This is a genomic window from Pseudomonas sp. Y3 TE3536 (assembly GCF_053629175.1).
In genome coordinates this window covers 5,842,483-5,900,153 of record NZ_JBRJHU010000001.1, presented here as the reverse complement: position 1 = coordinate 5,900,153, position 57,671 = coordinate 5,842,483, and the positions used below count along the sequence as shown (strand labels likewise).

The window sequence follows — 57,671 nt, the reverse complement described above, 5'->3', positions numbered from 1 at the left end:
CAGGCGCGCCTGTTGCGCTTCGCTCAAACAGCAAAAATCCCGCTCTGCCAGGCGAAACTGCAACGGCCGCTCGGCATGCAACTGCCAATGCGCCGCAATCAGGCACGACAACGCCGAACCACCCCGTGCCATGGCCCTGCGCCCAAGGTCCAGGGTCGCCTGCAGCTCCTCGTACAACTCTTCGATCAAGTCGTACAGCAGGTCCTGCTTGCTGGGGAAGTGGTGGTACAGCGAGCCCGCGGTCAGCCCGACGTGAGCCGCCAGTTCACGCATGCTGACCTGGCCGAAGCCCTTTTCGGCAAACAGCGCCATGGCCCGGTCACGTCGCTCTTCAAAATTGGCACAGCGCATTGCAGCGTTGACCGGGGGCATGGCACTTGCTCCTCAATAAGTGAAGAAACCGCGGCCGCTCTTGCGCCCCAGCCAACCGGCCGCGACCATTTCCTTGAGCAACGGCGCTGGGCGGTACTTGCTGTCACTGAAGCCCTCATGGAAGGCCTCCATGATTGCCAGCAGGGTATCCAGGCCGATCAGGTCGGCCAGTGCCAGTGGGCCGATCGGCTGGTTGCAGCCCAGGCGCATGCCAGTGTCGATGTCCTCGGCACTGGCCAGGCCTTCCTGGCGCACGAAGATCGCTTCGTTGATCATTGGCACCAGAATGCGGTTGACCACAAAACCTGGGCGATTGCCGGCGCTGATCGGGGTCTTGCCAACCTTCTCAGTCACCAGCAGGGCCTGGGCATAGGTGCTGTCGCTGGTCTGCAGGCCACGGATGATCTCGACCAGGGCCATCATCGGCACCGGGTTGAAGAAGTGCACACCGATGAACCGCTCAGGGTGCTCGATGCTCGCGGCCAATTGCGTGACCGACAACGACGAGGTGTTGGTGGCAATCAGGCAGTCGGCGGCCACGCTGGCTGCCACTTGCTGAAGGATGCGCTGCTTGAGCTGCAGGTTTTCGGTGGCTGCCTCGATCACCAACTGCGCGCCACTGAGTTGCGCGTAGTCGGTGCTGGTGCGGATGCGGGTTTTCGCCGCCTCGGCCTTTTCGGCGTCGAGCGTGCCTTTGCTGACCTGGCGCTCGAGGTTCTTGCGCAAGGTGGCCACGCCACGCTCCAGCGCGGCATCGGCAACGTCCACCAGCAGCACGTGATAGCCCGCCACGGCGCACACCTGGGCAATGCCGTTGCCCATGGTGCCCGCGCCGATCACGGCAATCTGTTCGATGTTCATGTGTCAGTTTCCTCAGACGCGCTCGAAGACCACGGCGATGCCTTGGCCGCCGCCAATGCACATGGTGGCCAGGGCGTAGCGGCCCTGAATGCGGTGCAGTTCATAGATGGCCTTGGTGGCGATGATCGCGCCGGTGGCGCCGACCGGGTGGCCGAGGGAGATACCCGAACCGTTCGGGTTGACCTTTTCCGGGTCGAAGCCGAGCTCGCGGGCCACGGCGCAGGCCTGGGCGGCGAAGGCTTCGTTGGACTCGATCACGTCCAGGTCCTGGATGCTCAGGCCGGTTTTTTCCAGCACCTTGCGGGTTGCCGGGATCGGCCCCAGGCCCATCAGCTCGGGCTCGACGCCGGCATGGGCGTAGCCCACCAGGCGTGCCAGCGGTTTCAGGCCCAGGCGGCGCACGGCGTCACCATTGGCCAGCACCAGGCCGGCCGCGCCGTCGTTGATGCCACTGGCATTGCCGGCGGTGACGGTGCCGTCTTTCTTGAACACGGTCTTCATGCCCGCCAGCTGCTCGGCGGTGACATCACCACGCACATGCTCGTCGACGCTGAACTGTACGCTGCCTTTGCGGGTTTTCAGTTCCAGTGGGACGATCTGGCTGGTGAAGCGGCCTTCGGCAATGGCACGTGCGGCGCGGCGCTGGCTGGTCAGGGCCAGCTCGTCCTGCATTTCACGGGTGATGCCGTGTTTGGCCGAGACGTTTTCGGCCGTGATGCCCATGTGGAAGTGTTCGAAGGGGTCTTGCAGCACGCCGACCGTGTAGTCAATACCTTGCAGGTCGCCCATGCGTGCGCCCCAGCGGGCTTGTGGCAGCAGGTACGGGCCGCGGCTCATGGACTCGGCGCCCGCCGCCAGGGCCACATCGGTGTCGCCGAGCAGCAGGCACTGTGCCGCCGAGACAATGGCCTGCAGGCCCGAGCCGCACAGGCGGTTGACGTTGAACGCCGGGGTTTCCTTGGGGATGCCAGCGTTCATCGCTGCAACCCGCGCCAGGTAGGCATCACGGGGCTCGGTGGGGATCACGCTGCCCATCACCACATGGCCGATTTGCCCGGCGTCCACGCCCGCGCGTTCGATGGCGGCACGGGTTACGGCGGTGGCGAGGTCGGCCAGCGGCAGGTCCTTGAGGGAACCGCCAAAGCCACCAATGGCTGAACGGACGGCACTGACGACGTAAATTTCTGCGCTGCTCATAGGGGCTCCAATTGCGAAGGCATGGCGGGACCGGGCCTGGCTCTGCGAGAATGGCGGGCGATCCCTTCGTTCATCCGAGTCTAGGCAAAGGCTCTGTCAGAGCCTATGCCGGATCTGTTCAATCAACCTGGCACTTTTTGCCACTCAGCATAGACAGCGAAATCCGCCATGCGCGATAGCGATACGGTCGCCGTGTACTTCCTCGAAGCCATGCTTCATGCCCTGCGCGAACGCCCGGACGTGCGCGATGCACACCTGCGTGCGGTCGGTATCGACCCGCAACTGCTCGAGCAGCCCCAGGCCCGCGTGCCGGCCAAGGCATTCGCCCAGCTGTGGCTGGCCCTGATCCAGCTGTTGGACGACGAGTTTTTCTGCCTTGACAGCCACGGCATGCCGCTGGGCAGCTTTGCCCTGATCTGCCGTGGCCTGATTCAGGAGCCGAACCTGGAAAAGGCCTTGCGTCAGTGCATGGGCGGTTTTGGCCTGTTTCTGCGTGACCTGCGCGGCAGCCTCACGCTACGCGGCGGCAGGGCGGTGATCAGCGTGCAGTCGAGCATTGCCGACCCGGTTACGCGTGTGTATGCCGAAGAAACCTACCTGGTGCTGATGATCGGCTTGCTGTGCTGGCTGGCAGGGCGGCGCATTGCCATCGACCGCACCGAGCTTGCGGTATCGCGCCCTGCGCAGGACGATGACCTGCTGCTGTGGGGGCCTGACCTGCGCCTGGGCAGTGGGCGTACCGAAGTGGAGTTCGACAGTGCCTACCTGCGCCTGCCGGTGGTGCAGGACCTGCCGGCCTTGAAGACCTTTTTGCGCAGCGCCCCCCAAGGCCTGGTCATTCGCTTTCGCAACCAGAACGGCCTGGTGGCCGAGGTGTATCGCCACCTACGCGCACGCCGCTACGGGCAATGGCCGACGTTGGCCGCGTTGGCCCAGGTGCAGGGAATCAGCGCCAGTACGTTCCGCCGTCAGCTGGAGCGGGAGGGGCGTTCGTACCAGCAGATAAAGGACGAAGTACGCCGGGCGATGGCCTTCGAGCACTTGCGCGAAGGGGTGCTGAGCATCGCCGAGGTTGCCGAGCAGGCCGGGTTCCAGGAGCCCAGTGCATTCCACCGGGCGTTCAAGAAATGGACCGGGCAGAGCCCCGGCAGCTATCGAGCCAAGTTGACCGGGCGCAGTGGCTAAGCCGACACCATCAGGCCGGCACCATCGCAAAGCCGACGCCGAAGCGGTTCCAGGCATTGATGGTGGCGATGGCCAGCGTCAGGTTGACCACTTCCTGCGGCTCGAAATGCGCTTGCAGCGCTTCGTATTCCGGTTGTGGCGCACCGCGCTCCGGCAGCCGGGTCAGGCACTCTACCCACGCCAGTGCGGCACGTTCACGCGCAGTGAAGTAGGCGGTTTCCTGCCACACGCTCAGCGTTTGCAGGCGTGCTTCGGTTTCGCCGGCCTGGCGTGCGTCATTGGCATGCATGTTGACGCAGTAGGCGCAGCCGTTGATCTGCGAAGCGCGCAGGCGCACCAGTTCGAGCAGTGAATTCTCCAGGCCGCACTTGGCCAGGGCCTGTTCCAGGCCGACCATGGCTTTGTAGGCTTCCGGTGCGTGCTTGGCCCATTCAATACGTGTGTTCATGGTGTTCTCCAGAAGGTGTTGGGTGGACATGGCGCTACCTTAGCGCTGTGCAGCGATCAGCCCGATAGCCAATCGCACACTTTGCCCGGAGGCCAATCGGGCCATTCAGGTGCCCACTGAGGGGCATCCAATCTCTTCATTTCTGCCGGGGCCGGCAAGCCGGGATAATGGCCAGGTCTTGCAGAAGGAGTACCGATTCATGTCCGAAGAACGCTATATGCGCGAAGCACTCGAACTGGCCCGCACCAACATCCAGGCCGGTGGCCGGCCCTTTGGAGCGGTGCTGGTCTATCAGGGGCAGGTGGTGGCGCGCGCGGTCAACGAGATCCACAGCACCCAGGACCCGACCGCCCATGCCGAGATGCAGGCCATCCGCAAGGCCGCGCATGCCTTGGGCCAGGCTCGTCTGGACGGTGCCGAGGTCTACGCCAGCGGTCACCCGTGCCCGATGTGCCTGGCGGCCATGCACCTGTGCGGCATCGAGCGTGCCTGGTTCGCTTATGACAACGATGAAGGCGAGCCTTACGGCTTGTCCACCGCTGCGGTGTATGCGCAGATGGCGCGCCCACCGCAACAGCAGAGCCTGCCGTTGCGGCCGCTGAAACCCAGTGGCGAAGCCGGCCTGTACCTTGAGTGGAAGCAGGCCAACACGCAATGAGAACTGCCTTGAATCTGTTGCTGGTGGTGCTGCTGGCGCTGAACTTGCGCCCGATCCTCACCAGCGTCGGGCCGCTGCTCGAACCCATGCGCGCCAGCACCGGCCTGGGCTACCAGCAGGCCGCACTGCTGACCGCGCTGCCCGTGTTGTGCATGGGCCTGGTGCCGTTGTTGCAACCTTGGTTGCGGCGCTGGATCAGCGAACATGGCGGCATGCTCGCCGGCTTGTCGGCCATTGCGCTGGCGTGCTTGTGGCGCCTGCAACTGGACAGCGCCTGGGCATTGATTGCCAGCGCCGTGGTCGCCGGCCTCGGCGTGGCGGTGGTCCAGGGCATGATGCCGGGGTTGGTCAATCGTTGGTTCCCCACCCGCCTGGCTGGGGCCATGGGCATGTATTCCGCGGCCTTGATGAGTGGTGGCGGCCTGGCGGCGGTGCTTGGCCCGCATATCAGTGGGTACTTTGGCCATTGGCAGGCCGGGCTGGGCCTGTGGGCGATCCCGGCGCTTGTGGCGCTGCTGGCCTGGACGCTGCTGCGGCCACGGCAGGCTACGCCGACACTGGCGGGTGCCACAGACGGGCATTGGTTCGGCACCCGCCGTGCCTGGTTGCTGGCGGTGTATTTCGGCCTGATCAATGGAGGCTATACCAGCATGGTCGCCTGGCTGCCGGCCTATCACCTTGAGCACGGCGGGACCGCCCAGGGCGGTGGTGACCTGGTGGGGCTGATGACGATCTTCCAGGTTGCCGGCGCGCTGGGGCTGCCGTTGTTGCTGCGCCGCTGGGTGGACCGTCGGCCTGGGTTGTGGCTGGCGCTTTCGATCCAGCTGGCCGGCTTCCTTGGGCTGCTGCTGGCGCCCACGCTGAGCATGGGCGTGTGGGTGGCGATGATCGGCTTTGGCCTGGGGGCGTGCTTCAGCCAGAGCCTGACACTGACCCTGGAGCACCTGAAAACACCCGCCGAAGCGGGGAGCCTGGCGGCCTTTGTTCAAGGGATCGGCTTCATCATTACCGGGATCGTGCCGTACATCACGGGCTGGTTGCGCGACGTCAGTGGCGACTTCCAGGCGTCGTGGGTGCTGTTGACCGTGACCGTGGTGGCGATGTTGCTGGTGACGGCCTGTTTCGCGCCACGCGGCTACGCGGCAGCTATTGCCCGTTCGGTGCCGAACGGCCAGGCCGCGTCGGTCAGCTAAGGCGCTGCAGGGTATCGCGAACACGGTCGAGGGCAGGGTCGATGTCGAGCAGTTCGATGGCGCCGAAGCCCATTACCAGCCCAGGGCGCACAGGCACGTCACTGAAGAAGGGTGCCAGCGAGTAAAGGCCGACCTCCACCTTGCGTGCGAGGTTGGCCAGCAGTTCGACATCCACCCCCGGCTTGGCCAATGCGCTCAGGTGGAAACCGGCGCTGGCCGGCACGGCGCTGAACCAAGGCGCCAGGTCGCCGCCCAGGCGGGCGAGGATGCGCTCGCGGCGAGCACTGTAGACATCGTGACAGCGGCGGATGTGCTTGTTCAGGTGGCCCTCGCTGATGAAGCGCGCCAGCGCCCATTGCAGCAGGGTCGGGCTGTGCCAGTCGCTCAGGTGCTTGGCCACGCAGGCGGCCTTCAGCACCGCGGGCGGCAACACGGCGTAGCCCAGGCGCAGCTCCTGCAGCAGGGTCTTGGAGAAGGTCCCGACGTAGGCCACCAGGCCATGCCGGTCGAGGCGCTGCAAGGCGTCGGCGGGCGGCCCCTGGTAGCGGAATTCGCAGTCGTAATCGTCCTCGATGATCAACGCGCCAAGCTCGGCGGCGCGTGCCAATAACGCCCGCCTGCGCGGCTCGCTCATCGGCATGCCGAGGGGGAACTGGTGTGACGGGGTCACGTAGATCAGCCGCGTGCCGTCGGCGATCTGCTCGACGCACATCCCTTGATCATCGACCGGTATTGATTGCAGGCGTGCGCCCAAGGCCAGGAACAGTTGACGGGCCGGCGGGTAACCCGGGTCTTCCATGGCCACCGGGCAGCCCGGTTCGATCAGCACCCGGGCGATCAGGTCCAGCGCCTGTTGCGCGCCATTGCACACCAACACGTCCGCTGCGTTGCAATGCACGCCGCGGGCGTAGGCGATGTGGTGGGCGATGGCTTCACGCAGCTCAGGCAGCCCCTGGGCAGAGAACTGCCGTTCGGGGTGCCGCTGGCTGCGGCGCAGGGCGTAGTTCAGGCAGCTGCGCCACTGGTCGAATGGGAACTGCGTCTTGCTCGACGCACCGCCAACGAAGTCATAGCGCGACGGTGCTTGCAGTTGCGGCCTGCCCAGCACGGTCGCGCGTTGCTGCCAGCGTTCGAGGGATGCCGCAGCCGCCAAGGGGATGGCCGTTGCCTCGTTCGAACGCAGGGGGTGGCGCGGAGTGATGAACGTGCCACGGCCGACCACACCGCTGAGCAGGTTGTCATAGGTAAGCCTGGAGTACGCCTCGGCCACGGTCTTGCGCGACACGCCCAGTTGTTCGGCCAGCAGCCGGGTGGGTGGCAATTGGCTGCCGGCCGCCAGGTGGCCACTGTCGATGCCCGCGCGCAGTTGCTGGTAGAGCTGGTCGGCGAGGCCTTTACGGCCTTCCAGGCGGATGTGCAGTTCCATGAAACGATCCGGTGCGGGGGAGTGCTGAGGATAGCGGATCGCACTTCAACGTACAGTGCCAATGCACCGCGTTGTGCCTACAAGCGTGCCGTGCTGACCGTGATGTAGCCTTTGTCGGGCAGGGCGATGCGTATCACCGTTTCATCGGCCGGTGCCTTGTGTTTTTGCTTGATACGCACCCCGTCAACCGCAGCCGCTCGCATCCGGTGGGTGATGGCGCGGCCACTGGCGTCGAAGAAGGCTTCGCTGGCCAGCAGCTCGATGCGCTCGATCAACTGGCGGGTGCGCTCGTCGGTGGCACAGAAGAACAGCACACCCGACAGGTGCGGGTCGTCATCAGGGTTGCTGACCTTGTGGGCCAGCAGTTCACGCAGGGTGTGGCGCAGTTCGGCGGTGGGGCGAGCGGACTGGTGCATGCGGGGGGCCTCCTCTGAGTCGTCCAGAGGGGATCATGTTTTCAGCAGTCAGGCGCGACAAGTAGGGCATTTCTGACGTGGTTGTGGGGTATTTCTGAAAGTGTTCAGCCTTGGGATTTTCTGCGCTTATGAGATCGAGCGCCGCCCGCGCGGCGCTTCGCAGCACAAGGCTGCTCCCACATCTGTTTCGGGCCAGTTATTCCTATTCCATGGGCGCGCGGCCCCTTACCGCCCACCTCAATATCGAGTTGGACCAACAAGGCGGTCGCGCGCAAATATCACAGGCCTCACTGGCCCGAAACAGATGTGGGAGCAGCCTTGTGCTGCGATGCGCCGCGCGGGCGGCGCTCGATCTCCCAGGCGCTGCACATCTAACGTCATACCTATCCCGCCCCCAAACCCAAACCCGCATCAACAATTTCAACCCAATGCCGCACCGGCGTGCGCCCGGCCTCAGCAAGGTGGGCCTGGCAACCGATGTTGGCGGTAACAATGACTTGCGGCATGCCGCTCTCCAAGGCCTTCAATCGATTGTCCCGCAACTGCCGCGACAGCTCAGGCTGGGTCAGCGAATAGGTCCCCGCCGACCCACAGCACAAATGGCCATCCGGCACCGCGGTCAGGGTAAAACCGAGGCGAGTCAGCAGGCCTTCCACCGCACCGCCAAGCTTGAGCGCGTGCTGCAAGGTGCACGGACAATGAAAGGCTACACGCTGCTCGGCGCACAGCCCAAGCTGCTCGACCGGCGCTTCGCACAGCACTTCCACCAGGTCGCGAGACAAGGCACTGACCCGCGCCGCCTTGGCGGCATACCGCGGGTCCGCCTCCAGCAAGTGGCCGTAATCGCGCACGAACGCGCCGCAGCCGCTGGCCGTTTGCACGATGGCTTCAGCCCCCGCTTCGATGGCCGGCCACCAGGCGTCGATGTTGCGCCGGGCGCGGTCCAGGCCTTGGGCCTGGGCATTGAGGTGGTAATCCACCGCACCACAGCAACCGGCTTCGCGAATCGGTTCGACGCTGATCCCCAACCGGTCCAGCACGCGCGCGGCAGCGGCGTTGGTATTGGGCGACAGCGCTGGCTGCACGCAGCCTTCGAGCAACAGCACCCGGCGCGCATGCCGTGGCGCCGGCCGTACGCCGGGTGCGGTCACCTGGGCGGGCAGCTTGCTTTTCAGGGTTGCCGGCAGCACCGGGCGCAAGGCTTGCCCAGTGCGGCACAGGGCCTTGAACAGCGCAGGGCGCGGCACCACCGCCCGCAGCCCTCCCTGCAGCAGGCGCTGGCCAAGCGGGCGTGGCACTTGCTGTTCGACCACGGCGCGGCCGATGTCCAGCAAATCGTGATATTTCACGCCTGAAGGGCAGGTGGTTTCGCAGTTGCGGCAGGTCAGGCAGCGGTCCAGGTGCAGTTGCGTGCTGGCGGTGATTGGTGCGCCTTCGAGCACTTGTTTGATCAGGTAGATGCGCCCGCGTGGGCCATCCAGCTCGTCGCCGAGCAACTGATAGGTGGGGCAGGTGGCCGTGCAGAAACCGCAGTGCACGCAGCTACGCAGAATGCGTTCAGCCTCTTCGGCGCGGGGCAGGCGTTTGGCGGCTTCACTCAGGTTGGTTTGCATGGTGTGCCCTCATAGGTCTGGGTACAGGCGGCCCGGGTTGAAGATGCCCTGGGGGTCGAGCTGCTGCTTGAGGGCTTTGTGGTAGCGCAGCAGGGCGGCGGGCAACGGTGCGCTGCTCTGTTCGCCAGGTGCGTAGCAAGTGGCATGGCCGCCGACGTTGGCAACCGCTGCGCGAATCGACTCCACTGGCGCGCTCGACTTCAGCCAGCGTTGCGCGCCGCCCCAGTCGATCAGTTGCCGCCCGGGCAGGTTCAGCTCCCCGGTGGCGTTGGGCACGGACAGCCGCCACAGCGGTGCCGGGTCGTCAAAAAAAGCCAGGCGCTGCTCGCGCAGGGCGGTCCAGAAACAGCTGTCGAGCACGTCACCTCCCAGGCGTTGGCGTGCCGACTGCACCGAGCCTTCACCCCCTTCCAGGCGCAGGTACAGCGCCTCGCCGTCATGGCAGGCAGCGCTGATCGGCAGCGGCTGCTGGCCCCAGGCGGTAAGCGCCGCCAGCGCCTGGTGACGGTCCATCGGCAGGCATAGGCTCAGGCATTGGCGCGGGCGCGGCAGTACTTTCAGCGACACCTCGGTCAGCAGGCCAAGGCAACCGAAACTGCCGACCATTAGCCGCGAGACGTCATACCCGGCGACGTTCTTCATGACTTCACCACCGAAGCGCAGCAGCTTGCCGTGGCCAGTGATCACCCGGGTGCCGAGCACATGATCGCGCACCGCCCCGGCCCAGGGCCGGCGTGGCCCGGACAACCCCGCCGCAACGACACCGCCGAGGGTCGCTTCGGGGCCGAGGTGCGGGGGCTCGCAAGGCAGCATCTGGCCCGCCTCGTGCAGCGCTGCCTCGACTTCCTGCAGCGGCGTGCCGGCGCGTGCGGTCAGCACCAGTTCGGTGGGGTCGTAGCTGACGATACCGCGATGGCCGCGGGTATCGATGACTTCCCCGGCGACCGGGCAGCCGAGCATGGCCTTGCTGTTGCCGCCCTGGATTCGCAGCGGTGTGCCCAGGATCAGTGCCTGGTTGACCTGCTCCAGCAGGGCCTGGCTGATGTCGCGGTCCTTGCCCATCAGAAACGCTCCAGGTCAGGGAAGGGCAACTGCCCGTGGTGCACATGCATCGCGCCGAATTCGGCGCATCGGTGCAGGGTGGGGATGTTCTTGCCAGGGTTGAGCAACCCTTGTGGGTCGAAGGCGGCCTTCACGGCGTGGAACAGGGTGATTTCGTCGCTGTTGAACTGCGCGCACATCTGGTTGATCTTCTCCCGCCCGACGCCGTGCTCGCCGGTAATGCTGCCGCCTACCGCCACGCACAGTTCGAGGATCTTGCCGCCAATGGCCTCGGCGCGTTCCAGTTCGCCGGGCAGGTTGGCATCGAACAGGATCAGCGGGTGCATGTTGCCGTCGCCGGCATGGAACACATTGGCCACGCGCAAGCCGTACTGTTCGGACAGTGCGCTGATGCCCTTGAGTACGCGGGGCAACTCGCGGCGTGGGATGGTGCCATCCATGCAATAGTAGTCGGGTGAAATGCGCCCCACCGCCGGGAAGGCGTTCTTGCGCCCGGCCCAGAAGCGCGCGCGTTCTGCCTCGTCGCAGGCCAGCCGCACCTCGCGTGCGCCGGCTTGGGTCAGCACGGCCGCGACCCGCTCGCAGTCGTCATGCACATCGGCTTCGACACCATCGAGTTCGCACAGCAGGATCGCCGCGGCGTCCACGGGGTAGCCTGCGTGGATAAAGTCCTCGGCAGCGCGAATCGCCAGGTTGTCCATCATCTCCAGCCCGCCGGGGATGATCCCGGCGCCGATGATCTCGGCCACTGCCCTGCCGGCGTCCTCGACGCAGTCGAAGCTGGCGAGCAACACCCGCGCCACCTGGGGCCTGGGCAGCAACTTGACGGTCACTTCGGTGACGATGCCGAGCATGCCTTCGGAGCCGGTGAACAGAGCCAGCAGGTCGAAACCGGGGCTGTCGAGGGCGTCGCTGCCCAGTGTCAGGCGTTCACCTTCGACTGTGAGAATCTCCACCTTGAGCAGGTTGTGCACGGTCAAACCATACTTGAGGCAATGCACGCCCCCGGCATTTTCGGCCACATTGCCGCCGATGGAGCAGGCGATTTGCGAAGACGGGTCGGGGGCGTAGTACAGGCCATGGGGTGCGGCAGCCTGGGAGATCGCCAGGTTGCGTACCCCGGGCTGAACACGGGCGAAGCGCCCCTCGGGGTTTATCTCAAGAATGCGGTTGAAGCGCGCCATTACCAGCAGGATGCCTTTGGCCAATGGCAGGGCACCCCCGGACAGCCCGGTGCCGGCACCGCGCGCCACCACCGGTACGCCGCGTTGGTGGCAGAGTTGCAATAAGGTCTGAACCTGTTCTAGGCGTTCGGGCAGCACCACCAGCAGGGGCACCGTCCGGTAGGCGGAGAGGCCGTCACACTCGTAGGGTTTGAGGTCTTCTGCGCGATGAAGAATAGTCAGGTCCGGCAGCGCATCGCGAAGGGCCTTGAGCAGGGCGGGCAGGTCCACGTCAGGCAGCGCTCCATCGACCCGCTCGTCGTAGAGGATGTTCATGGGGCTCACTCGGCGGCAATTGTTATTGTCGTTGGAAGCGTATCACCCCTTCAGCCTGCGTGTGCCCGCAGCACACCCACGCCTGCTCAATCTGCAAAGAGAAGCAGGCGTGGGTGTGCGGCGGGCAAGGTTTCAATGATTTGCTACAGGATCGTCCTGGGAGAGAATGGCCCGGGCCAGTTCTTCGTCATTGGCCTGCAGGCCGGGGTGGTCCTTGCGTGCCTGTTCCAGCGCCGATTCCACGTAGGCGCCGCGGATAGCACCGCCGCTGGCGACGAAGGCAGACAGCTCGTCACGGGCCGGGATAATCCGTTTATCGTCCTTGAAGGTCGAATACAGCGAAGCGGAAACACCGGCCGAGGTGGCCACGTCGCCCGCATCGACGCGGGCCAGGGCAGCACCGGCAGGCAGCAGGAGCAGCAGCGCGGGGGCGAGGAATAGGTGGCGCATAGTGTGTTCTCCAGTAGCGTCAAGCCCAAGGAAATAAACCACTCACTGAGTAAGAGCGCTTGGGAGTGCGAGTAGTTCAATCTTTGCCTGGGGACTGCCGCACGCGCTGGACATGCACGGTTTTGCGTCTTGGGTCTTGGGTAGGAGCAGCCTTGTGCTGCGAAGAGGCCGGTGATGACACACCAACTTTTGTGCTGCAATCACCGGCCTCTTCGCAGCACAAGGCTGCTCCTACACGGTGCGTAAGGTCAGGCCAGCTGGTACGTGGTTTTTACCCGGGTGAAGAACTGCCGTGCATGGGTGCCTTGCTCTCGTAAGCCCAGGCTCGATGCACCATTGCCACCAAATGGCACGTGGTAATCCACCCCTGCCGTGGGCAGGTTGACCATGACCATGCCCGCCGAACTGTTGCGCTTGAAATGCTCGGCATGGCGCAGCGACGTGGTGACGATCCCGGCCGACAAACCAAACACGGTGTCCTCGGCAGCCGCAAACGCCTCGTCGTAGTCACGCACCTTCAGCACACTCAGTACCGGGCCGAAGATTTCTTCGCGGTAGATGCGCATCTGCGGCGTCACATCGGTGAACAGCGCGGGCGTGAACAGGTACGCCCCGTCCTCGTTGTCGATGCGCTCCCCGCCGCACACCAGCTTCGCGCCTTGCTCAAGGCCTGAGGCCACGTACGACAGGTTCTGCTCCAACTGCCGGCTATCGACCACGGGGCCTATGTCGGTGGTGGGCTGCAATGCATCGCCCACGTTCAGCGCCCGGGTACGCTCGGCCAGGCGCGCCACGAACGCGTCATGAATACCCACGGTGACGATCACCCGGGAGCTAGCCGTGCAGCGTTGGCCGGTGCTGTAGAACGAGCCGTTCAATGCCACCTCCACGGCCTGCTCCAGGTTCGCATCGTCCAGTACGATCAATGGATTTTTGCCTCCCATCTCCAGTTGCACTTTCTTCATGCCATCGGCCGCCAGCCTGGCGATCTGCCGGCCAGTGTGCTCGGAGCCGGTGAAGCTGATGCCATCGACCAGCGGCGAGCGGATCAGGGTGTCACCCACGCTGCGGCCCGGCCCGATCAGCAGGTTGAACACACCGGCGGGCAAACCGGCCCGCGAGATGATTTCGGCCAGCGCCCAGGCTGACGAGGGCACCAATTCGGCCGGCTTGAACACTACACAGTTGCCGAAACACAGGGCTGGGGCAATCTTCCAGGCCGGGATGGCGATCGGGAAGTTCCACGGCGCGATGATGGCGATCACGCCCAGCGGCTGAGTGAACACGTCGATGCCTACGTCCTGGCGTACCGACGGGTATTTTTCGCCTTCGGCGCGCAGGGCTTCCTGGGCGTAGAACTTGAACGAGCGGCCGGCACGGTCGACTTCGCCCAGTGCCTCACGCACCACCTTGCCTTCTTCGCGGGCCAGCAGCGTGGCCAGTTCTTCTCGGCGTGCGAGGATTTCGCTGCCGATAAAGTCCAGTGCATCGGCGCGTTGCTGCGGGTTGCTGCGCGCCCAACCGGGAGCAGCGCGGCGGGCAGCAAGCAGGGCCTGTTCGGTCAGTGCCTGATCGGCGCGGGCGAAGCGCTCGACCACGTCGCTCGGGTTGGACGGGTTGCGGTTTTCCAGCACATCGCTGCCGCCTGGGGCGACGAAGGCGCCATCGACATAGCTGCTCTTGGTGACCAGGGTCATGCGGTTCGGCTCCTTTTTACGTTGGCTTGGCGGGCGACGAAGTCGCTGATGTTGTCCACGGCGCTGTCCATCAATTGCTGCATGGCATCTTCACTGCTCCAGGCGATGTGCGGGTTGAGCAGGAAATCATCACGCTCGATCAGCTGGAACAGCGGGTTGCTCGGGTGCAGCGGCTCATGCTCGACCACATCCAGCGCCACGCCGCCCAGGCGGCCGGCCCGCAGTGCCTGGATCAGCGCGGCTTCGTTGACCACGCCGCCACGGCCGGTGTTGACCACCAGGGCGTCGGGCTTCATCAGGGCCAGTTGTTCGGCACCAATGAGGTTGTAGGTGTCAGGCGTCAGCGGGCAGTTGATCGACAGCACGTCGCAGCTGCGCAGCAGTTCGGCCAGCGGTCGGCAGTCCGGCCCCTGGCGCTTGCCGCCACGGTCTTCGAACAGCACCTGCATGCCAAAGGCCCGCGCCAGGTGCGCCAGGCGCAGGGCGATCGGGCCGCTGCCGATGATTGCCAGTTGCTTGTCGCGCACGTCACGGATGCGGTGGTTGAAGTAGATGTTCTGCTGCGGCTTCTCGCCGGCATGCACCTGGCGCATCAAACGCGTGAACGCGGCCGGGCGGCGGAACAGTTCGAGGATCATCGCCAGGCTGTGCTCGGCCACGGTATTGGCGGCATAGCCCGGCACACTGGCCACTTCGATGCCATGGGCATCGCAGTAATCGACATCGACGATATCGCGGCCGGTGAGGGCCAGCGAAATCATCTTCAGTTTCGGCAACTGGCGCAGGTGTTCCTCACGCAGCGGCACGCTGCAGGTAAAGGCGATGGTTGCGTCCTTGAGGTGTTCGAGCACCTGCTCGGGGTGGGTGTAGGCAAACTGCTGCCAGGTGTGCTCGCAGGCCGGGTGCTTGAGGCGGGTGGAGGGCGCCAGGCCCTCGTCGTCGAGCAGTACGATATGTTCGCTCACGGTCCGTTTCCTTATTTTTTCTGGGCCGGCACGTAGCCGGCCGGGGCCATGGCCACCAGGCGACGGGTGAGGAAACCGGCGTCCTGATCATGGTCTTCGAGGGATTCCTTGCGGACCAGGGCATCACGCACCATGTGCGCGCCAAAGAAGCGGAACGGCTCTGGCGGCAGCATCTTCATCTTCTGGTTGACCAGGCCGCAGTTGGCCCATTCGTCATTGGCATGCTCGACCAGCGACTTGATGATGCGGCTGGCAAACACGGTGGTGGCCACGCCATTGCCAGAGAAGCCGATGCCGTAACTGATGTTCTGGTGGTGATCGAGGTAGCCGAAGTTCGGCAAGCCCTTCATGGCCCGGTCGATGGGGCCGGTCCAGCTGCTGACGACCGGTACATCGGCAAGTTGCGGGTACAGCCGGCGCAGCTCGGCAGCCACCTTGTCGGCAGCAGGGGAAGGCTTCTCGTAGAGGTTGCCGATGCGTCCGGCATAAGCGAACTGGCCCAGCGGCTTGCCGAAGACTACGCGGCCATCAGGGGTGTTGCGCCAGTAGTTGAGCACGGTGCGCGAGTCGGTCATGCATTCGCCGCGGCTGAAACCGATGGCATCGAGCTTGGCCTTGACGGGTGCTGTCGCCACCATGTCGCTGGACATGATCGCGATCATCCGGCGCAACTCCGGGAACTGCGCGCCCCAAGCGTTGAGTGCCAGCACCACGTGCTTGGCCTTCACATGGCCCTTGGCGGTGTGCACCACCGGGTTGGCGCCACGTTGCAGGTGGGTGAATGGCGATTTCTCGAAGATCTGCACGCCAAGCTTCAGCGCCACCCGGCGCAGGCCCCGCGCGAGCATGGCGGGCTGCACGGTGGCGGCGTTGGGGTCATAGATGCCACCCAGTACCAGCGGTGAGCCGACCCGCCCGCGAATGGTCTGGCGGTCAAGCTCTTGGAACGGGTTGACGTCTAGCTTTTGCAGGCCATCGGTCAGCACCCGCCAGGAGTTCATCTGGCGTTGGTTGGTGGCCGTCCACAGCCAGCCATCCTTGCGGTACTGCGCGTCGATGCCGTGTTCCTGGCAGAAGCTGCCGATCTCATCGATGGCCGACTCTGCAGCCTCGCAGATGCGCCGCGCCTCGACGTCGCCGCAAATGGTCCGCACCGACAGGTACTTGCCCCACCAGTTGGTGGCCACGCCGCCGTTACGTCCGCTTGCGCCTGAACCACAACGGTCGCGCTCGACGATGACGATGGCTTTTTCCGGGTGGGCCTGCTTCAGGCGGATGGCCGACCACAGGCCAAGGAAGCCACCGCCGACAATGCACACGTCGGCTTGAATCGATTCCTGCAGGGCAGGGGCGAGGTCGCTGTCCAGGTCCAGCGCCTGGGCATACCAGAATCCACGGTACATGAGGGGTGCCTCTGAGCATGTTTGTCTTGTGTACATGATGCTCAGTGCGGTCGGGGCGCGATATTACAGTCATGACAATTGATAGGACGTGGGCGCTTGTCTGGAGAGGGCGTTCTGAAAACGCTTACATCATGAGGGAATAAAACTGACGGCATGTTTTCGAGGGTTACAGTTACTAGCTAGTAGTTCTGAGAGGTCTTTTTTCAGGAGTGATCCATTAGTGTTGGCGCGTTTGAATTGGCTCGCCAAGTTAAAAAGTTGCTCGCCCAGGGGGTGGGCTTGTCTAGTGGTTTATTGCGGCAAGGTTATCTAATGATTCAAGATTTTTCTGAACAGAGTAAGTCTCTCATGAGCAAGTTGAAGGTCGATTCGCTGGCGTCTATGGGCGATCTATCTGCCGAAGAACTGCGTGAGCAATTGGGCGATATGGTTGATATGGACGAGGCTCGCCAGTTACATGACCACGTACGCCGGGCACGCAACCAAACACTGCTCGATGAGAAAAGTATCATCATCCGTCATTCTCCGCTTGTGCCGCAGAGCCTCCAGCACGTTAACGATGGGCCGATCGAGCGCCCAGGACCCTACTGTGCCCCTGGAGATGTGGCCTCGATGTTTTCGCCGGCGGCTTACCTGGCAGAGCTGTATAAACAGGCGAAGGAGTTGTATCCCGCGAAAAACCCCTGGCATATCGACGAACGCCGCCCCGACCTGCGGCAATTGGTACTCAGCCAGAACAATCTGGACACGCCGATCAGTGCCCTCAGCCTGTCCAATGAGATCTTGCTGAGCCGGGCGATTGCGGCGCTTACCCAGCCGGGCAGCCCGGCGTTGAATAACGACCAGCTCCTTGAAGCCCTGTCGACTGATGTCGGTACCAGCACTACGCCGTACCATCATCATTACAACCGCCTGCGTCAGGTGTTCGTCCAGAACGATGCGGATTTGTCGCACTTGCTGGCGGCCCCCCGTTTCGCCAAACATCTGGATGACGCGGCACTGGCTTGCCTTCACTACGATATCTCGCCCGCGTTGCGCTGTTTATTGACGGACGAAATCAACGAGGAGAGTGCTGAGGCGCAGTTTATCAAGTACTTCCCTGGCATGACGCCAACCTCCATGATGCAGCCCGCGCGCTTGCGCAGTTGGTTTGGCCTGACAGATGCTGAGCTGCAAGGCTTCATGGGGGAAATGGATAAAGCTGAATACATTGGGCGCACGCTAACTGCACGTGCCGATGACGAAATCATCCAGTTGACGCTGAGTGATACGCCTCCCAATATGCGTTATGTTCGACTGTATCCATTGCATAACGGCACCTGGCAGTTGGCGTTCAAGTTTCAGATCAATCGCGTTGTTAAATTTGAACTCAGCGGTCCTTTTGAATTTGAATTGAAAGCGTCAGATTATGGGCTCGACCACTATGCGCCTGATGTCGAGTATCGCCACAGTTTCGAATGGGCCGACGTGCCGGCCGAGGCCGAGCTTACGGCTAAATGGACGCGGTCCCGCAGCGCTAACGATGAGAGCTGTGAAAGCACGTTAAATGTTACCTGCACGCGGTTGTCGATCGCAGCGTACCTGCTTCAGTTGAACAAGATCGTTCGCCTGTACAAAGTGACCCAGCTGTCCCCACGGGCACTGCAAGACATCATAAACAGCGTCGACCCAAGCCAGATCACCGACCAGACGCTGGCCGTTGTTTTCCGCACCGCCCATTCAGTGAAGCGTTACGGCATCGATCACCAGGACGCGCTGCTCATGGCCAGGGGGTTTATCTCCGAAGCGTCCGACGGCACTGAAAAAAGCCAGTTCGACCGCCTGTTCAATGACCCGCCACTGGTTGCGGGCGGTTTGATCAGAGACAATACGCGGCTGCGCCTGCACCCGGACCATGCCAGCGAGCATGCCGACATCAAGGCAACCCTCAAGCGTGCCTGCCAAACCGATGACGAAGGGCTGCTCGAGCTGGGCCGGCTTATCAGTGGCCTTGCGGATGCCGACGTCGGCATGAATGTCATCATGTCCCATTTGTCCGCGCTGTACACCTTGAGCCTGTGGGCTCGGCATCACGGTCTGACGCTTACTGAGCTGCGCCAACTGCTGCAGATGATGGGCGCGCCGCATCCGATGCATTCGCTGGACAACAGCGGATGGCAGCTGTTGTTGCAGGAGGTGCGCAGTACCACCGACTGGATGGCTGCCCGTGGCTGGACCGTTCACGATCTGCAACTGATGACCCGCGCTGTCGAGGCCATCCCAGCCAGTACCGAAGTCGGCAATCTGCTCAACGCCATGAAGGCCGCCTTGAGCGCCGCGCAACTACCCGAAGCACCACCCGAAGCACCGACCGTGCAGGATCTATTAGGCGTGCTGTCGCCCTTGATCGCCTCCACGTTCAACCTCAGTGGTGATGCGTTAGCGCAAGCATTGTTGAACTGGGTAAACCGTGCCGAGCCGAGTGGGCTTACGCTGCAGCAGGCTTGCGAACGCCTGCTCAAGGCCGACCCATCGGCCCCGCATGAGCGTGCCTTGGTCGACTTTGCCTACACCCTCGCGCAAATGGCGCTCATCGCACATGGATGCGGCGTCACAGGCGATGCGCTGCTCCTGTTGGTGGAAAAGCCGCAGTTGCTGGCAGCCAACGCCGGGCACAGTGGCAGTGCTGGCTTGCTGCGGGATGTCCAGACCGTCATGGCGCTCGGCAACTTCAGTGACTGGCTAAGCAAGCTAGCGGACCAATCAGGCGCAGGTGGCGCACTGCTGGCGGCACTTGGTGAAGGTGCAGGCGTGTCGTTGCCCCAGCTTTCTATGACGACCGGTGTTGCTCAAGCGACATTGGCGCAGGCGGCTGTGCACGCACATGACCAAGACGAGCTGAAAGAGCCGACAAAGGTCCACAGCTGGCAGGAAATCGAACTGCTGATGCAATGGGCGAAACTGACCGAAGCCTATGCCGTGATGCCGGACACCCTGGCAAAATTGCTGGCCCAGGACGACGACTGGGCCGAATGGCGGCAGATGGCAGACGCTTTTCAGGCAGGCCTGAAACCTTCGCAGGTCACTGCGGCCCATGCCGCCACGGAGCGGCCGCTCAGCCTGGCGCTGACGGGCGTGCTGGGCGCGAAAGAGCACTTCACTGTCGAAGCGCTGAACAAGCACCTGTTGATCGACGTGCTGAACGCCGAACAGGTGATAAGCAGCCGTATCGCCGAAGCGATGTCGGCCCTGCAGCAGTTCATCCACTGCACCCTGTCGACCCCAGAAGACCCGGCCAACGTGCGCCATGTTGTGCTTGGTCGCCAGTTCTTCAAGGACTGGACGCGTTGGAACGCCAGCTATGCCAACTGGGCTGCAGGGCAAATGCTGATGTACTACCCAGAAAACTACATCGACCCGACGGTACGCCTGGGGCAAACCCCGGCAATGGACGACATGCTGCAAACGCTGGGGCAGGCGCAGGTCAATGACGATACGGTGGGCGATGCCTTCCAGGGCTACCTGAGTGCGTTCGAGGAAGTGGCCAACCTGGAGACCATCAGTGGCTATCACGACAGCCGCGAAGCCGAAACGGGCAAATCCTGGTTTATCGGGCGTAGTCGCAGCCAGCCTCACCAGTACTGGTGGCGCACTGTGGACGAAGCCAAGCGTGCCCCAGAAGGCGTGCTGCCAGCCAATGCCTGGACCGCGTGGGCAAAAATCGAACTGGCTCCGCAAGTGCAAGGGCGCCTGATTCGGCCTGTGGTGTTCCGCGGGCGTTTGCACCTGGGCTGGGTAGAGCGCCAGGAGCACATCATCACCCGTGATGACAAAGGGCAGCCAGAACTGCGTGAGTGGAACTGGACGTTCAAGCTGGCCTGGCTGCGTTATGACGGCAAGTGGAGCGTGCCCATCGAGTATCCGCTCGTGGTCGATATTGGCAAAGAAACAGTTCTGGAAAACTTCTCGTTGTTTCTTGCCGCCTGGCCGCAACGTGATGGGCTGCTGGCAGTCATCTATGATCGGTCTGCAGAGAAAGTTAGCGAAGCTTCTACTGTTGCCGGCTTGGAGATTTCCGAGAACTTCAGCAGCAGCACGCTGGGCAGTGTCGAACTGTTCCTGGGGCCGGTGCAGCACTGGCTGGATACCACTATTGATACCGGCATGTGCGCGGTGTTCGAAGGGCTGGAGCTGCCAACTGCGGAAGATCGCATGCCGGTCGCTGACGGGAACGGTACGCCCGGCGGTTTTACGCAATTTGAAGCAAGGCTCGATGAAGCCAAGGTTATCGGTGGTGCAGGGGAGGTTGGGAATACCTACAGCCTGTATTTTCGCAGCCAGTTGTCGGTAACGTCAAAGCGGCCAGCCATTGAAAATAAATGGCTTGCGGTCCTCATTGCGCAATACCCTGCATTGGGCACAGAAACAAATGCAACACAAGGCCTGTTACGCAGTGATGGGGGTGCATTGCTGGTGCGTAAAGAAGGCAGCTTGTATTATGGCTATCTGATTATCAGTGCGTCACAAATGAGTTCCTACTTCGGGCCTAACAGTAGCTCTATCACACTTGTCTCTAACCACATGAACCCTATGTATTGGGCTTCGTTGAAGAAGATTGAGAGCAGTGCCGGGAACGCAGTGGTCGCACGCTTCACAATTGCGACCAGTGACCCGATGACTCGCATGACTCTGCTCTTTGATGAGAGCACGGGCGGAACCCCTCCACCAAGACTTACACCTGCGGTTTTGGGCTACACACAGATCGCAAGGGAAGACACCTTCTACCCTCAGGATTACCTGAACCTGCTTGACAGAGTTCCTGCTGAGGAAGTGTTGTGCCGCATCTACAGCGTCGATGGCAAGCGCTGGAAAACCGTTAAGGCCAAGCAGGATTACGATCTGTCACAAGGGCCGGCGCAGGTACAGTTGGACACCACCGCACCCATGGGCGACATCAACGAGTGGGATGGGGGGAGCGAAGCCCTGCACCGCGTCGAGTTCCAGTTCGGCGACGGCAACACCCGCAACTACACCATCAAGGTTTACAAAGATGCCGTTGCACTCAAGACCGCCATCATCGGTGCCACTGATCAAGGCGCTCAGTATCTGGCGCACAGAGGGCAGGTAACCCGCCTCAACACCCTGTTCGCTCGGGAGCTGACGGTAAAGGCGGTCTCAGGGATCGACTCAATCCTGAACTACGACACCCAGCACATGCCCGAGCCGAAACTTGGCGTCGTCGTGCGTCTGACGCTTCCGGTGTACAAGCCTTCGTATCACGGCCCAGAGCGCTGGGCCGAAGTCTGGCTTGCTACCGACAAAGAGGAGCGCACCTTGCTGTGGAGGGGCCAGCTCAGCGACAACGCCAAGGTGCTCGCCAGCATGATGTTCGAGTCGGATCAGCGGTATGTCGGGCAACAGTCCTACCACTTGGAAACGAAATACAGCGCTAAACACAACAAGGCCATATCAGGCCTTAGCATCATGATCTCAAGCGAGACCCTGGCAATTCAGCGTGACTCTGATGTGGCATCTACCGGCCAAGTGCTGCTCAAGGACAATGTCGACAGTGTGCAGGTGTTTGGCAGGAACGACACGGATAGCATGGATTTCACCGGCGCCAATGCCCTGTATTTCTGGGAGTTGTTCTACTACACCCCCATGTTGGTCATGCAGCGCTTCCTTCAGGAAGAACGCTTTGACCTTGCCGAACAGTGGCTGAAGTACGTGTTCAACCCGGCTGGCTACTCAGTATCCGGCGTAGGCACACAGCGGATGTGGAATGTACGGCCGCTGGAAGAAGACAGCAGCTGGAACGACGACCCCCTGAAGTCGCTCGACCCGGATGCCGTGGCGCAGAACGACCCGATGCACTACAAGTACAACGTCTTCATGCGCCTGCTGGACATTTGCATCGGCCGCGGCGATGCCGCCTACCGCAAGCTGCAGCGCGACACCCTCAGCGAAGCCAGCGTCTGGTATCAGCGCGCGGTGAGCCTGCTGGGCGACGCCCCCTGGGCACCGCCGGCAACGGGCTGGAACGAACCCGTGCTGGGGCAGGCTGCAGTGCCCGGCGAAAGCCCGTTTCTGCCAGAGGTCAACCGGACCCTGCTCGGTTACTGGGAGGCGCTGCGCATTCGCCAGTACAACCTGCGCCACAACCTGACCCTCGATGGCCAGCCGCTAAGCTTGCCGCTCTACGCCACACCGGCCGATCCCAAGGCGTTGCTGGCCGCTGCAGTGGCAGCAGAGGCCAGTGGCGAACGTGGCCTTACGGAAGTCAAAGACGTGCCGGCGCTGCGCTTCACCGTGTTGCTCGACGGCGCCCGCAGCATGGCCGCCCAGCTGATTCATTTTGGCAGCGAGATGCAATGGATTCTCGAGCGCCAGGATGCCGATTCGTTGGCAGGCTTGCTGGCCAGCCAGGGCGCGGAGCTTGCCGAGAGCAATGTGGCGCTGTTCAAGCACACTCTCAAGGAGCTGGCAGCCGACCGCGTGACCTTGCAAAGCTCGCTGGTGGCGGCCACGGCCAGTCGAAATCACTACCTGAACCTCTACCAAAGGAACATCTCTGATCGCGAGCACCTTGCGCTGAAGTTGCGAACCGAGTCTGAACAGGCAGGTGCGGCTGAATCTGCCCTCATGGCAGGGGCTTCGATCATTGCCGCCTTCCCCAAGATCTTTGGTTTCGCCAACGGTGGCGGTAAACCGGAAGACGCCTTGAAGGCCGTTGCCTACGGCTTTGGCGCGCGCTCGAAAGTGTGTGGCCTCAAGGCATCGCGCCTTAGCCAAGAGGAGGTCTTCGCGCGCCGCCGTGCTGACTGGAAGTTCCAGTATGAATCGGCAGAGAAACAGATGGCGACCGTACAGGCTCAACTCGATGCCCTGGCAGTACGTGAAACCTCCGCCCACATGCACATTGCCCACTTGAACACCCAAGCTGCCCATTCACAGGCCCAGCTTGCCTTGTACCAAGGCAAGTACACTGGCAAGGCCATGTACAGCTGGCTGCGCGCACGCCTGGCGAGCATTTTCTACACCTATTACGACCTCACTGTGTCGCGCTGCCTGATGGCACAAAAGGCCCTGCAGTGGGAAAAAGGCGACACGGATGAGTACCTGCGCACCGGCACCTGGAACAGTGCCTGGTCGGGTTTGCTGTGTGGTGAGGGGCTGATGCTGGCACTGGGGCAGATGGAAACGGCCTGGGTCAAATGGCAGAAGCGCGAGCTTGAGGTCACGCGCACGGTGTCACTGGCCAGGCTTTTCGACGGCAAGCTCAGCTCGCAAGACCAAGCCGTAACCCTGGGTGAGGCGGTCAAGGCGCTGCTTGACGGTCAAACAGTTGAGGTCGATGACACGCTTGAAAACAGCAGCTTTGCACTGGCTGCAAACGGCATGCTATCGATCCAGTTCGGCCTTAAAACGTTGAACCTGGCAGCAGGCTTCGAAACTGCAGCTTCGCGACGCATCCGCAGCATTGCCGTCTCGCTGCCAGCCTTGCTGGGCCCCTACCAAGATGTGCATGCACGGCTGTTGACCAGTACTCAAGGCCTGCCTGCGGGCTGTGAGCAGATGAACATCTCCCATGCCATGCAGGACAACGGCCAGTTCAGCCAGCTCAATGGTTACCCGGCATTCCGCCCAGGTAACCAGTTGCTGCCGTTCGAAGGGCTGCACATCGCCAAGGCGGATGATGACCAAGACCAGACCCAGATGACGTTGAACTTCGACCAGGCTCAGGGCGATCAGCGAGCACTGCTGGAACGCCTCAACGACATCATTCTGCACGTGCAGTTCACCGTCCGCTAAGGGGCAGGGGAGGGTACCCAGGTGCCCTCCCGCTGAGGTCGACTTCCTATTTCCTGACCCTTGCGCCAAGGCGCGGGGGTCGTCAAGGAGCAACATCATGAATGATATGTCTGTCACCCCTTCGGGTGCCGGCGGGGAACCTGTGTTCAGCCCCCCCTCGCTGCCCAAGGGTGGCGGTACGGTTTCGGCGGGCGGAGGCATGCTGTCAGTCGGCAGCGCCGACGGCGCCGCAGGTTGGTCGCTGCCATTACCATTGCCGGTCGGCCGCGCGTTGTCGCCGTCGTTGAGCCTGGCCTACCGTTCTTCGGCAGGTAATGGCGCATTCGGTGCTGGCTGGCAGTGTAGCCCGCCCACAGTCTGCCGCCTGGACCGCCTGGGTGTCCCCCGATACACCCGCAGTGACCGTTGGCAGGGCCCCGACGGCGAGGAAATCCTGCTCGACCGCGGGGCGCCGCGCACTGTCGCCAGTTTGCCGTTTTCCGATACCCCCGCTGCTCACACGGTAACCGCCTGGGTGCAGCGCAGTGGCGGCCGCGACCAGCGCCTGGAGCATTGGCAAGCGCAAGCAAGCCCCGACTCGCCGGGCTTCTGGCTGCAATACCATGCCGACGGCAGCATTACGCTGTTTGGCTGGTCGGCCTCAGCTCGCCTAGCCAAGCCCGGCAAACCGGCAGAGGTCGCGTGCTGGTTTGCCGAAGAGACCGTCAGTGCCACGGGGGAGCACGTGGTCTACACCTACCGCAGCGAAGACCAGGCGGGCTGCGATGCGCACGAACAGGCCATGCACCCGCAGGTTGCCAACACCTACCTGGTTGCCGTCCACGCCATGAATGCAACCCCAAGCGCAGCGCTGCTGATACCGCAGCAGGCCTTTCGCCCGGATGATTTCATGACCGTGATGCAGCTGGATTACGGCGAACGCGGCGTGGATGTGAACACCCCACCAGCGTTCGAGGTGAAGGCACCCTGGCCGGTGCGCGAGGACTGCTTTTCGTACTGGCGCTTGGGCTTCGATAAACGGGTGCGGCGGCTTTGCCACGAGGTGCTGCTGTGGCACCGTACGCGCATGATGGCCGGGGACGCTGACCCAAGCCCGCAACTGGTTTCGCGCTTGCACCTGGGGTATGACGCATCGGGTGTTGCCTCAGTGCTGGTCGCCGCGCAACAGGTCGCTTACGAAACGGATGGCACGCCGTTGTTGCTGCCGCCGGTGGAATTCGAGCCGAGTCGCCCAGGGCGTCAGCACTCAGGCTGGGAGGCATTGCCCGACCTCGATGGCTTCAGTGCGCCGCACTGGCAGATGGTAGATCTTCACGGCGAGGGGGTGCCGGGTTTGCTGTTCCAGGATGCCGGTGCCTGGTGGTATCGCGCGCCAGAACGCAACAGTGACCTGGGTGGCGATGCCATCACGTGGGGCGAGTCACAGGTATTACCGGGAGCGCCACGCCCAGGCACAGGAATGCTGGCCGACCTCGAGGGTGACGGCCAGCCACAATGGCTGGTCAACCTGCCGGGTGTTCGCGGCAGCTTCACCCTGACGCCGGATGGGCAATGGGGTGACTTCATTGCCGCCGACGCCATGCCCAGCGAGCTGGCCCATGGGGATGCGCAACTGGTCGACTTCAGCGGTGGCGGGCAGCAGGACCTGGTGATGATCGGGCCACGTAGCGTGCGTCTGTCTGCCAGGGTACGTGGTGCCGGCTGGCAGCCCGCCAGCGACATCGTGGCAGGCCCCACGCTGCCATTGCCTGGCGGTGAGCACCGGCTGGTGGCATTTGCCGATCTTGCGGGCACAGGTTTGCAGCAATTGATCGAGGTCACGGCCGAGGGCGTCACCTACTGGCCGATGCTTGGCCACGGTCATTTTGCCAACCCTGTGCAGATGCCGGGTTTTGCCATCGAACATTTCAACGCCTCGCGGGTATTGCTTGGCGATACCGATGGCAGTGGTACTACCGATATCCTTTATGTAGACGCCGACCGCATCCGGGTATTCGTCAGCCATAACGGTAATCGCTTCGTCGAAAGCCATTGCGTGCCAGCGCCGGAGGAGGTTGTGCTCGATGCCAGCTGCAAGCTGCAACTGGTCGATTTGCGCGGGCAGGGTTGTGCAGAGCTGGTGCTGACTGTGCCGCACCTCTCTCCCCGTAGCTGGGTGTACCGCTTCAACGACCGACGCCCCTGGTTGCTGGCCGAGGTGTGCAGCAACACCGGTGGTCGTACGCTGTTCGACTACCGCAGTTCGGCGCAGAGCTGGCTGGATGAAAAGCGTGCCCTGCAAGGGGAGGGCAAGGCGGCGATCAGTCGCTTGCCGTTCCCGGTTCACACCTTGGCCCAGGTGACCCTTGTGGACGACATCAGTGGCCTGCGTACTGTCAGTGGCATGCGCTATCAGAGCCCGGTCTGGGACCCAGTCGAGCGCGAGTTTCGCGGTTTCAGGCAGTTGATTCAGACCGACACCCTGAGCGACGCCCAGGGCACGGCCGCCGAGCGTTCGCCGCCGGCGCAAATACGCCATTGGTTCCTCAGTGGCATCGAAGACCTGGACAGCATCGCGCCACAGGGCCTTGATGGGCAGCGCAGCGCAGAGGCGGACTTTCCCTTGCAACCGGTGCGCTTCACTCGCCTTGAAGGTGACTGCGATGTGCCTTACTCGCCGCAAGGTGCAGCCCGGCGTTGGCTGCTTTGTGCCTTGAAAGGGGCGCAAGTGCGCAGTGAAACCTACGGCCTTGACGGCACTGAACACGCTGGGGTGCCGTACAGCATCACCCGTCAGCGCTGGCAAGTGCGGGTTTACGAGACCGCGCACGCCGACCGGCCTGCGGCCTTGGTAACGGCAATAGAGAGCCTGGCCTTCACCACCGAGCGCATTGTCCAAGACCCGGTTATCACGCAGGCACTGGTGATTGGCCAAGACAAGTACGGCCATGTCCTGCAGCAGGTGCAGGTGCATTACCCGCGCCGGGTCGCAGCCTCCCCATCGCCTTATCCAGCCTCGCTGCCAGCCGGTTTGCTGGACGATGCCCGCGACCCTCAGCAGGACATGGCCTGGCTTGAGCACGCGCGCCATCGGGTACGCAACCTTGAGGACGGCCATGATTACGTGTCCGGGCTGATCGAAGCGACCCGTACCGATGTGCTGGCGCTGCCAGCGCACGCGCTGCCGCAGGGCGGCTTCAGCGTGGAGCATCTGCTGGTACCCGATGGCCCATTGGAGGGCCTGGATGCTGCCACTCTATCGGGCTACCAGCGCAAGCAATGGTGTGATGCCCAGGGGCAACCGACCACGGCGCCAATCCGCCAGGCGCTGGTGGCCTACCGCGAAACCGCCATGCTCGAACACGCCACCTTGGCTGCGCTCGAGACAACGCTTTTGCCGCACGAGCTGGCACAGTGGCAGGCCAACGGCGGCTATCACCTCATCGCCTTGGCTGAGGACGGCAAGCGGGTGTACGTCAGCCGCCACGACCTGATCAAGCACCAGGGTGCGTCACTGTTTTATCGACTGGCCACGCTGCGTGCCAGCGAGCTGCTTGGCGAGCAGCGTGTTGACTGGAGCCCACACGCCCTGCAAGTGCTGAAGATAACCGACGCCGCTGGCCTGGAAACCGGCTTCGAGTATGACTGGCGTTTCCTCACGCCCGTAGCCATGACCGATGCCAACGACAACCAGCACCAGGTCAGCCTCGATGCCTTGGGGCGAGTGACACAAACCCGCTTCCACGGCACGGAACAGGGCCAGTTGGCCGGCTATAGCAGCGGCAAGGCATTCACGCTGCCGGCAACGGTCGAGGGCATCCTGGCACTCGAAGGAGGCGAGGTACCCGTGGCCACGGCGCACCGGGTAGTGACCGACAGCTGGATGCCCTTGGCACGTGATAGCCAAGGGCGCCCTCTGGTTACCCGTATGGGCGAGCTGGCGCTGCGTCGCCTGCTTAAGGCTAATGGCCTGCCCGCTGGGGACGACGGCGAAAGCCGCCAGCCACCGCACATCATCAGCCTGCAGACCGACCGCTACGACGGCGACCCTGCGCAGCAGCTGCGCGTAAACGTGGCGCATAGCGATGGCGCCGGCCGCCTGTTGCAGACCGCTGTGCTGAGTGCGCCTGGCGATGCGTGGGTGCGTACCGCCGCAGGCAGCCTCGAGCGCGATGCCAACGGTGCTGCACGCGTGCAGCCGGCAGCGCGACGCTGGGCGGTAACCGGCAAGACCGAGTACGACAACAAAGGCCAGCCTGTGCGCACCTGGTTGCCGTACTACCTCGATGACTGGCGCCCTGTAAGCGATGACAGCGGCCACCCCGGGCTGTATGCCGATACCCAGCTGTATGACGCCATGGGGCGCGTTTACCGCGTCCTCACCGCCGCGGGCTGGGAGCGGCGTACCGAGTACTACCCCTGGTTCACGGTAGCGCAGGACGAGAACGACACGGCCTGAGCGCGACCTTGATGGCGCGCGCTACCTTGCGCGCGCCATCCACTCAACCCCATGCAGATTTCAAGAACAGGAGGCACGCGATGCCTGCTCTTTCGGACAACGCTGTCCATCGTAATACCCCTACCGTCACGGTCGTGGACAACCGCGGCCTGGTGGCCCGGACCATCCACTACCACCGCCACCCAGACACGCCAACCCTGACGCAACCTCGGATTACGCGCCAGCAGCATGACGCCAAGGGCTCCATGACCCACAGCAGCGACCCGCGCCTGCACCCCAGCGGCCGGGGTAACTTTGCCTGGCTGACCGACCTGGCCGGCACCCCGGTGTGCACCCAAAGCGCCGACGCCGGCGTGTCGATCAACCTGAGCGATGCAGCAGGGCGCCCGTTGCTGGCGGTGTCGCGAATCGCGCTCGATGAACACGGCGAGCACCTGCGCAGTGAAGCGGTCACCCGCACCTGGCTTTACGAGAACGCCAACCTGCCAGGGCGCCTGCTGGGCATCAGCGAACAGGCCAATGGCCACGTGGCGTGTCGGCTGGAGCGGCTGATTTATGCCGGCAACAGCGCCGCAGAAAAAGCCCACAATTTGGCGGGCCAGGCGAGCCGGCACTACCACACCGCCGGTTTGCTGCAGACCCATGGCGTTGGCTTGACCGGCGTCCCGCTAGAGACCACGCAACGCTTGCTGGCGGATGCCGATAACCCGCAGGTAGGGGCGGATTGGCAAAGTGAGCAGCCTGCTGATTGGGAGGCCCAACTGCAGCCGGAAAGCGAAGCCAGCACTACGCTGACCACGGTGGATGCGACCGGCGCCCCCTTGGCCACGCGTGATGCCGCAGGCCATCTGCGCCGCCACGCCTACGACGTGGCGGGCCTGCTCACGCAGCGTTGGCTGACGCTCAAGGGCGGCCCGGAGCAGGTCATTCTCAAAGCCCTGAGCTATTCGGCGGCTGGGCAAAAGCTGCGCGAGGAGCACGGTAATGGCTTGGTCACCCAATACCGCTACGAACCGCGCACTCAGCGGCTGGCCGAAGTCCGTACCGAGCGCCCGACAGGGCACGCGCAAGGGGCCAAGGTGCTGCAAGACCTGCGCTACGCTTACGACCCGGTGGGCAATGTGCTGAGTGTGCGCAACGACGCCGAAGAAACCCGCTTCTGGCGCAATCAGAAAGTCGAACCGCTAAGCACCTATGTCTATGACAGCCTGTACCAGCTGGCCAGCGCCACCGGGCGCGAGATGGCCAATGCCGGGCAGCAGGGCGCCAACCTGCCGGATATGGCGACCCTCGATAACGTCACCTACAGCCGTTACAACCGTACCTATACCTACGACATGGCGGGCAACCTGACCCGCATCCGCCACAGCGCGCCTGCCACAAACCATAGCTACACCACCGATATCACTGTCAGCGACCGCAGCAACCGGGCGGTGCACAGCGCGCTCACCCAGGACCCGGCCGCCGTCGACGCGTTGTTCAATGCCAGTGGCCAGCAAAAGGCTTTGTTGCCTGGCCAACAGTTGAACTGGACACCGCGCGGTGAGTTGCACGCCGTTACCCAGGTCATGCGCGAAGGGGCGGAGGACGATGGCGAGAGTTACCGCTACGACATCGGCAACCAACGGGTGCTCAAGGTCAGTACCCAAAAGACCGCGACCCACATGCGCACGCAACGTGTGCAGTACCTGCCAGGCCTGGAGCTGCGCAGTACAACCCAGGGCGGCACGCTGATCGAGCAGTTGCAGGTGGTGCTGGTGGGCGACGCTGGGCACGCCCAGGTGCGGGCCTTGCACTGGGCTGCAGGTAAGCCGCCAGAACTTGCCGACGCGCAACTGCGTTACAGCTACGCCGACCAGCTGGGCAGCGGTTGCCTGGAGGTCGATGGCAGTGGTGCGGTGATCAGCCAAGAGGAGTACTACCCGTACGGCGGCACTGCGGTATGGGCCGCTCGCAGCGAGGTGCAGGGGCGCTACAAGTTCGTTCGTTATTCGGGCAAGGAGCGTGATGCGACGGGGCTGTATTACTACGGGTATCGCTATTACCAGCCTTGGCTGGGGCGGTGGTTGAGTGCGGACCCGGCAGGCACTGTGGATGGCTTGAATTTGTACGCGATGGTGCGTAACAACCCGATGACTTTGGTTGATGAGTTGGGGTTGATGGGCAAAGGGAACAAGAACAAAGGCGGGGGGGGCAGTTCCGGAGCACAAGGCACGCCGGTTGTCAGCCGAAGTGGTGACGCTGACCCTCCACCTGTCGCGTCAACCTCAGCTTCAGCAGGGCCGAGCCATGACGGTGCGCAGGCGCGTGCATCATCTTCTCATTCAGAGGGACCGGCTGCCGATAGCCAGGACGACGATGGCTGGGAAGTAGTTGCTCCCAAAGCAAAGAAGGAAGTTGAAAGAAGGTATGGATTGAGGGGGAGTTCGATTTATTCAGAATTGTTTCCCTTAATTCCTGCAATCAGTAAAAAAAGACCGGAAAACGTTTTGGCGATCGCCGAAAGGCCAAGTTTTATTCACGGTAGACGAGAGGTTTCCGTTTTGGAGAAAAAGATCTACCAGGAGTCCGGTAAAACGATGGTGGGGGGCTTGGATCATGTTAGTGGAAGGCACGCCGGAGACTTCGCGAGGGATGGTGTAACGGGAGATCGCGAAATTCAACGTGAAGTGATGAATGCCTGGGTTAATGGCAAGGACGTAGGCATACAAAACTACAGTGATAACAAGCGAGCGCGACTGATCTACCACGTCGGAGGGGACGGCAGCCGAAACCCCTACGTCTCTGTACAACTTAATATTGATAGGATGAGTGTACTGGGTGCTAATCCCCTTCAGAATCTTGATGGGACACGAAGGGCACCCTTGAAGTACGAGATTGATGCTTGGAACAAGGAAAAGGCCATTACTATGTCCGATTGGGAGAAGGACAAGAGTGCTGAGGTTAAGCGGAGGTACGTCTGAACCATTCTATTTTCGGCGCTAAATATGATAGGACGGACACCTGAATACGCCTAAAATGACACCCACTTCGGATGTCATGTGAGCAGCGTCCATGGTCGCCCTACAAGATCAACAACAACCACAGCCCCCCGAAGCCGCCTCGCAGATAAAACCTGAACTGCGGGTTGGCTTCGTGCTCCTCAACCAGTTCACCCTGGTCCCGGTCGCCGGCCTGGTCGACTCGTTGCGCTTCGCCGCCGACAAGTCGTTCCGCAGCCAGCAAGTGTATTGCCAATGGGACTGGATGACCCTGGACGACCAGCAGATCACCGCCAGTTGCGGCATGCCCATTTCGCCGACCAAACCGCTCAACCTGTTTGCCCAGTACGACTACATTGTGCTGGCGGGCGGGCTGCTGGGCGAAACGCGTAACCCCCCAGACTGGCTACTCGATGCGCTGCGTGAGGTGTACGCCGCCAATATCCCGATCATCGCCCTGTGTTCAGGTTCGTTCGTGCTGGGCAAGGCCGGCCTGCTCGATGGCCGGCGGTGCGCGTTGCATTTCACTTTGCGCGATGAGTTCAAGGAGCGTTTCCCGCTGTCCACCGCCGTGATTGACAAGAGCTATGTGGATGACCGCGGCATTATCACCTGCCCGGGCGGCACGGCCATCGACCTGGCGGCCAACCTGATTCGCCGGCACTGCGGAGCGGTGCGTGCGCAGAAGGGCTTGGAGTACCTGCTGGTGGACGAGCGTGCCGACGCGCAAGAGGACAAGGCCGCCAGCGAAAGCGTTTACCAGAACGACCGTGTGCAGCGGGCCATTGCCTTCATGCGCGCCAACCTGGATGCCTCGATGACCCTCAAGGCCGTGGCCGAGGCAGTGGGCACGCACCCGCGGCAGTTGCACCGCGAGTTCGTTGCCAACACGCAAGAGCCACCGGCCAACTACTGGCGCAAGCTGCGCCTGGACCATGCCCGGCGCTTGCTGGTGAATACCAGCCAGAACATCACCACCATTGCCTTGGCGTGTGGGTTTTCCGATGCGTCGCACTTCATCTTGTGGTTCCGCAAGCAGTACGGCGAGACGCCTTACAGCTTCCGCAAACGGCGGCATGAAGTGGAGCGGTTTGACTGGCATGGGGACAAAGTAGGCTTGGACCCGGAGCTGTAGCTGTGTAGCCATCTCCAGCGCTACCCGTGTAGGCGCTGGCTTGCCTGCGAATGGGCCGCAAAGCGGCCCCGGCGCTATCAAAGCTGACCAAATGCCTGAATTTCGATCCGATACTCAGGCGCCGCCAGCGCAGCCCCTACACACGCCCGCACCGGTGGTTGCTGCCCTACCCAGGCGTCATACACCTCATTCATCGCCGCAAACTCCCCCATGTCAGCCAGCCAGATCTGCACGCGGGTCAGGTTGCCCTTACCTGCGCCAACCTGCGCCAACCACTGCTCCAGCTGCGCCAGCACGCACCGCGTCTGCGCAGCGATATCGCCCGGTGCAAGGGCGACGATCCCGCAGGTTTCCAGGCGGCCATCCACCAGAACCATCTGGCTGGCCCGTTTGCCGGGGTTGATACGTTCGATCATCAGCGCGCTCCTCAGAACAGTACGTAGGTCTTGCGCAGGGTCTCGTGGATCTCCCACACGCCTTCGCAGTTCTCTGGGAACAGCACCGCATCGCCCGCCCGCAGCTCGACCGGCTCGCCACCGTCGGGGGTAAAGGTGCAGCTGCCGCTGACGATATGGCTGAACTCGCGGTTTTTCAGGAAACGGCGGAACACCCCGGGGCTGCTTTCCCAGATGCCGATGCTGGCACCCACCGCTTCATCGGTCTGGTCCTGGGCGCTGGCGGCGTGGGCGATCGGTTCGCCGATCGGCAGACGGGCAGGGGCTGGTACACCCAGGGGCGAGGCAGCGGCATTGCGGACAACGGTAAGCACTTGGCTCATGATGTGGCTCCTTCAGGCTTTTCGGGCAACGTTTTTGTAGGACGGTGACGGTGCTGGGGCGGCCCCGCCCAACGCAGCGGCTTGCTGCAGGTCGAGTTTGCTGGTCTCTGGGGCCAGCCACCACGAGATCAGTGCCCCGAACAGTGAGATCAACGCGGCGGCAAACATGGTGTTGGCAATGCCATAGGTGGCCAGGGAAATAGGCACCAGGTAGGTGCCCACGGCCGCGCCGATACGCGACAGCGAAGTGGCCAGGCCAACGGCAGACGCGCGGATCTCGGTGGGGAACAACTCGTTGGGGTAGACGTATTCCAGCACCTGAGCGCCGCCGATCAACACCGCGTAGGCGCCAAACAGCACCAGCACGGTGGTGGGCGATGCGTCGGGGAACACGCCCAGCAGCACCAGCGACATGCCCGACCAGAGGAAGCTGTGGATCAGCATCTTGCGCCGCCCCAGGCGGTTGATCAGCTTGGTTGCCAGCAGGCAGCCCAGGGTGAACAGCAGGGTGATGGCGATCGAGCCGTAGGCGGCCCAGTCGCCGGTGAGCTTCAGCGCCTGCAGCACCTTTGGGGCGAACGCGTAAATGGCGAACAGCGGGACGATGGCGCAGGTCCAGAACAGGGTGACGAAGGCCATGCGCTTGCCGTAGCCGGAGTGGAACAGCGACCACACCGACACCGGTTTGCCGCTGACGTGTTCGGGCAGATCGGCGATGGAGTAATCCGGGCCATAGACGCGTTTGATCACGGCATCCGCCTCGGCAGTGCGGCCCTTGCTCAGCAGCCAACGTGGCGATTCTGGCGTACCGCTACGGGCAATCAGGAACAACGCACCCGGGACCAACGCACTGGCCAATACCCAGCGCCAGCCGTCATCGCCGCCGACGCGCAGCAACAGTTCACCGACCACATAGGCCACGGCGGCCCCGGCGAACCACATCAGTACCATTGCCGCCAGCAGCGGCCCGCGTTGCTTGCGTGGCAGGAACTCGGCCAGCAGCGAGGTAGCGATCGGGTAGTCGGCGCCGACCGCGATACCGATCAACAACCGCCAGGCGAACAATGCCCAGGCCGACTCGACCCAGAACTGCGCCACCGAAAAACCGACAATGGCGATGAGGTCGACCAGGTACAGCACCTTGCGCCCGTATTTGTCGGTGAACCAGCCACCCAGGAAGCCGCCGAGGAACACCCCGATCAGCGCCGAAGCTGCAATCAGCCCCTCCCAGAAGGCCGACAGTTGCAGGGCCTGGGTGATCTGCAGCATGGCCACGCCGATGATGCTCAGCACATAGCCGTCGAGGAACGGGCCACCGGCGGAATAGACCGTCAGTTTGCGATGGAACGCATTGAGTGGCGCATCTTCGACGGAGCGTTTGGGGACAGACATTAGACTTACCTCTTGTTGTTATTTGACGCACTTGCGTGGCGGCACTATGGCACCGGGTTGCAGGGGTTCCCTATAACGGTTCGGACGGGTCGTGGGATGGCATTGCGAAGTGCAAATGGCACTGTAGGAGCAGCCTTGTGCTGCGAAGAGGCAGGCGACATCAGCCAAGATTCACGGCGTTGTCACCGGCCTCCTCGCAGCACAAGGCTGCGCCTACCGCGACCGAGTCAACAGCGCATCCAGCACCACTTCGCAGGCCGCGCCCCAGCTGGCACTTACCGGTTGATGCATCAACACGGCCAGCCCATCGGCGGTAAAGGTGCCCGGCGTGGCAATCGCTTGCCCCAGGGCCTTGAGCGTGTGTTCGGGTTGGCGCTGGGCACTGCTCACACAGTCGTGCAGGTTACCCAGCACCAAGGCGCGTGCCTCGGTTGCGGGCAGGCCTTTGTCGGTCAGCCACTGCTGCAGGTCGTGCAAAAGGAAGTAGAACCAGCCATTCATGCACGCGGCCACCGTGGCCAGCTCGAATGCGGCTTCATCCTGCAATACCACCAGGTTGCCCAGCGCGGCCAGGCATTGCTCAGTGGGGGGATCCGTGGGGTAGACCACTACCGTGGACTGGTTGTGTTGCGCGGCATAAGACAGCATCACGCGCACGCAGTGAGCGGCGGGGAAGGCGGCTTGCAGCTGTTGCAGGTTCACACCTGCTGCCAACGACAGCAGGCGTTGCCCGGGGTGCAGGTGTACCTCGCCGGCCAGGTGTGCCAGTGATTCCGGGCGCACGCCCAGCATCAGCACCTCGGCCTGGTCGACTACCGCCTGATTGCTCGGCAGTACTTGGCAACCGTGTGCGTGGGCCAGTGTTTCGGCGCGCTGGGCGTTGCGTGGCGACAGCAGGATCGCGCCGTCGAAACCACCGCGGCGCAGGCCGATAACGACTTTTTCGGTCAGCTCGCCGACCCCGAGGATGCCCAGGCTATGCATGATGCCTCCTTGTCAGCTTTCTAGGCCGGCGCGGCGCTGGCCCCAGTGCAGGTTCAGGTTGACGCCCAGACTCAGCAGCGGCTCCGGCGGGTTGCGGTTGGGCCCGGCCGAGCCCAGCAGGAAGTCGATCAGCTCGTCACGCTCGCCACTCAGCCAGTCGGCCAACAGGGTCCCGGTGGCAGTGCCCCGGGTAATTCCCAGGCCGTTGCAGCACAGCGCCGCATGGACATTGGGTGCCAGTGTGCCGAAATGCGACTGGTGGTTGCGCGACAGGCACATCGAACCGCCCCAGGTGAATTCGAACGGCGTACCCGCGAGCATCGGGAAGCGCCGCTCGAACGACGCCCGGTGCTGTCGCCCGGCGCGTTGCAGGTGGCGCTGGTTGGCGCGCCCATCGGCGTTGAAACTGAAGCTGTTGCGTACCAGCAGGCGCTGGTCCGGGGTGCGCCGCAGGGTGCTGCCAAACGGGTCGGCGGGGATGATGCCCCAGGTCGCCTTGCCACCCAGGCGTGCTTGTTCGTCTTCGCTCAGGGGCCGGGTCATGCTGGCGTAGGTGAAAATCGGCAGCAGCCGCCCCGGCAGGAAGCCGAAGTACGAGGCGAAGGCGTTGTTGGTCAGCAGCAACTGCTCGGCAACGATCTCGCCATGGGCATGCGCGAGGGTGATGCGCGTGCCCTGTTCGATGCGGGTGATGGTGGTGTGTTCGTACAGCGTCACGTTGCTGGGCAGGCTGTCTGCCAGGCCTTTGGCCAAGGCGGCCGGCTGCAGTAGCTGGGTACCTGGGGTGTACAACGCTTTGCGGTAGAACGCGGTGCCGAAGTGCTCGGGCAGATCACGGGCATCGATCATCTGGTAGGGCTGGCCGAGTTTCTCCAGGCCGCTGCGGTACGCTTCGAGCACCGCCAACCCCTTGTCTTCGACCGCCGCCTGGTACTTGCCGTCCGGGCGGACCTGGCAGTCGATGCCATGCTGCTGGATCAGCGTGTGCAGTATCGACTGCGCGCGCAGGTTGAGCTTGAGGTTCATCCGCGCCGTGGCCAGTTCACCGATGTAGTCCGGTGCGCCGATGTCATGGGGCAGGTCGATGGCAAAGCCCGAGTTGCGCCCCGAGGCGCCAAAGCCGACTTCCTGGGCTTCGAGCAGGATCACCTCGTCATCCGGGTGATGCAGCGCCAGCTGCCGCGCGGCGGCAAGGCCGGTGAAGCCAGCACCGAGCACCACCCAGCGCGCTTCGCTCCGCCCCCGGTGCGCGGCACGTGGCTGGCGCATGGAGCTGAGGTGGAACCAGCCGCAACCGTTGTCATCCGCGGGGGTAGAGGTGTTTCTGTACATGGGTTTTATCCGTGTTGTTTTCTTCACTGTCGCATGGCCCGGGCGGGGGGCATATAACGGGAATGACGGGTCGTGGGAGGTTTTGAATTGACCGCGGCAAGCCCTGCGTGATTTGCTCGGTTTGCCGGTGACTGGCCCGTGCAAAAGCCCCGGCACCTAACGATCATTCAAAGGAAACTGAAGGTCTGCCATGTCCGAATACACGCTCCACTGCTTCGCCGAATCCGGCAATGCCTACAAAGCCGCCCTCATGCTCGAACTCACCGGCCAGCCTTGGCAGCCGGTGTTCGTCGACTTTTTCAACGGCCAGACCCGCGAGCAGGCCTGGCGCGATGAAGTGAACGAGCAGGGCGAGGTGCCGGTGCTCGAACACGCGGGCAAGTCGTTCACCCAATCGGCCTTGATCCTGGAATACCTCGCTGAGCAGACCGGCCAGTTTGGCCCACGCGATGAGGACGAAAAGCGCGAGATCTGGCGCTGGATGCTGTTCGACAACCACAAGTTCACCAGCTACTACGCGGCGCTGCGGTTTATCTATTGCCTCAAACAGATGGGCGAAAACGATGTGACCAAGTTCTTGCGTGATCGCGCCACGGCGGCCTATCGCATCGTTGATGCACATTTGGCGAAGACGCCGTTCATGGTCGGCGGGCGCTTGACCATCGCCGACTTGTCGTTGGCGGGGTATGTGTTCATGCCTGAAGACACGGGTATCGCGCTGGACGAATTCGTTCATATCGAGGCCTGGAAAGCGCGGATCAAGAGCACGCCAGGCTGGAAACACCCCTATGACCTGATGCCGCGGACAGCGCCTGTTCAAGCGCCATTCGGATGACTGGTCGTGACAAGCGCTAGCGCATGACTACGCTCAGGACGTAAGACACATTCTGCAACAACTGGCCAGTTGGCCCTGATGGATCTCGCTCACCCGCTGCAGATGGAAGGCCGCACTGGTTTGCAGGTCGCCCCATGGGGGGGGCCGGAACTCACGGGGTGTCATGTGCAACCCCCGTGCTACTCCAAGCGGAGGCTCTACATGCTCAAAAAATGCTTGTTGGCTTTGGCAATCGGCGCGGTTTTGTCAGCGTCGGCCGTGTTGGTGCCTGACTCCATTGGCGGTGCGTCCAGCGCGTATGCGAAGGATGGCGGTGGTGGAGGTGGCGGCGGCCATGGTGGCGGCGGTGGCGGCGGTGGTCATGGCGGCGGTGGGGGTGGTAGCGGTGGTGGAGGCGGCGGTGGTCACGGCGGCGGCAGCGGTGGTGGAGGTGGTCATGGTGGTGGCAGTGGAGGCGGCGGCAGTGGCGGCGGTGGAGGCCACGGCGGCAGTGGGAGCGGACACAGCGGCGATGGCGGCGGGCATGCCAGCTCAGGCCGTGGTGAAAGTGGACGCAATGGCGCCGATGATGGTGCCAACCATGAGGCCAACCATGAGGCCAACCATGAGGCCAACCATGAAGCGAATCACGAAGCGAATCACAGTGTTGGCGAGGCCCACGGTGTAGGGCATGGCGCCGATGATGGTGCCGATCATGATGTCGGCGATGATCATGGCGGTGACCGCACTTAGCATTTGAGTGGCCCGTACCGGCCTTTTCGCGGGTAAACCCGCTCCCACAGGATCTTCACTGGCCTTGAAAGCAGTGGAATACCTGTAGGAGCGGGTTTACCCGCGAAGAGGCCGGTACAGGCACTGCACATTTCAAATCGACAATCGCACCACCCGGTTATCCATAACCTGATGCTCCTGCCCCCGCCTTTTGTTCACCACCAACTCGCCAATCGCGATCAGCCGGGTCCGGGTGATGTTGCGCGACAGCCCCAGCAACTGCGCTGTATGCACCTGGTTGTAATGGCAAAAACGGTACGCCGAGCGCAGCAGGGCATTTTCGACCTTCTCGTACAGCCCCCCAGGCTGCTCCTCGTACAATTGGCTAAACGCCCGCTGCAGCAGTTCCTCCACGGCATTGCTGGCAGGCTCCTCCTGCCGTTCGATACGCAGGTTGGACAGCCGCAAATCCTGCGCCTGGATCACCCCGTCAGCACAGGTCAACAAGCTGTGGTGAATAACGTTTTCCAACTCACGGATATTGCCCGGCCACGCATAGTCAACCAGCTTGGCCTGGGCCGTCGGGTTCAATTCCACCGGCCCGTAGCCCAGCCGGTCGCTGTAGCTACGAATGAAATGACACGCCAATGGCAGGATGTCACCTGGCCGGTCACGCAGCGGGTGCAACTGCAAGGTCACCACGTTCAGCCGGTAATACAAGTCTTCGCGAAAATGCCCGGCATTGATGGCCTTCTCCAACTGCACGTTGGTCGCCGCCAGCACACGCACATTGATCGGGATGCTTTTGCGTGAACCCAGCCGCACCACTTCGCGCTCCTGCAACACCCGCAGCAGCTTGACCTGGATCGGCAAGGGCAGGTCGCCAATCTCATCGAGAAACAGCGTGCCGCCGTCAGCCTCCTCGAACCAGCCGGCCTTGGCCGCCAGGGCGCCGGTGAAGGCGCCTTTTTCATGGCCAAACAGTTCGGCCTCCACCAGCGACTCGGAAAACGCCCCGCAATTGACCGCGACGAATGGGCCGTTACGCCGGCCGCTGAGGTTATGAATATGGCGTGCGACCAGCTCCTTGCCCGTGCCGGTTTCGCCGATGATCAGCACGCTCGCCTCACTCGGCGCGACCTGTTGCAGGTGGGCGAGCAGCGCCTGTGACCTGGGGTCTTCGAAAACCTGCGCGGTCGCCCTGATCGAGGTGGCCAGTGTCGGGGACGGGGGGAGGGTCAGCAGTTGCATGGGCAATCCTCAGGAATAGAAGGATGGGGCAGGGCGCTTGCCGTTGAGGGCCCACTCGCCCAATTCATGGATGCGGTAGTCCACGGGGTCGTGCAGGGTCTGTGTCCTCAGGTTGCGCCAGTGGCGGTCGAAGCGCAGCGAGGCGTGGGTAGCGCGGGCACCGGTGACCTCGAACAGCCGGTTGCAGATATCCAGGCCATGGCGGCTGGCGGCAACCTTGGCAGTGCCGATGGCCAGGGCCAGGTCGCCGCGTTCCTCTGCGCTTAAGGCATGCTCCTTGGCCCAGGCGCTATCGAGCTGGCGGGCAGCGCGTTCGATCAGCAAACGGACGCTTTCCAGGCCGACCCAGAACTCGCCGTAATGGCGCAGCACATAAGGGTCTTCGGCAGTGGTGGTGGCGTTTGAGCGGAACCACGGCCGGCTTTCCTTGAGGGTGTACTGGCGGGCTTCCTCGTACGCGCCTTCGGCGATACCCAGGAACAGGTTGGCGAAATGCAGCTGCGCGATCAGCGGGCGCAAGGCGGCGAAGGGCGTGCTCAACGGCCCTGGGTCGAGCAGCAGTTCAGTGTGCTCGACCCGCACCCGTTCAAACGTGGCGCTGCCGCTGTCGGTCTGGCGCTGGCCGATGTTGTGCCAGTCGCTGTGCAGGCTGATACCGGTACGGCCACTGGGGATCGCGGCGATCAGCAGTTTGCCGCCCGCGCGTTCGTCCACGGCGGAGGCGATCAGCATTTCCGAGTCGCTGGCACCGGAGCAGAAGCTCTTCTTGCCAGAGAATTCGCACCAACCGTCGAAGTGCTTGACCACGGTGCGTGTGTCCAGCGGGTTGAGGGCGTTACCCCAAAACCACTGCTTGCGTGCAGTCTGCTCGAACCACGGCTGCCATTGGTCTGGGCTCGAAAACAGGCGCACGGTGGCCAGCATCAGGTGATGGAAACCGAAGACGTGGGCAATGGAGCTGTCGACACGGGCGAACTCGCGCACCACTTCGAAAGTATCGAACCAGCTCGCGCCTTGGCCACCGAACGCCTGTGGGATAGTCAGCGACAACAGGCCGCTGCCACGCAGCGCGTCGCGCTCAGCCTTGGGCGTACCGCCGCGTTCGTCACGCTCGACGGCGGTCTGGGCGAACTGCCCAGCCAACTCGCGGGCGATGGCCAGGGCAGGGCGTGGTGCCGTGTTTACCGGTGCATTCATGGCCGCTCCTCAGGCGCTTTTGCGCAGCGCGTGATGGGCGCCGAACAGCGGCACGGCACGTTCGGCGGCCAGGCGGATACGCGCGGCGAGGGCCTCACTGGAAACGCGGTAGTCGGCCAGTTCCGCTTGGCTGGCAAACACACCAATCGGCAGTGTCAGGGCCTGCAGGAAGCTGAATAGCGGGCGCAACTGGTGATCGAGCACCAGCGCGTGGCGCTCACTGCCCCCAGTGGCGGCGAGCAGCACTGGGGTGTCGACCAGGGCGTCCTGGCCAATAAGGTCGAACAGATGCTTGAAGTGGCCGGTAAAGCTGCCGCGGTACACCGGCGTGGTCACCACCAGCAGGTCGGCCTTTTCCACCAGCCGCAGTTGCTGCTCCACGGCCTCGGGCAGCTCGCTGCGCCACAGGGCACTGCCCAACGGGCGGGCAATGTCACCCAGGTCGATGAGGTGAGGCTTGATGTTCAGGTGTTCGGCCAGTTCCGCGAGGATCGCCTCGGTCAGGGCCAAGGTGCGCGAAGGGCGGGAAGTACCGCCAGACAGGGCGACGACATTCAGTGGGGTGCTCATGGGCAAGTCTCCGGTTCGGGTTGAGCGGGGGACTTTGCTGGAGCAATCGTCGTGCCGTTTATAAAACGTATTTTAGATCAACGGGTTACGCGTTATAGCGCCCGGGGCGATGTTGCCGTGCGGGCGCTGGCTGTTGATCGGGTGTTGCGCTGCAGACAGTTGGCCGGGTGTTGGCGGCTGTACAGTTGAGAGAGTTATAGAGGATTTGGGTGCGGCCAAAAAAGAATAAGAATTTATATTCTTATTCCACTAACCAGGCGGAGCGCCGCGCGGGCGGCGCTCGATCTCATAGGCGCTGCAAATCCCATGGCGAACCCCTAGCAACCCATCGCCACATCCACCCCTAACCGTGCGGCACTGCCTTGGTCGCCGCATTGCCCGCATATTCAGGCTTCAAGTGCCCCTGCTCATCCAGCAGGTACGCATCCATCACCTCGCGCACCACCGGCCCTGCCACGCGCCCGCCCGCTTCGCCGTTCTCGATCATCACCGCCACCACCACGCTTGGGTGATCGGCCGGTGCGAAGCCGACGAACAGGGCGTTGTCGCGGTGCCGTTCCAGGGTCTTGTTGCGGTTGTAGCGCTCGCCTTGCTTGATCGCCACCACCTGCGCCGTGCCGCTCTTGCCGGCGATGCGGTACTGGGCGCCGGCCGCCGAGGCGCGGGCGATGCCGCGGGGGTCGTGCATGACCATTTGCATGCCTTGGCTGACCTGGTCCCAGGCGCGTTTGTCATGCAGCACGATGTCGGGCATCGGGTTGGGGTCGACCGGGGTCTCGCCACCCACCGTCATGGCCAGGTGCGGACGGTGCCATACACCCTTGCTCGCCAGCAGGCTGGTGGCCTGGGCCAATTGCAGCGGGGTGACCTGCATGTAGCCCTGGCCGATCCCCAGGATCAACGTCTCGCCCGGGAACCAGGCCTGGCGGCGCGTGGCGCGCTTCCATTCGGCGGAAGGCATCAGCCCGGACGCTTCCTCGAACATGTCCAGCGACACTTTCTGCCCCAGACCGAATTCGGCCATGTAGTCGTGCAGGCGCTCGATCCCCAGCTTGTGCGCGAGGTCGTAGAAGTAGGTGTCGTTGGACCGCATGATGGCGGTGTACATGTCTACCCAGCCGTCACCGCTGCGGTTCCAGTTGCGGTATTTGTGTTCGTAGTTGGGCAGCTCGTAGTAGCCCGGGTCGAACACCCGGCTGCCGGGGGTGATCACGCCACTGTCCAGGCCGGCGATGGCCACTTCTGGCTTGACCGTCGAGCCCGGTGCATACAAGCCGCGCAGCACACGGTTGAACAGCGGCCGGTCGATGGAGTCGCGCAGGGCGGCGTACTGCTTGAAGCTGATGCCTTTGACGAACAGATTGGGGTCGAAGCTTGGGTTGCTGACCATCGCCAGCACGTCGCCATTGGCTGGGTCCAGCACCACCACCGAACCACGGCGGTCGCCCAGGGCCTTTTCGGCCGCCAGTTGCAAGTGGCTGTCCAGGCTCAGGGTGATGTCCTTGCCGGGGATCGGGGCCTTGTGGTTGAGCACGCGCATGACCCGGCCCTGGGCGTTGGTCTCGACTTCTTCGTAGCCCACCTGGCCGTGCAGCTGGCGTTCGTAGAAGTGCTCGATACCGGTCTTGCCGATCGACTGCGTACCGCGATACTCGGTGCTGTCGAGGGTCTTGGCTTCTTTCTCGTTGATGCGCCCGACATAACCCACCGAATGGGCGAAATGCTCGGCCAGTGGGTATTCGCGGATGAACTGCGGTTCTACCTCAAGGCCGGGCAGGCGGAACTGGTTGACCGCAACCAGGGCGATCTGTTCTTCGTTCAGGCCGACCATCAGGGTGACCGGCTCGAAGGGTTTGCGGCCGCGGCGCAGGTCCTTGTCGAACTGTCGGCGGTCATCCTCCGAAAGGCTCAACACCTGCGCCAGGGTATCCAGCACCTTGGCCGAGTCGCCGGCCCGCTCACGGGTCATGGTCAGGTCGAAACTGGGCTTGTTGTCGGCCAGCACCACACCGTTGCGGTCGTAGATCAGCCCGCGCTCAGGGGCGATGGGCAGCACGTGCACGCGGTTGTTTTCCGACACGGCGCTCTGCTGGTCATGTTGCAGCACCTGCAGCACATAAAGGCGGCCCACGAGGACGGCGACCAGGGTGAAGACCAGGGTGGCGCAGGCGATCAGCCGGCGGTTGACCAGGTGCTTTTCCTTCTCGTGGTCCTTGAGGGGTATGGGCTGCGGCATGGGTGGCTCTGTGGGGTGGCGGTGTGGCCGGGCGGCGGCCCCGGGGCCGGCGATGCTACGCAACCCCTCCCTTTCGCTCAAGGCAGGCGGCCTTGGGCAGGGGCTGGCGATCAGCTGTTGGCCCCGGTATCAGGGTGTTCACGGCGAACATGAAGATTTGTTCATGCCTGTATTCGGATGGCTGGGCAGAGGGGGCGTGGAAGGTTATTTTTGGATCCACAGAACAACTGCTGTGCGATAAGCGAACGAAATAATCATCAAGCGCTAAATTCATAAGGCACTGAAAATTAACTAGTTATTGTATTAATTCGTTCTGGGGTCGCCGCTTTATGTCGTCGGATTGGCGTTTGCCAAAATTCATCCTGTTGTCTGTGGATCCATTATCTGGTTGATTAGCGCCTGACGACGGCCAGCCCTCCGGCCGTGCGCGACGACAATTACAAGAAGGGTCCAGTCATGAATGGCTTATCTGGGGCACGGAACCGTCAACGTTCCTTCTGCTCTGCTTGCGTGTGCACGTCTGTCCTCCCGCCTGTGGCCCGCATCGGCCTGCAGGTGGCCCCATGAACATCGATCTCAAGCAACGTCTGGACAATGACCCGATGGGCCGCTTCCAGTGCCTGGCCATCGGCATTTGCATCGTGCTGAACATGATCGATGGCTTTGACGTGCTGGTGATGGCCTTCACGGCCGCCTCGGTGTCTGCCGAGTGGGGCCTGAGTGGGGCGCAGGTGGGGCTGCTGCTCAGCGCCGGCCTGTTCGGTATGGCGGCAGGGTCACTGTTTATTGCGCCGTGGGCCGACCGCGTTGGCCGGCGCCCATTGATTCTGTTCTGCCTGACGCTTTCTGGTGTCGGCATGTTGCTCTCGGCGTTGAGCCAGAGCCCGTTGCAACTGGCGCTGCTGCGCGGGCTGACCGGCCTTGGCATCGGCGGCATTCTGGCCAGCAGCAATGTGATCGCCAGTGAATATGCCAGCAAACGCTGGCGTGGCCTGGCAGTGAGCCTGCAGTCCACGGGGTATGCCCTGGGCGCGACCTTGGGCGGCTTGTTGGCGGTATGGCTGCTGGGCCACTGGGGCTGGCGTTCGGTGTTCCTGTTCGGCGGCATCGTCACGGTGCTGGTGATCCCGCTGGTGCTGCTGTGGCTGCCGGAGTCGCTGGACTTTTTGTTGGCACGCCGCCCGGCGAATGCCTTGGCGCGGGTCAATCGGTTGGCCGACAAACTCGGGCAACCGGCACTGTCCCAGCTGCCGCCGCCCGCGCAAAGCGTGCCTGGTGCCGCCACAGGGTTCAGGCAGTTGCTGACCCCCGCCATGCGCCGCACCACGCTGGTGATCTGGTTGCTGTTCTTCCTGGTGATGTTCGGCTTCTACTTCGTCATGAGCTGGACCCCGAAGCTGCTGGTCGCGGCTGGCTTGTCGGCGCAGCAGGGCATTACCGGCGGAGTGCTGCTGAGCGTTGGCGGCATCCTTGGTGCGGCGCTGATTGGCGGCCTGTCGTCACGCTGGTCACTGAGCCGCGTGTTGGCGATGTTCATGCTGGTCACGGCCGGGCTGCTGGTGCTGTTCGTGGCCAGCGGGTCATCGGTCACTGCCGCGCTGGCGCTGGGCTTGCTGATCGGGCTGTTCGCCAACGGTTGCGTGGCTGGGCTGTATGCGCTGTCACCGGTGGTCTATGACGCGTCGGTGCGCGCCACCGGGGTGGGCTGGGGCATCGGCATTGGCCGGATTGGCGCAATCCTGTCACCGACCGTGGCCGGCGTACTGCTCGACGGCGGCTGGCAACCGCTGCACCTGTATGGGGTGTTTGCCAGTGTCTTCGTGCTTGCTGCTGGTTGCCTGCTGTTGCTCAAGCCAGCGTCGCGGCCGGGGCAGGCAGTGATGGCCGATGCCTAGGGTCGTATCCCAGCAAAATTTTGCCAAGAATGGGTGAGGCTGGCAGGTGTACGCCGCAGCAATTTTGCCGGCATTGAGATCGAGCGCCGCCCGCGCGGCGCTTCGCAGCACAAGGCTGCTCCCACATCTGTTTCGGGCCAATTATTCCTGTGCCATGAGCGCGCGCCCCCTTGGCGCCTGACACGATATTGAGTCGGACCAACAAGGCGGTCGCGCGCAAATATCACAGGCCTCACTGGCCCGAAACAGATGTGGGAGCAGCCTTGTGCTGCGAAGCGCCGCGCGGGCGGCGCTCGATCTCATGGCCACCCAATGCGTCGTGGCGAGCACTGCGATAAGATTACCGCTCATGTCTCTGGAAACTGCCTGGATGAGCAAGCCCGGTCAATTGGTGCTGGTTACGCTTCGCAAGATGATCGCCTCCGGCGAGTTGGCGGCCGGCGAGCGTCTGATGGAAATCCCCACCGCCGAACTGTTCGGTGTCTCGCGGATGCCGGTGCGCATGGCATTTCGCACCCTCGAGCAGGAGGGCCTGCTGGTGCGTTTTGGCGGGCGTGGGTTTCAGGTGCGTTCCGTCAGCGCAGACGACATCGCCGGCGCGGTCGAGGTGCGTGGCGTGCTGGAAGGCCTGGCTGCGCGCCAAGCGGCAGAGCGTGGGCTGTCCGCTGAAGCGCGCGCGGCGCTGCAGCGCTGCCTGGTCGAAGGCGACCAACTGTTCGACAAGGGTTTTGTCACCGAGGAAGACCTGCAGGCCTACCATGACCTCAACATGCGCTTCCACCAGGTGATCATCGCAGCCAGCCACAACCCGGCGATTGCCGATGCCCTGGCGCGCAATGACCACCTGCCGTTTGCCTCGGTCACTGCGCTGGCCGTGGACCGCCATGACCTGGCGCGTGAGTACCGGCGCTTCAACTATGCACACATGCAGCACCATTCGGTGTTCGATGCCCTGGTCAGCGGGCAGGGCGCCCGCGCCGAGGCCATCATGCGCGAGCACGCCAATGCCACCTTGCGCTACGCCGAGACGTTCGGCGCGGCCACGGCCGATGCGCGCATGAAGGTCATCCTGCCCTCGTCTTAAAGCGCTTCAGATATCCAGCACCAGCAGTGGCGTTTTCGAGCGCGAGCAGCAGGGCGTGAACTGATCGTTCTGCGCCTGCTCCTGTTCCGTGAGGAACAGGTCGCGATGCTCCGGTGTGCCTGCCAGCACGCGCGTCAGGCAGGTGCCGCAAATGCCTTGCTCGCACGACATGGCGATCGCGATGCCGTGCTGTTCAAGCACCTGCACCACACTCTGGTCGGCGGGCACCTCGAAGACCTGGCCGGTGCTGTTCACCTGCACCGAGAAGCTGCCGTCGTTCTGCGTATCAACCGGCGCGGCGGCAAAGTATTCGCGGTGCAGGCATGCCTCCTGCCAGTCCTGCGCCTTGGCGCTTTCCAGCACATGCTGCATGAACCCGCTTGGGCCGCACACATACAGGTGTATATCGTCTTGCGGGTTGGCCAATACCTGGGCGATGTCCAGTGCAGTCTCGGGTTGCTCGTCGAAATGCACGAACAGGCGGTCGGCGAAGGCGGCACCGCGCATGCGTTCGACGAAGGCTGCACGTTCGCTGGAACGGGCGCAGTAATGCAGTTCGAAGTCCTCGCCGCTGTGGGCCAGTTGCTCGGCCATGCAGAGGATCGGCGTAATGCCGATGCCACCTGCGAACAACAGGCTGCGACGGGCGCCCAGGGCCAGGGGGAACAAGTTGCGCGGTGCGCTGATACGCAGACGGGCACCGTTGTGCACCTGCTCGTGCAGGCTGCGCGAGCCGCCACGTGAGGCCGGGTCCTTGAGTACGCCGATCAGGTAACGGTGGCGTTCTTCGGGGTGATTGCACAGTGAATACTGGCGGACTTGCCCATCCGGCAGGTGCACGTCAATGTGCGCGCCTGCGCTAAAGGGCGGTAGCGGGCTGCCATCGATTGCGGCCAGCTCGAAGCTGCAGATGTCCTGCGCTTCGTCGTTACGGGAAACCACTACGGCATCGATCATGTCCGTTCCTCGTCAGGCTGGGCTTGCGCTGGTCGCGATCAGTTGGGCTTGGCCCGTGCGTTCGTTGGCGATCAGGCGCTCCAATATCTTGCGCGACTGGACCCCGCCGGCATCGATGTTGAGCTTGAGCAGGTTGCGCTCGGGGTAGGCGAGCAGGTTCTGTTGCTGGCGTTCGAGCATTTCCAGGTCTTCGCTGAAAATCTTGCCCTGGCCCTCGCGGATGTTGGCGGTCAGCGTTTCGTCGTGCGCTGCAAAGTTGCGCGCCATGCCCCAGAAGTACCAGATCGAGGTGTCGGTCTCTGGGGTGATGAAGTCGACCACGATGCTCGAGGCTTTGTGCTGCGCATCGGCGTGATAACCCCCTTTGCCTGCGTGGGCCACGCCAACTTCGATCAGCACATGGCTGGGCGGGGTGAAGCGGCAGATCTGCCAGCGGTCCACCGGCACATCGTCGGCCAGGCCGTTGCCGCGCAGGGCCATGCGCCAGAACGGCGGTGCCATGATGTTTTCCATGTGCCGGGCAGTCACCACTTCGTCACCGGTGACGGTGGTCACGGGCGGGGCTTCGTCGATTTCCTTCTGACCAATGCTGGAGGCATGCACGTAGGTTTCGTGGGTCAGGTCCATGAGGTTGTCGATCATCAGCCGGTAGTCGCAGCCAATGTGGAACAGCCCGCCGCCGTAGGCCCACGCGTCATTCACCGCCCACTCCAGGTGCGGGATCAGGCTTGGGTCCGCTTGCGCCTGGTCGCCGGGCCAGACCCAGATGAAGCCGTAGCGCTCGACCACCGCGAAGGTTTTGTTGCAAGGGAAGCCCCTGACCCGCTGCCCTGGCATCTCCACGGTCTTGCCGTCGCAGCCCATCACCAGGCCATGGTAGCCACACACCAGGTTGCCGTTTTCGACATAGCCCAACGACAGTGGGGCGCCACGGTGCGGGCAAAAATCTTCCACCGCAGCTACCCGGTTTTCGTGGCCCCTATAGAACACGATCCGCTCCCCGCAGACCTGACGGCCCAGCGGTTTCTCGGCGATTTCATCGGGGGTGCAGGCGACATACCACGTGTTTTTGGGGTACATGGAGGCTCTCCGGGGTAACGATTGTTTTTATTTAATGGATCCATTAAATGTGGCGGAGGGCGGCCTGGTCAACGATTATGGCATTTTTTGCTGATTTATCTGGGCGATTATCGGACTGCCATGAGTGGTTTTTTGTTTTATGGATCCATTGGCTGGGGTTTTCAGCACCACTGGATGTCACCCTGCCGCGCTTGAACGATCCGGAACCTGACGAAACCAATCCCGACCTCGCCTGGCACAAAAAGCAGTGGCATGCAGTGCCTAGCGAGACCCTGACCGAACAGGTTTTTTTCAGGTCCTGGACTTCGGCGCGATCACGTTTGAAGCCAGTGGTCGAGACGTTGGCCAGGTTGTTGGAAATGGTGTCCATGGCGAACAGGCCGGTTTTAGCGACCCAACGAGCCGGAAGCATGCTGTTCTCCTCGTGCGCCTGTTTATGGCACCCGTTCAAATATGATTAGCCGATTTGCAATTGAGCGCTTGTACTCATTGAATGTTAGGAAGTATTAGCGCCAAGGTTCAGCGTCGAAAACTAGTAGAAGTACCAGGTGACCCGTTCCACTCGCGACGCCGAAGGTTGACTTCCAGATCACCCTTTCCGCTTGCCAGACCGACCCGGACCAAAACGCCTTCGCAACACTGGAGCTGGATGGCAAGAATGGCTCGCTGCCGATCGGCCCCATCGCAAAGGGTGTCTTCAAGTAGGCCCAACACAATGATGAAAATAATCTGTCTTGGTGACACAACCGATCATGGCGGAGATTCAGTTGGAACTTACTCAATAGTGTCTGTTTTGGGGTTGCGGCTTCGTTTTAGGTATAAAGTTTTCTAATGGCTGATGATGCAACCATGGGGTCAGGGTCTTTGGATAGTTGTTGCAGGATGTCTTTGGGCACCTTGGGGTTGCAGGCAATTCGGTGTCTTACAGTTGCGTCCGAATCGATTGCGAGTCGCTCGAAGACCGTTCTATTAAGTTTTCGTTTGGTTGCTATTTTCCATCGGATATCTATGTCGCTGCTCTTCGAGAGACGGTCTATGATGTCGTCGGGAATGTTTTTGTTCCCCGCTACGCATCGTGCGAGCTCCGGGTAGTTATTAAGTATTTCAGTCCATACTTCAAGTGAGGCAGTTTGGTGTGCAAACGTGGTATCTTCATCATCGTCGCAAAGGATCCTGAATTCTTCAGCTGTAATACTCATCTACTTCCCCTTTGGTCCTTGCGTTGCACCTCGATCATTAATCTTTCTCTCTGGGCGGAGTGTGCTTCGATTTTGTTGGGGATGCTCTCTCAGTGGATGTTTGATGCGCCTGTTGGTAGTAGTTTTCCAATTTCCTTCAGAGGCTCATCTTGCCTTTCATATAGATGGGTGTTGATGTAGGTCTGGCATTCTGGCGTGAAGTTCATCGGTTAAATCTCCATGCTATTCTTCCCACTTTTTTTGTGTTGCCTCAAAGCAAATTGTTCTTTCATTTTTTCTGTTAAAAGCATTTATATGAGCCTTGTCTCTGTTGTCATACTCCACGCGAAAGCCCCGATGCTCATCTAGAAATCGTCCCCCGTTGAAGGGTTCCGGTATGAATTTGGCCGGATTAGGAACGGAATCTTTGGCGGAGATTTGAGTGTATCCTAGGGCGCTGTTCATAGCTTGATTGTAGTCGTCGTGCAACTCGTCGCATTGACGCTCTTTCCTGATTCTCTCTCTTTCTAGTTATTTTCTCTTGTCCTTAGCGCTGCATGGGTTGGCGGTTCTTGTCAGTTCAAGTGGGTCGATCCACTGTGTAGGGTTTGGCGCGTACTGGTACGTATTAATCTCGCCATCAAGCACTACTGGATCCTTACTAATAAACCTTGCTGTCCGAGGATCAGTAGCGATGGTGAAAAATGGTGTCATTTTGTTTCTTGATTGGTGGCTGACTTGTGATGGGTGGAGCATCTTTGTGATGCTCCACTATCCGATAATTGGGCGCTATTGTTGCTGCTTCTTTCGCAAATCTAAATTGTAGTGCGCGACCTGCTTGACATTTGTGACGGTGTCTTTGGATAAGCGTTCTAGAATTTCAATAGGTGTTTTTTGATTTGCAGCAATAGCCTGCCTAACACGAGGCTCTTCGTCTCTGGATAAAAGGTGCATGCTGTCGAGGTCTAGTTTACGTTTTCTAGCTACAGTGTGGCGAGTTCTCCAGTTACCACTAAGGGCTAGTTTAGCGAGGATAATGGCTGGTATGGTGTTGTTTTGTAATAGCATTAACTCGTAATCCGAATGTTGCTCAAGCATGCTTTCCCAGACGTGCATCTCAGCCTCATCTGAAATTGCCCTGCTTTTAAGTGTCGGGTCATCGCTTTCGATTAAACCCACAAATTCAGCTGCTGAATTTATCATTTCTTTTCCTGGTACTTTAATAATTTTAAGTCATCTGGCGACCAGTTGGGTTTTTGTATTTTTTTGCCAGTAACAGTCGGTGCTTAATAGGAGAACACTTCATCAAATGACGCCGTCATTTTTCACCTGCCGGGCTCAGATGGAGTTGAGATTATAGCCGTGCTGCGAACGGCGTACGGTATTCTGTAGTATTTGTTGCGTTCTCGCTCATCAAATTCCCGAATGTTGTTTTGTCCGGCACCCTTTCTTTCTTAGTGGCAAGTGTTCTTTCTGACGTACCCCAAGCTCTATACACGCTGCTCCAAGAAACTTGAGAATCCTCACTTGTAAGCTCCATCGGTGTACCGAGGTGATTGCACTGGTACCTGACAATTGTGCAAATGATTTTTGGCTTCGGGTTGTTTTGCCACACCGGATCGTGCCCAATCGCATAGGGTGAGGTATAGCTTGGCTGTGCTGGGTGATGTTGTTGAGGGCATCTACGCAGGCGGTCGTACAGGTCCTAGGTGAGCTTGCCGGTCTTGCCGTTCTCAATCCGCTCCAGCAGGTTACCGCGCTCGTCGTAGCGGTACTGCGTGCTGCAGTAGCTGCGCAGCACGTTGCCCATCAATTTGCGTGGCGAGTGCGAGTGCGAGTGCGAGTGCGAGTGCGAGTGCGAGTGCGAGTGCGGATTCGGACCGGGTGGTGCCTCGGTGTCCAGCAGGTTGCTCGCTGGGTCAAAGGCAAATGTTTCCTTCTCGTAGTTCAGGCTGGCTTCAAGCAAACGACCAACCGGGTCATAACGGTAGCGCAGATCGCCACGGTTCAAGTCTTTGATGTGCTATAGCTGCCCGGCTTCGTCATAACGGTAGGTGCGCGCCGCTATGCGTTTGGACTCACCTTGCCGAGCCAGCGTCTGTTCCATCAGCCGTCGCTCACGCGGCTTGACACCACAGACACAAAATGTATTTGGCAGTTTCGTGCTGATAATATGATGTGATATTTTAAAGATCGCCGTAACTTTTAACTTTCATGAGGGTGGAGGTGCCTGATCTGACATAGGTCGCACTAATAGTGCACTCGTATAGCTTTGTTTTTCCATGAAAAGAGTAGTCAATTGAGATTTGAGTTGAGAAATCGCTAGCGAAAAATCTTAATTCGTCACTGATGCTTTCGTCAAAGTCAAATTGTGGGTTTATAATGGTGGCTTCTGGTAGTTTTATGGCTCCGTAATATTTCCAGTCTTCATCGATGAATGCGTAGAATTCTTTGTGATATAGTTCGGACGAGAAATAGCTCAAGCACTCGGTGAGTGAATGAAATTCCTTGCTTAGGATGGTTTCAGATCTTAATGATTTTATTTTCTTAAGGATCTCATCCGTCTCTGTTAGCTCTAGTTTTTCTATCTTTTCGTAATTTTCAGGGAATATCTTTCGGATTTTTTTCTCATGGCTATTCTGTATTTTTTTTCCTTGTGCTTTTCTGTACAGTAACTCATTGTCGTGCGGTGTGATAGTCAATTGCAGCACTCCTTAATGTAAAGTGCTTTCCCTTTCCCATTACGGGTTTGTGGTCGATTATGTCTGCTCGTTCTGGGATTTTCATCGTCATCTAATTTTCACTTTCTAGTGTTTTGGACTCAGTTTCAAGCTCTAGAGGATTCGTCCAATTCGTTGGGTTTGGGACATGCACATAAATGTAAATGCCGCCCGTAAAGCCAATCGGGTCCTTTCCAATAAAGCGACCAAGGCTGGAACCATAGTAGCGATATCGGTTGTAATGAAGACCTGTCTCGATGTCAAAGTACTGCCTCTGAAAACGTAGTGGATTACGGTTGAGTACGGGTCCGGTACCATTGTCTCGATTTTTCTCAGCATGTCCCCACGCCCTATATGTTCCTTTCCATTCTACTTGTCCATTCTTGGATGTCAGCTCCATCGGTGTGCCCAAATGATTACACTGATACCAAGCACGGGTGTCGAATGGCTTCGGTGCTGACTTTTGCTGCCAAACCGGATCTCGTTCGACGTCATAGGGGAAGTCATAGTTCGGCTGATGCAGCATCTCTTCAATATGATTCATCACCCCTTGTGCGACCGGAACGAAGGTCCCAGGCTCATACACATAGTGCGTGGTTTGCCCTTTGCCATCCCGACCGCGTTCATTGCCGTTGGCATCCATGATGCGGGGGGGCCATACCTTCCGTTTGAAACCCATTCTCGTGCCGCCCTCAATCGGTACACGTACATTGCCGCTATGGAGAACAGCCTGATCAGCTCTCAATTTTAGGTTGGGAGTGGCGGCAACAGACATACTGCTGGGATGTCTGTTGTTCCCCTATCCCGATTGGGTCGGTTACCTCAGCGATGGACGCTGCCGTGTGAAGCGCTGGCGATCAGGCTGGCGCCGCACGCGGTCTTCATGCCGTCGAGCGCAACGGGGATGCCATTGACGCGGTAAGTGTCACTGCCTTCGATGATTGGGAATTCACCTTTGCATAGAGGGCAGAAGACCATGTTGCGTTTGCCGGCCATGGGTTTGCCGTTGAGGTTTGTATTGGCTATGCACTCAATAACTTTGCCTCCGTGATCGGTTGAGTCGTTAAGCCTTATAATCTTCAACATTCGGTTTGGCTCCTATTTATGATTCTGCTGAATCGGATTTTGGGGTGGGAGATACTTCTGCTCGACCCTCATCAATTGAAAGTAGGTAGGATCTAAGAATTTCAAGTACTTCGGTTTTCGTAAACATAAATTCTTCACCTGCATCCATTCCACTTAAGGTGTACATTATTTCATTCAGCTGGATATCATCGGAGCGATGGATTTTTTCATCTAGGCTGATCAGGTATGTGTATTTGGAGAACTCTAACGGGTTGTACTCTCTTGATGAGAGGAAATTAATCATGTTTTGTACGATGCGTTTTTTTTCTTTTCTGCTGAGCATGGCTTCGCCTCCTAACACGTGCAGTTTAAACTTTTTCCATCAGGTGTTGCTAGTCCTTGTTCGATATCCAGCTTAGTAGGAGGATAATGGGGCAAGTCTATTAGTTCGCCATTGATGGATTTAGGGTGAACTCGATTTATTTTTCCAGAATGATCATACGTCTCTTCCCATGTTCGCACCTGTCCTGTCTTAGGATTCCACTCGGTCGTTCGGGATCTTCCTCTCGTGGGACCTGGAGTGCGGGCTAAAGCTTCCCTCTCGTGGTATCGAATTCTTCCGTCCGGAAGAGCCCGCTCCCTTACTGCTTTTGCTTGAGCAGTTTCTAAGATGGATAATTTGCGTTCTAGAGTGGCGGTAGGTCGGAAATCTCTGTTTGAAGCCAGACCAAACGGATCCGTCCATTCAATCGGGTTAGGAGCATAAACGTAGATGTTAAGGCCGCCTGCGAAACCTATTGGATCCCTACTGATGAATCGACCTGTTTGCGGGGAGTAGTACCGGTGGCGATTAAAGTGCAAGCCTGTTTCAACATCGTAGTACTGGCCTTGAAAACGCAGCGGATTACAGCTCTGTGCCAACTCGGTGTCATTGGGTCGTTTCTCCCTTGCATGTCCCCATGCTCTATATGTATTGCTCCGCCCAATTAATCCTTCATCGGAAGTAAGCTCCATCGCTGTACCCAAATGATCACATTGATACCAGTCAAGAGTGTCGAATGGCTTCGGTGCTGTCTTTTGCTGCCAAACCGGATCTCGTTCGACGTCGTAGGGGAAGTCATAATTCGGCTGATGCAGCATCTCTTCAATATGGTTCATCACCCCTTGCGCGACCGGAACGAACGTGCCTGGTTCAAACACATAATGTGTGGTCTGCCCCTTGCCGTGTCGGCCTAGCTGCTCGAACGCCAGCGTGTCACCGTCCCAGATAAATAGCGTCAGATCGCAGCCCAGCTTCTCATCCAGCGCACGCCGCGCATTCTCATTCCAAACCGGTCCAGCCTGGACACGATTGCGGTACTTCGAGCGCGAGTCCTTGTAGACACGGCGGCCTAAAGCGTCATAGCCAAACTCGACAACCAGCCGATCGTCCTCGTATCTACGCAGGCGGTCGTACAGGTCCCAGGTGAACTTGCCAGCCTTGCCATTCTCTATCCGCTCCAGCAGATTGCCGCGCTCGTCGTACCGGTATTGCGTTCCGCAGTAGCTGCGCAGTACGTTGTCCATCAGCTTGCGTGGCGAGTGCGGATTTGGCCCGGGCGGTGCCTCGGGGTCCAGCAGGTTGCTCGCTGGGTCAAAGGCAAATATTTCCTTCTCGTAGTTAAGGCTGGCTTCAAGCAAACGACCAACCGGGTCATAACGGTAGCGCAGATCGCCACGGTTCAAGTCTTTGATGTGGCATAGCTGCCCGGCTCCGTCATAACGGTAGGTGCGCGCCGCTATGCGTTTGGACTCACCTTGCCGAGCCAGCGTCTGTTCCAGCAACTGGCCATTCGGGCTCCAAGTCTGTCGTTGGACCAGGCCATTGCCCTGCACGCGACCGATCTCCCGGTGCAGATCATCGCGCTCGTAACTGATCAACTCCTGATCATCGAGTTTGAGCGCGAGCAGGTGGCCGCTGCCGTAAGTCAGCCAGCTGACTCGGTGGCCATCGGGACGGGTGGTGGCGACGCGGTGGTTGAGAGCATCGTACTCATGCTTAAAGACTGCAACCTGTGGTTTGACCAGATAATCAAGCCACTGATGCTCGCGCGTATTGTTGCCTGCGGCATCGTAGAACCACTGCAGTTTGCAGGTGCCGTTCTCAGCCCAGGTCAGATTGCCATTGCCGTCATAGGCAAAGGTCTCGATCTCCCATTTCTCACCGCCGCGTCTGCCTGCTTTGCGTTCAAGAAGTCGGCCCATAGGGTCGTAAGTGAAATGGCTGGTCCTATCTCCATCCAAGCGCCGAGTCGGCAGGTTACTGCCGTTGTCGTACAGGTAATGGGTGGTTTCCTGGTCGAAGCCGGTTTCCTTGAGCAGTCGACCTACAGGGTCATACTTGAAGCTGGCCTCGCTGTTGTTCTCGTTGCGCAGACGCACGAGCTGGCCGAGCTTGTCCCAGTGGTAGGTGAGGGTGGTGTCGTTGGCGTTGTGGCGTTGATGGATCAGCCCGGCTTCGTTGTAGTCCCAGCGGGTGCGACGGTGCAGGGCGTCGGTGTGGCTGAGTAGTCGGCCTTCGGCATCGCGTTCGAAACGCTCTTTGGTCTTGTCTGGGTGGATAAGCCGTACCAGCTGGCCGGCTTCGTAGTGGTACTCGGTCATCTCATCGGCGGCGTTGATGAGTTTGGCCAGTTGGCCCGAGGCGTTGTACTTCCACTGTGTGGATTTGCCCGAGCAATCGGTGTAGCTGATCAGCTGCCCATCGCGGTTGTAGGCCAACTTCTTCTCACCGCCGTTGGCATCGGTAATGGCGATGGGCAGGTTGTCACTGCTGTATCGGTAGAGCGTTTTGTTCTCCAGGGGATCCTGGGTTTCGATGATGTTGCCGCGCTGATCGTAGTCGTACTTCCACAGCCCGCCCTCGGCATCTCGTGTTTTGAAACGCTGATCCAGGTCGTCGTAGGCGTGATGGATCGATGTCCCATCGGGTCGGGTATGCTGCAGCAGGTTGCCGCGTTCGTCGTAGGCGTAGACATCACTGCTGCCATCGGTGTGGATGTGCTGGGTGATGTTTTTGGCGGCATCGCGATACAGCCATTCCTCGTTACGGTCGGGATGGATGATGCGATAGGGGTAGCCGAGAATGTCGCAGAAGTGCTGGGTTTCATTGCCGTTGGCATCCACGATGCGGGTCCGGCGGATGTCTGGGTCCCAGCTCAAGCGGGTATCGAGGCTGCCATCGTCTCCCCATTCGCGGATGGCCTTGGCATCAGCGCCTTCACCGAGCCATTCGAGGTTCATGCACCGGCCGGTGCGGTCGGTGTAGCGGGTGACCAGATGGTGCTGGTACTGATAGGTCCACTGAGCCCCGTGCTCATCGCTCGCAGTGCATAGATCGCCGTGCGTGTCGTATGTATAGGTCGCCAGTTGGCGTTGCGGTTGGCCGTCGTGCATCAACCATAACGCGATGACATGTCCCTGATCGTTGATCTGTGTGTGGATGTGATGATGGGGCGTATCGTTTTGATACGTCACCAGATCGGAAAGCACGGATGTGTCAGCTACTCGGTGTTCATAGTGCAGGTCTATGCGTGCTCCGCCCTTGTTCTTGATGGTCGTGAGGCGGAACTGATCG

General features: G+C 61.3%; 45 protein-coding genes and 1 pseudogene (2 of these 46 only partly in view). 11 read left to right on the top strand and 35 right to left on the bottom strand.

Features of this window, described 5'->3' with window-relative positions:
* The 3 genes in view from AB7M33_RS26305 to AB7M33_RS26295 are tightly spaced (at most 12 nt apart) and all read right to left on the bottom strand, a layout consistent with a single transcriptional unit that may run on beyond the window.
* Positions 1 to 372, bottom strand: the 5' portion of a protein-coding gene (locus AB7M33_RS26305) for a TetR/AcrR family transcriptional regulator (RefSeq protein WP_265967340.1). It extends 216 nt beyond the left edge of the window; only the first 372 of its 588 coding nucleotides appear in the window; the start codon lies at positions 370 to 372; its stop codon lies beyond the left edge, outside the window.
* A gap of 12 nt (positions 373 to 384) precedes the next feature.
* Positions 385 to 1,233 carry a 3-hydroxybutyryl-CoA dehydrogenase gene (locus AB7M33_RS26300; RefSeq protein WP_454243999.1) on the bottom strand — a complete coding sequence of 283 codons (849 nt, stop codon included), beginning with the start codon at positions 1,231 to 1,233 and terminating at the stop codon, positions 385 to 387.
* Positions 1,234 to 1,245: 12 nt separating this feature from the next.
* Positions 1,246 to 2,430, bottom strand: coding sequence for an acetyl-CoA C-acyltransferase family protein (locus tag AB7M33_RS26295; RefSeq protein WP_454243998.1), 1,185 nt, complete (start codon positions 2,428 to 2,430; stop codon positions 1,246 to 1,248).
* A gap of 168 nt (positions 2,431 to 2,598) precedes the next feature.
* Here AB7M33_RS26295 and AB7M33_RS26290 point away from each other — a divergent pair, with 168 nt between their 5' ends.
* Entirely contained in the window at positions 2,599 to 3,615 is a 1,017-nt protein-coding gene (locus tag AB7M33_RS26290) for an AraC family transcriptional regulator (protein ID WP_099429779.1), read from the top strand.
* A 10-nt stretch (positions 3,616 to 3,625) separates the two neighbouring features.
* Here AB7M33_RS26290 and AB7M33_RS26285 read toward each other — a convergent pair whose 3' ends face one another.
* Positions 3,626 to 4,063: a carboxymuconolactone decarboxylase family protein gene (locus AB7M33_RS26285; RefSeq protein WP_027593712.1), complete on the bottom strand. Its 438-nt coding sequence runs from the start codon at positions 4,061 to 4,063 to the stop codon at positions 3,626 to 3,628.
* Positions 4,064 to 4,262: 199 nt separating this feature from the next.
* Between AB7M33_RS26285 and AB7M33_RS26280 the strand changes: the two genes are divergently transcribed.
* Together AB7M33_RS26280 and AB7M33_RS26275 are read left to right on the top strand one after the other, a co-directional pair.
* Positions 4,263 to 4,721 carry a nucleoside deaminase gene (locus AB7M33_RS26280; protein ID WP_099429778.1) on the top strand — a complete coding sequence of 153 codons (459 nt, stop codon included), beginning with the start codon at positions 4,263 to 4,265 and terminating at the stop codon, positions 4,719 to 4,721.
* A complete protein-coding gene (locus AB7M33_RS26275; RefSeq protein WP_454243997.1) occupies positions 4,718 to 5,914 on the top strand; it encodes a cyanate transporter in 1,197 nt (398 codons plus the stop codon). The genes AB7M33_RS26280 and AB7M33_RS26275 overlap by 4 nt, the downstream gene beginning before the upstream one ends.
* Here the strand turns inward: AB7M33_RS26275 and pdxR are convergent.
* The 9 genes from pdxR to AB7M33_RS26230 form a co-directional block, all read right to left on the bottom strand.
* A complete protein-coding gene (gene pdxR, locus AB7M33_RS26270; RefSeq protein WP_027593709.1) occupies positions 5,907 to 7,340 on the bottom strand; it encodes a MocR-like pyridoxine biosynthesis transcription factor PdxR in 1,434 nt (477 codons plus the stop codon). The two genes, AB7M33_RS26275 and pdxR, sit on opposite strands and share 8 nt — an antisense overlap.
* A gap of 77 nt (positions 7,341 to 7,417) precedes the next feature.
* Entirely contained in the window at positions 7,418 to 7,756 is a 339-nt protein-coding gene (locus AB7M33_RS26265; protein WP_027593708.1) for a hypothetical protein, read from the bottom strand.
* 383 nt (positions 7,757 to 8,139) lie between these two features.
* A complete protein-coding gene (gene glcF / locus AB7M33_RS26260; protein ID WP_454243996.1) occupies positions 8,140 to 9,369 on the bottom strand; it encodes a glycolate oxidase subunit GlcF in 1,230 nt (409 codons plus the stop codon).
* 9 nt (positions 9,370 to 9,378) lie between these two features.
* Entirely contained in the window at positions 9,379 to 10,431 is a 1,053-nt protein-coding gene (gene glcE / locus AB7M33_RS26255; RefSeq protein ID WP_454243995.1) for a glycolate oxidase subunit GlcE, read from the bottom strand.
* The gene (glcD, locus tag AB7M33_RS26250; RefSeq protein WP_454243994.1) at positions 10,431 to 11,930 is read right to left on the bottom strand and encodes a glycolate oxidase subunit GlcD; all 1,500 of its coding nucleotides are present in this window, start codon (positions 11,928 to 11,930) and stop codon (positions 10,431 to 10,433) included. The genes glcE and glcD overlap by 1 nt, the downstream gene beginning before the upstream one ends.
* 132 nt (positions 11,931 to 12,062) lie before the next feature.
* Positions 12,063 to 12,380, bottom strand: a complete 318-nt coding sequence (locus AB7M33_RS26245) for a DUF2388 domain-containing protein (RefSeq protein ID WP_099429773.1) — start codon at positions 12,378 to 12,380, stop codon at positions 12,063 to 12,065.
* 248 nt (positions 12,381 to 12,628) lie between these two features.
* Positions 12,629 to 14,077: an aldehyde dehydrogenase family protein gene (locus AB7M33_RS26240; RefSeq protein WP_454243993.1), complete on the bottom strand. Its 1,449-nt coding sequence runs from the start codon at positions 14,075 to 14,077 to the stop codon at positions 12,629 to 12,631.
* Positions 14,074 to 15,042 carry an NAD(P)-dependent oxidoreductase gene (locus AB7M33_RS26235; protein WP_265967331.1) on the bottom strand — a complete coding sequence of 323 codons (969 nt, stop codon included), beginning with the start codon at positions 15,040 to 15,042 and terminating at the stop codon, positions 14,074 to 14,076. Before AB7M33_RS26235 ends, AB7M33_RS26240 begins: the two co-directional genes overlap by 4 nt.
* A gap of 11 nt (positions 15,043 to 15,053) precedes the next feature.
* The gene (locus tag AB7M33_RS26230) at positions 15,054 to 16,445 is read right to left on the bottom strand and encodes an NAD(P)/FAD-dependent oxidoreductase (RefSeq protein ID WP_454243992.1); all 1,392 of its coding nucleotides are present in this window, start codon (positions 16,443 to 16,445) and stop codon (positions 15,054 to 15,056) included.
* Between the two features lie 348 nt (positions 16,446 to 16,793).
* Here AB7M33_RS26230 and AB7M33_RS26225 point away from each other — a divergent pair, with 348 nt between their 5' ends.
* The 4 genes from AB7M33_RS26225 (at position 16,794) to AB7M33_RS26210 (ending at position 32,790) form a co-directional block, all read left to right on the top strand.
* Positions 16,794 to 24,236 (top strand): Tc toxin subunit A-related protein, encoded by a 7,443-nt coding sequence (locus AB7M33_RS26225; protein WP_454243991.1) that lies wholly within the window; start codon positions 16,794 to 16,796, stop codon positions 24,234 to 24,236.
* 97 nt (positions 24,237 to 24,333) lie between these two features.
* Complete coding sequence (locus AB7M33_RS26220; RefSeq protein WP_454243990.1) at positions 24,334 to 28,674, top strand: SpvB/TcaC N-terminal domain-containing protein; 4,341 nt, start codon at positions 24,334 to 24,336, stop codon at positions 28,672 to 28,674.
* An 80-nt stretch (positions 28,675 to 28,754) separates the two neighbouring features.
* Positions 28,755 to 31,637, top strand: a complete 2,883-nt coding sequence (locus AB7M33_RS26215) for an RHS repeat domain-containing protein (RefSeq protein ID WP_454243989.1) — start codon at positions 28,755 to 28,757, stop codon at positions 31,635 to 31,637.
* Positions 31,638 to 31,728: 91 nt separating this feature from the next.
* Positions 31,729 to 32,790 (top strand): GlxA family transcriptional regulator, encoded by a 1,062-nt coding sequence (locus tag AB7M33_RS26210; RefSeq protein ID WP_454243988.1) that lies wholly within the window; start codon positions 31,729 to 31,731, stop codon positions 32,788 to 32,790.
* 77 nt (positions 32,791 to 32,867) lie between these two features.
* On the opposite strand, the gene AB7M33_RS26205 is transcribed toward AB7M33_RS26210, so the two are convergent.
* The 5 genes from AB7M33_RS26205 to AB7M33_RS26185 form a co-directional block, all read right to left on the bottom strand.
* Positions 32,868 to 33,206, bottom strand: a complete 339-nt coding sequence (locus tag AB7M33_RS26205; RefSeq protein WP_265967325.1) for a RidA family protein — start codon at positions 33,204 to 33,206, stop codon at positions 32,868 to 32,870.
* 11 nt (positions 33,207 to 33,217) lie between these two features.
* Complete coding sequence (locus AB7M33_RS26200; protein WP_454243987.1) at positions 33,218 to 33,568, bottom strand: cupin domain-containing protein; 351 nt, start codon at positions 33,566 to 33,568, stop codon at positions 33,218 to 33,220.
* Positions 33,569 to 33,580: 12 nt separating this feature from the next.
* Positions 33,581 to 34,960 (bottom strand): MFS transporter, encoded by a 1,380-nt coding sequence (locus AB7M33_RS26195; RefSeq protein WP_099453710.1) that lies wholly within the window; start codon positions 34,958 to 34,960, stop codon positions 33,581 to 33,583.
* Between the two features lie 213 nt (positions 34,961 to 35,173).
* Complete coding sequence (locus tag AB7M33_RS26190) at positions 35,174 to 35,944, bottom strand: NAD(P)-binding domain-containing protein (protein ID WP_454243986.1); 771 nt, start codon at positions 35,942 to 35,944, stop codon at positions 35,174 to 35,176.
* Positions 35,945 to 35,956: 12 nt separating this feature from the next.
* Positions 35,957 to 37,276, bottom strand: a complete 1,320-nt coding sequence (locus AB7M33_RS26185; RefSeq protein WP_099428955.1) for an NAD(P)/FAD-dependent oxidoreductase — start codon at positions 37,274 to 37,276, stop codon at positions 35,957 to 35,959.
* A 190-nt stretch (positions 37,277 to 37,466) separates the two neighbouring features.
* Between AB7M33_RS26185 and AB7M33_RS26180 the strand changes: the two genes are divergently transcribed.
* Together AB7M33_RS26180 and AB7M33_RS26175 are read left to right on the top strand one after the other, a co-directional pair.
* Positions 37,467 to 38,111: a glutathione S-transferase family protein gene (locus tag AB7M33_RS26180; RefSeq protein ID WP_454243985.1), complete on the top strand. Its 645-nt coding sequence runs from the start codon at positions 37,467 to 37,469 to the stop codon at positions 38,109 to 38,111.
* A 201-nt stretch (positions 38,112 to 38,312) separates the two neighbouring features.
* Entirely contained in the window at positions 38,313 to 38,843 is a 531-nt protein-coding gene (locus AB7M33_RS26175) for a hypothetical protein (protein ID WP_454243984.1), read from the top strand.
* 132 nt (positions 38,844 to 38,975) lie between these two features.
* Here AB7M33_RS26175 and sfnR read toward each other — a convergent pair whose 3' ends face one another.
* The 4 genes from sfnR to mrdA form a co-directional block, all read right to left on the bottom strand.
* A complete protein-coding gene (sfnR, locus tag AB7M33_RS26170; RefSeq protein WP_454243983.1) occupies positions 38,976 to 40,073 on the bottom strand; it encodes a sigma54-dependent transcriptional activator SfnR in 1,098 nt (365 codons plus the stop codon).
* Between the two features lie 9 nt (positions 40,074 to 40,082).
* Complete coding sequence (locus AB7M33_RS26165) at positions 40,083 to 41,270, bottom strand: acyl-CoA dehydrogenase family protein (RefSeq protein WP_454243982.1); 1,188 nt, start codon at positions 41,268 to 41,270, stop codon at positions 40,083 to 40,085.
* A gap of 9 nt (positions 41,271 to 41,279) precedes the next feature.
* Positions 41,280 to 41,840 carry an FMN reductase gene (msuE, locus tag AB7M33_RS26160; protein ID WP_099428959.1) on the bottom strand — a complete coding sequence of 187 codons (561 nt, stop codon included), beginning with the start codon at positions 41,838 to 41,840 and terminating at the stop codon, positions 41,280 to 41,282.
* A 343-nt stretch (positions 41,841 to 42,183) separates the two neighbouring features.
* Positions 42,184 to 44,076: a penicillin-binding protein 2 gene (gene mrdA, locus AB7M33_RS26155; protein WP_099428960.1), complete on the bottom strand. Its 1,893-nt coding sequence runs from the start codon at positions 44,074 to 44,076 to the stop codon at positions 42,184 to 42,186.
* A 563-nt stretch (positions 44,077 to 44,639) separates the two neighbouring features.
* On the opposite strand from mrdA, the gene AB7M33_RS26150 reads away from it, so the two are divergent.
* Together AB7M33_RS26150 and AB7M33_RS26145 are read left to right on the top strand one after the other, a co-directional pair.
* Positions 44,640 to 45,971, top strand: a complete 1,332-nt coding sequence (locus AB7M33_RS26150; RefSeq protein WP_454243981.1) for an MFS transporter — start codon at positions 44,640 to 44,642, stop codon at positions 45,969 to 45,971.
* Between the two features lie 370 nt (positions 45,972 to 46,341).
* The gene (locus AB7M33_RS26145; protein ID WP_027593685.1) at positions 46,342 to 47,055 is read left to right on the top strand and encodes a GntR family transcriptional regulator; all 714 of its coding nucleotides are present in this window, start codon (positions 46,342 to 46,344) and stop codon (positions 47,053 to 47,055) included.
* A 6-nt stretch (positions 47,056 to 47,061) separates the two neighbouring features.
* Here AB7M33_RS26145 and AB7M33_RS26140 read toward each other — a convergent pair whose 3' ends face one another.
* From AB7M33_RS26140 to AB7M33_RS26080, 13 genes and pseudogenes are all read right to left on the bottom strand, one after another.
* The gene (locus AB7M33_RS26140) at positions 47,062 to 48,012 is read right to left on the bottom strand and encodes a PDR/VanB family oxidoreductase (RefSeq protein ID WP_454243980.1); all 951 of its coding nucleotides are present in this window, start codon (positions 48,010 to 48,012) and stop codon (positions 47,062 to 47,064) included.
* A gap of 12 nt (positions 48,013 to 48,024) precedes the next feature.
* A complete protein-coding gene (locus AB7M33_RS26135) occupies positions 48,025 to 49,092 on the bottom strand; it encodes an aromatic ring-hydroxylating dioxygenase subunit alpha (protein ID WP_454243979.1) in 1,068 nt (355 codons plus the stop codon).
* A 292-nt stretch (positions 49,093 to 49,384) separates the two neighbouring features.
* Positions 49,385 to 49,504 (bottom strand): annotated as a pseudogene (locus AB7M33_RS26130) (flagellar basal body protein); the annotation flags it as partial.
* A gap of 400 nt (positions 49,505 to 49,904) precedes the next feature.
* A complete protein-coding gene (locus AB7M33_RS26125; protein WP_157765546.1) occupies positions 49,905 to 50,291 on the bottom strand; it encodes a hypothetical protein in 387 nt (128 codons plus the stop codon).
* Between the two features lie 510 nt (positions 50,292 to 50,801).
* Positions 50,802 to 50,984, bottom strand: coding sequence for an RHS repeat-associated core domain-containing protein (locus AB7M33_RS26120; RefSeq protein WP_454244259.1), 183 nt, complete (start codon positions 50,982 to 50,984; stop codon positions 50,802 to 50,804).
* A gap of 75 nt (positions 50,985 to 51,059) precedes the next feature.
* Positions 51,060 to 51,473, bottom strand: a complete 414-nt coding sequence (locus tag AB7M33_RS26115; protein WP_454243978.1) for a hypothetical protein — start codon at positions 51,471 to 51,473, stop codon at positions 51,060 to 51,062.
* A 151-nt stretch (positions 51,474 to 51,624) separates the two neighbouring features.
* On the bottom strand, positions 51,625 to 51,885 hold the full coding sequence (locus AB7M33_RS26110) for an RHS domain-containing protein (RefSeq protein ID WP_225876704.1): 261 nt from the start codon (positions 51,883 to 51,885) through the stop codon (positions 51,625 to 51,627).
* A gap of 90 nt (positions 51,886 to 51,975) precedes the next feature.
* Positions 51,976 to 52,281 (bottom strand): hypothetical protein, encoded by a 306-nt coding sequence (locus AB7M33_RS26105; RefSeq protein WP_454243977.1) that lies wholly within the window; start codon positions 52,279 to 52,281, stop codon positions 51,976 to 51,978.
* Between the two features lie 175 nt (positions 52,282 to 52,456).
* Positions 52,457 to 52,972 (bottom strand): hypothetical protein, encoded by a 516-nt coding sequence (locus AB7M33_RS26100; protein WP_454243976.1) that lies wholly within the window; start codon positions 52,970 to 52,972, stop codon positions 52,457 to 52,459.
* A gap of 91 nt (positions 52,973 to 53,063) precedes the next feature.
* Complete coding sequence (locus tag AB7M33_RS26095; protein WP_454243975.1) at positions 53,064 to 53,633, bottom strand: RHS repeat-associated core domain-containing protein; 570 nt, start codon at positions 53,631 to 53,633, stop codon at positions 53,064 to 53,066.
* A 179-nt stretch (positions 53,634 to 53,812) separates the two neighbouring features.
* Positions 53,813 to 54,076 (bottom strand): PAAR domain-containing protein, encoded by a 264-nt coding sequence (locus AB7M33_RS26090; RefSeq protein ID WP_099428967.1) that lies wholly within the window; start codon positions 54,074 to 54,076, stop codon positions 53,813 to 53,815.
* 16 nt (positions 54,077 to 54,092) lie between these two features.
* Complete coding sequence (locus tag AB7M33_RS26085) at positions 54,093 to 54,398, bottom strand: hypothetical protein (protein WP_099428968.1); 306 nt, start codon at positions 54,396 to 54,398, stop codon at positions 54,093 to 54,095.
* 11 nt (positions 54,399 to 54,409) lie between these two features.
* Positions 54,410 to 57,671: the 3' portion of an RHS repeat-associated core domain-containing protein gene (locus tag AB7M33_RS26080; RefSeq protein ID WP_454243974.1), read on the bottom strand. 1,319 nt of this gene lie beyond the right edge of the window; 3,262 of the gene's 4,581 nt are visible here — the last part of the coding sequence; its start codon lies beyond the right edge, outside the window — the gene reads right to left on this strand; it ends in the stop codon at positions 54,410 to 54,412.

Coding starts and splice junctions, on each gene's coding strand:
- AB7M33_RS26300 (WP_454243999.1), bottom strand. CDS start 1,233: ATGAACATCGAACAGATTGCCGTGATCGGCGCGGGCACCATGGGCAAC.
- AB7M33_RS26295 (WP_454243998.1), bottom strand. CDS start 2,430: ATGAGCAGCGCAGAAATTTACGTCGTCAGTGCCGTCCGTTCAGCCATT.
- AB7M33_RS26290 (WP_099429779.1), top strand. CDS start 2,599: ATGCGCGATAGCGATACGGTCGCCGTGTACTTCCTCGAAGCCATGCTT.
- AB7M33_RS26285 (WP_027593712.1), bottom strand. CDS start 4,063: ATGAACACACGTATTGAATGGGCCAAGCACGCACCGGAAGCCTACAAA.
- AB7M33_RS26280 (WP_099429778.1), top strand. CDS start 4,263: ATGTCCGAAGAACGCTATATGCGCGAAGCACTCGAACTGGCCCGCACC.
- AB7M33_RS26275 (WP_454243997.1), top strand. CDS start 4,718: ATGAGAACTGCCTTGAATCTGTTGCTGGTGGTGCTGCTGGCGCTGAAC.
- pdxR (WP_027593709.1), bottom strand. CDS start 7,340: ATGGAACTGCACATCCGCCTGGAAGGCCGTAAAGGCCTCGCCGACCAG.
- AB7M33_RS26265 (WP_027593708.1), bottom strand. CDS start 7,756: ATGCACCAGTCCGCTCGCCCCACCGCCGAACTGCGCCACACCCTGCGT.
- glcF (WP_454243996.1), bottom strand. CDS start 9,369: ATGCAAACCAACCTGAGTGAAGCCGCCAAACGCCTGCCCCGCGCCGAA.
- glcE (WP_454243995.1), bottom strand. CDS start 10,431: ATGGGCAAGGACCGCGACATCAGCCAGGCCCTGCTGGAGCAGGTCAAC.
- glcD (WP_454243994.1), bottom strand. CDS start 11,930: ATGAACATCCTCTACGACGAGCGGGTCGATGGAGCGCTGCCTGACGTG.
- AB7M33_RS26245 (WP_099429773.1), bottom strand. CDS start 12,380: ATGCGCCACCTATTCCTCGCCCCCGCGCTGCTGCTCCTGCTGCCTGCC.
- AB7M33_RS26240 (WP_454243993.1), bottom strand. CDS start 14,077: ATGACCCTGGTCACCAAGAGCAGCTATGTCGATGGCGCCTTCGTCGCC.
- AB7M33_RS26230 (WP_454243992.1), bottom strand. CDS start 16,445: ATGTACCGTGGATTCTGGTATGCCCAGGCGCTGGACCTGGACAGCGAC.
- AB7M33_RS26225 (WP_454243991.1), top strand. CDS start 16,794: ATGAGCAAGTTGAAGGTCGATTCGCTGGCGTCTATGGGCGATCTATCT.
- AB7M33_RS26220 (WP_454243990.1), top strand. CDS start 24,334: ATGAATGATATGTCTGTCACCCCTTCGGGTGCCGGCGGGGAACCTGTG.
- AB7M33_RS26215 (WP_454243989.1), top strand. CDS start 28,755: ATGCCTGCTCTTTCGGACAACGCTGTCCATCGTAATACCCCTACCGTC.
- AB7M33_RS26210 (WP_454243988.1), top strand. CDS start 31,729: ATGGTCGCCCTACAAGATCAACAACAACCACAGCCCCCCGAAGCCGCC.
- AB7M33_RS26205 (WP_265967325.1), bottom strand. CDS start 33,206: ATGATCGAACGTATCAACCCCGGCAAACGGGCCAGCCAGATGGTTCTG.
- AB7M33_RS26200 (WP_454243987.1), bottom strand. CDS start 33,568: ATGAGCCAAGTGCTTACCGTTGTCCGCAATGCCGCTGCCTCGCCCCTG.
- AB7M33_RS26195 (WP_099453710.1), bottom strand. CDS start 34,960: ATGTCTGTCCCCAAACGCTCCGTCGAAGATGCGCCACTCAATGCGTTC.
- AB7M33_RS26190 (WP_454243986.1), bottom strand. CDS start 35,944: ATGCATAGCCTGGGCATCCTCGGGGTCGGCGAGCTGACCGAAAAAGTC.
- AB7M33_RS26185 (WP_099428955.1), bottom strand. CDS start 37,276: ATGTACAGAAACACCTCTACCCCCGCGGATGACAACGGTTGCGGCTGG.
- AB7M33_RS26180 (WP_454243985.1), top strand. CDS start 37,467: ATGTCCGAATACACGCTCCACTGCTTCGCCGAATCCGGCAATGCCTAC.
- AB7M33_RS26175 (WP_454243984.1), top strand. CDS start 38,313: ATGCTCAAAAAATGCTTGTTGGCTTTGGCAATCGGCGCGGTTTTGTCA.
- sfnR (WP_454243983.1), bottom strand. CDS start 40,073: ATGCAACTGCTGACCCTCCCCCCGTCCCCGACACTGGCCACCTCGATC.
- AB7M33_RS26165 (WP_454243982.1), bottom strand. CDS start 41,270: ATGAATGCACCGGTAAACACGGCACCACGCCCTGCCCTGGCCATCGCC.
- msuE (WP_099428959.1), bottom strand. CDS start 41,840: ATGAGCACCCCACTGAATGTCGTCGCCCTGTCTGGCGGTACTTCCCGC.
- mrdA (WP_099428960.1), bottom strand. CDS start 44,076: ATGCCGCAGCCCATACCCCTCAAGGACCACGAGAAGGAAAAGCACCTG.
- AB7M33_RS26150 (WP_454243981.1), top strand. CDS start 44,640: ATGAACATCGATCTCAAGCAACGTCTGGACAATGACCCGATGGGCCGC.
- AB7M33_RS26145 (WP_027593685.1), top strand. CDS start 46,342: ATGAGCAAGCCCGGTCAATTGGTGCTGGTTACGCTTCGCAAGATGATC.
- AB7M33_RS26140 (WP_454243980.1), bottom strand. CDS start 48,012: ATGATCGATGCCGTAGTGGTTTCCCGTAACGACGAAGCGCAGGACATC.
- AB7M33_RS26135 (WP_454243979.1), bottom strand. CDS start 49,092: ATGTACCCCAAAAACACGTGGTATGTCGCCTGCACCCCCGATGAAATC.
- AB7M33_RS26125 (WP_157765546.1), bottom strand. CDS start 50,291: ATGAGTATTACAGCTGAAGAATTCAGGATCCTTTGCGACGATGATGAA.
- AB7M33_RS26120 (WP_454244259.1), bottom strand. CDS start 50,984: ATGACACCATTTTTCACCATCGCTACTGATCCTCGGACAGCAAGGTTT.
- AB7M33_RS26115 (WP_454243978.1), bottom strand. CDS start 51,473: ATGATAAATTCAGCAGCTGAATTTGTGGGTTTAATCGAAAGCGATGAC.
- AB7M33_RS26095 (WP_454243975.1), bottom strand. CDS start 53,633: ATGGATGCCAACGGCAATGAACGCGGTCGGGATGGCAAAGGGCAAACC.
- AB7M33_RS26090 (WP_099428967.1), bottom strand. CDS start 54,076: ATGTTGAAGATTATAAGGCTTAACGACTCAACCGATCACGGAGGCAAA.
- AB7M33_RS26085 (WP_099428968.1), bottom strand. CDS start 54,398: ATGCTCAGCAGAAAAGAAAAAAAACGCATCGTACAAAACATGATTAAT.